This is a genomic window from Pseudomonas sp. Marseille-Q8238, from assembly GCF_965111915.1.
Genome location: NZ_CBCOPI010000001.1, coordinates 4,378,670 through 4,435,628, shown reverse-complemented (window position 1 = coordinate 4,435,628; position 56,959 = coordinate 4,378,670). Strand labels below are relative to the sequence as shown.

At 64.1% G+C, this 56,959-nt stretch carries 50 protein-coding genes (2 of these 50 cut by a window edge); 18 read left to right on the top strand and 32 right to left on the bottom strand.

Annotated elements, in window-relative coordinates:
* The 6 genes from aroB to ACWPW0_RS20345 form a co-directional block, all read left to right on the top strand.
* Positions 1-903 carry the 3' portion of a 3-dehydroquinate synthase gene (gene aroB, locus ACWPW0_RS20370; RefSeq protein WP_454256363.1) on the top strand. 201 nt of this gene lie to the left of the window's left edge, so the window shows 903 of its 1,104 coding nt (coding positions 202-1,104); its start codon lies beyond the left edge, outside the window; it ends in the stop codon at positions 901-903.
* Positions 904-913: 10 nt separating this feature from the next.
* The gene (locus ACWPW0_RS20365; protein ID WP_454256362.1) at positions 914-2,494 is read left to right on the top strand and encodes an AAA family ATPase; all 1,581 of its coding nucleotides are present in this window, start codon (positions 914-916) and stop codon (positions 2,492-2,494) included.
* 245 nt (positions 2,495-2,739) lie between these two features.
* Complete coding sequence (gene gltB / locus ACWPW0_RS20360) at positions 2,740-7,185, top strand: glutamate synthase large subunit (RefSeq protein ID WP_447594539.1); 4,446 nt, start codon at positions 2,740-2,742, stop codon at positions 7,183-7,185.
* Between the two features lie 111 nt (positions 7,186-7,296).
* Positions 7,297-8,715 carry an FAD-dependent oxidoreductase gene (locus tag ACWPW0_RS20355; protein WP_447594538.1) on the top strand — a complete coding sequence of 473 codons (1,419 nt, stop codon included), beginning with the start codon at positions 7,297-7,299 and terminating at the stop codon, positions 8,713-8,715.
* Between the two features lie 210 nt (positions 8,716-8,925).
* The gene (hemE, locus tag ACWPW0_RS20350; RefSeq protein WP_447594536.1) at positions 8,926-9,993 is read left to right on the top strand and encodes a uroporphyrinogen decarboxylase; all 1,068 of its coding nucleotides are present in this window, start codon (positions 8,926-8,928) and stop codon (positions 9,991-9,993) included.
* 423 nt (positions 9,994-10,416) lie between these two features.
* Positions 10,417-10,761: a YgiW/YdeI family stress tolerance OB fold protein gene (locus tag ACWPW0_RS20345; RefSeq protein WP_447594534.1), complete on the top strand. Its 345-nt coding sequence runs from the start codon at positions 10,417-10,419 to the stop codon at positions 10,759-10,761.
* Between the two features lie 206 nt (positions 10,762-10,967).
* On the opposite strand, the gene ACWPW0_RS20340 is transcribed toward ACWPW0_RS20345, so the two are convergent.
* On the bottom strand, positions 10,968-12,251 hold the full coding sequence (locus ACWPW0_RS20340; RefSeq protein ID WP_454256361.1) for an MFS transporter: 1,284 nt from the start codon (positions 12,249-12,251) through the stop codon (positions 10,968-10,970).
* A gap of 177 nt (positions 12,252-12,428) precedes the next feature.
* Between ACWPW0_RS20340 and ACWPW0_RS20335 the strand changes: the two genes are divergently transcribed.
* A complete protein-coding gene (locus ACWPW0_RS20335; RefSeq protein ID WP_454256360.1) occupies positions 12,429-13,358 on the top strand; it encodes a LysR family transcriptional regulator in 930 nt (309 codons plus the stop codon).
* Here the strand turns inward: ACWPW0_RS20335 and ACWPW0_RS20330 are convergent.
* The 22 genes from ACWPW0_RS20330 to ACWPW0_RS20225 all read right to left on the bottom strand — a co-directional run bounded on the left by ACWPW0_RS20330 (position 13,351) and on the right by ACWPW0_RS20225 (position 32,652).
* Positions 13,351-13,788: an excinuclease gene (locus tag ACWPW0_RS20330; RefSeq protein WP_447594530.1), complete on the bottom strand. Its 438-nt coding sequence runs from the start codon at positions 13,786-13,788 to the stop codon at positions 13,351-13,353. The genes ACWPW0_RS20335 and ACWPW0_RS20330 overlap by 8 nt on opposite strands.
* 58 nt (positions 13,789-13,846) lie before the next feature.
* A complete protein-coding gene (locus tag ACWPW0_RS20325; protein WP_454256359.1) occupies positions 13,847-14,272 on the bottom strand; it encodes a hypothetical protein in 426 nt (141 codons plus the stop codon).
* Positions 14,273-14,292: 20 nt separating this feature from the next.
* Complete coding sequence (locus tag ACWPW0_RS20320; protein ID WP_454256358.1) at positions 14,293-15,528, bottom strand: beta-ketoacyl-ACP synthase; 1,236 nt, start codon at positions 15,526-15,528, stop codon at positions 14,293-14,295.
* Positions 15,528-16,256: a 3-oxoacyl-ACP reductase FabG gene (gene fabG, locus ACWPW0_RS20315; protein ID WP_454256357.1), complete on the bottom strand. Its 729-nt coding sequence runs from the start codon at positions 16,254-16,256 to the stop codon at positions 15,528-15,530. Before fabG ends, ACWPW0_RS20320 begins: the two co-directional genes overlap by 1 nt.
* Complete coding sequence (locus ACWPW0_RS20310) at positions 16,253-16,705, bottom strand: ApeP family dehydratase (RefSeq protein WP_447594522.1); 453 nt, start codon at positions 16,703-16,705, stop codon at positions 16,253-16,255. The genes fabG and ACWPW0_RS20310 overlap by 4 nt, the downstream gene beginning before the upstream one ends.
* A complete protein-coding gene (locus ACWPW0_RS20305; protein ID WP_454256356.1) occupies positions 16,702-17,916 on the bottom strand; it encodes a beta-ketoacyl-[acyl-carrier-protein] synthase family protein in 1,215 nt (404 codons plus the stop codon). Before ACWPW0_RS20305 ends, ACWPW0_RS20310 begins: the two co-directional genes overlap by 4 nt.
* Positions 17,916-18,413, bottom strand: a complete 498-nt coding sequence (locus ACWPW0_RS20300) for a DUF3261 domain-containing protein (RefSeq protein ID WP_454256355.1) — start codon at positions 18,411-18,413, stop codon at positions 17,916-17,918. The genes ACWPW0_RS20305 and ACWPW0_RS20300 overlap by 1 nt, the downstream gene beginning before the upstream one ends.
* A complete protein-coding gene (locus ACWPW0_RS20295; RefSeq protein ID WP_447594516.1) occupies positions 18,413-19,162 on the bottom strand; it encodes a class I SAM-dependent methyltransferase in 750 nt (249 codons plus the stop codon). Before ACWPW0_RS20295 ends, ACWPW0_RS20300 begins: the two co-directional genes overlap by 1 nt.
* Before the next feature lie 2 nt (positions 19,163-19,164).
* Positions 19,165-20,409 (bottom strand): NAD(P)/FAD-dependent oxidoreductase, encoded by a 1,245-nt coding sequence (locus tag ACWPW0_RS20290; RefSeq protein ID WP_454256354.1) that lies wholly within the window; start codon positions 20,407-20,409, stop codon positions 19,165-19,167.
* Positions 20,396-21,556 (bottom strand): sodium:proton antiporter, encoded by a 1,161-nt coding sequence (locus ACWPW0_RS20285; RefSeq protein ID WP_447594512.1) that lies wholly within the window; start codon positions 21,554-21,556, stop codon positions 20,396-20,398. The genes ACWPW0_RS20290 and ACWPW0_RS20285 overlap by 14 nt, the downstream gene beginning before the upstream one ends.
* On the bottom strand, positions 21,553-23,895 hold the full coding sequence (locus tag ACWPW0_RS20280) for an MMPL family transporter (protein ID WP_454256353.1): 2,343 nt from the start codon (positions 23,893-23,895) through the stop codon (positions 21,553-21,555). The genes ACWPW0_RS20285 and ACWPW0_RS20280 overlap by 4 nt, the downstream gene beginning before the upstream one ends.
* The gene (locus tag ACWPW0_RS20275; RefSeq protein WP_454256352.1) at positions 23,879-24,487 is read right to left on the bottom strand and encodes an outer membrane lipoprotein carrier protein LolA; all 609 of its coding nucleotides are present in this window, start codon (positions 24,485-24,487) and stop codon (positions 23,879-23,881) included. Before ACWPW0_RS20275 ends, ACWPW0_RS20280 begins: the two co-directional genes overlap by 17 nt.
* Positions 24,484-24,909: an acyl-CoA thioesterase gene (locus tag ACWPW0_RS20270; protein ID WP_454256351.1), complete on the bottom strand. Its 426-nt coding sequence runs from the start codon at positions 24,907-24,909 to the stop codon at positions 24,484-24,486. Before ACWPW0_RS20270 ends, ACWPW0_RS20275 begins: the two co-directional genes overlap by 4 nt.
* A 107-nt stretch (positions 24,910-25,016) precedes the next feature.
* Complete coding sequence (locus ACWPW0_RS20265; protein WP_454256350.1) at positions 25,017-26,549, bottom strand: HAL/PAL/TAL family ammonia-lyase; 1,533 nt, start codon at positions 26,547-26,549, stop codon at positions 25,017-25,019.
* Positions 26,539-27,477: an LpxL/LpxP family acyltransferase gene (locus ACWPW0_RS20260; protein WP_454256349.1), complete on the bottom strand. Its 939-nt coding sequence runs from the start codon at positions 27,475-27,477 to the stop codon at positions 26,539-26,541. The genes ACWPW0_RS20265 and ACWPW0_RS20260 overlap by 11 nt, the downstream gene beginning before the upstream one ends.
* Positions 27,474-28,208 (bottom strand): glycosyltransferase family 2 protein, encoded by a 735-nt coding sequence (locus tag ACWPW0_RS20255; RefSeq protein WP_447594500.1) that lies wholly within the window; start codon positions 28,206-28,208, stop codon positions 27,474-27,476. Before ACWPW0_RS20255 ends, ACWPW0_RS20260 begins: the two co-directional genes overlap by 4 nt.
* A 54-nt stretch (positions 28,209-28,262) precedes the next feature.
* Positions 28,263-30,083 carry an ApeI family dehydratase gene (locus ACWPW0_RS20250; RefSeq protein ID WP_454256348.1) on the bottom strand — a complete coding sequence of 607 codons (1,821 nt, stop codon included), beginning with the start codon at positions 30,081-30,083 and terminating at the stop codon, positions 28,263-28,265.
* Positions 30,080-30,637 (bottom strand): hypothetical protein, encoded by a 558-nt coding sequence (locus ACWPW0_RS20245; RefSeq protein WP_447594497.1) that lies wholly within the window; start codon positions 30,635-30,637, stop codon positions 30,080-30,082. The genes ACWPW0_RS20250 and ACWPW0_RS20245 overlap by 4 nt, the downstream gene beginning before the upstream one ends.
* Positions 30,638-30,640: 3 nt before the next feature.
* Positions 30,641-30,901: an acyl carrier protein gene (locus tag ACWPW0_RS20240; protein WP_447594495.1), complete on the bottom strand. Its 261-nt coding sequence runs from the start codon at positions 30,899-30,901 to the stop codon at positions 30,641-30,643.
* Between the two features lie 11 nt (positions 30,902-30,912).
* A complete protein-coding gene (locus ACWPW0_RS20235) occupies positions 30,913-31,173 on the bottom strand; it encodes a phosphopantetheine-binding protein (RefSeq protein ID WP_447594493.1) in 261 nt (86 codons plus the stop codon).
* Positions 31,148-31,963: a lysophospholipid acyltransferase family protein gene (locus ACWPW0_RS20230; RefSeq protein ID WP_447594491.1), complete on the bottom strand. Its 816-nt coding sequence runs from the start codon at positions 31,961-31,963 to the stop codon at positions 31,148-31,150. The genes ACWPW0_RS20235 and ACWPW0_RS20230 overlap by 26 nt, the downstream gene beginning before the upstream one ends.
* On the bottom strand, positions 31,936-32,652 hold the full coding sequence (locus ACWPW0_RS20225) for a beta-ketoacyl synthase chain length factor (protein ID WP_454256347.1): 717 nt from the start codon (positions 32,650-32,652) through the stop codon (positions 31,936-31,938). Before ACWPW0_RS20225 ends, ACWPW0_RS20230 begins: the two co-directional genes overlap by 28 nt.
* A gap of 286 nt (positions 32,653-32,938) precedes the next feature.
* On the opposite strand from ACWPW0_RS20225, the gene ACWPW0_RS20220 reads away from it, so the two are divergent.
* Entirely contained in the window at positions 32,939-33,706 is a 768-nt protein-coding gene (locus tag ACWPW0_RS20220; RefSeq protein ID WP_447594488.1) for a ParA family protein, read from the top strand.
* A 54-nt stretch (positions 33,707-33,760) separates the two neighbouring features.
* Here ACWPW0_RS20220 and ACWPW0_RS20215 read toward each other — a convergent pair whose 3' ends face one another.
* From ACWPW0_RS20215 to ACWPW0_RS20195, 5 genes are all read right to left on the bottom strand, one after another.
* Positions 33,761-34,555: a universal stress protein gene (locus ACWPW0_RS20215; protein WP_454256346.1), complete on the bottom strand. Its 795-nt coding sequence runs from the start codon at positions 34,553-34,555 to the stop codon at positions 33,761-33,763.
* Between the two features lie 119 nt (positions 34,556-34,674).
* Entirely contained in the window at positions 34,675-35,118 is a 444-nt protein-coding gene (locus tag ACWPW0_RS20210; RefSeq protein WP_454256345.1) for a PaaI family thioesterase, read from the bottom strand.
* A gap of 106 nt (positions 35,119-35,224) precedes the next feature.
* Entirely contained in the window at positions 35,225-35,662 is a 438-nt protein-coding gene (gene trxC / locus ACWPW0_RS20205; RefSeq protein ID WP_447594482.1) for a thioredoxin TrxC, read from the bottom strand.
* Between the two features lie 106 nt (positions 35,663-35,768).
* Positions 35,769-37,046 carry a bifunctional O-acetylhomoserine aminocarboxypropyltransferase/cysteine synthase gene (locus tag ACWPW0_RS20200; protein WP_447594480.1) on the bottom strand — a complete coding sequence of 426 codons (1,278 nt, stop codon included), beginning with the start codon at positions 37,044-37,046 and terminating at the stop codon, positions 35,769-35,771.
* A gap of 134 nt (positions 37,047-37,180) precedes the next feature.
* Positions 37,181-38,158, bottom strand: a complete 978-nt coding sequence (locus ACWPW0_RS20195; RefSeq protein WP_447594478.1) for a sulfite exporter TauE/SafE family protein — start codon at positions 38,156-38,158, stop codon at positions 37,181-37,183.
* Positions 38,159-38,334: 176 nt separating this feature from the next.
* Between ACWPW0_RS20195 and ACWPW0_RS20190 the strand changes: the two genes are divergently transcribed.
* On the top strand, positions 38,335-38,880 hold the full coding sequence (locus ACWPW0_RS20190; protein ID WP_454256344.1) for a GNAT family N-acetyltransferase: 546 nt from the start codon (positions 38,335-38,337) through the stop codon (positions 38,878-38,880).
* A gap of 6 nt (positions 38,881-38,886) precedes the next feature.
* Here ACWPW0_RS20190 and selO read toward each other — a convergent pair whose 3' ends face one another.
* Entirely contained in the window at positions 38,887-40,350 is a 1,464-nt protein-coding gene (gene selO / locus ACWPW0_RS20185; protein WP_454256343.1) for a protein adenylyltransferase SelO, read from the bottom strand.
* 190 nt (positions 40,351-40,540) lie between these two features.
* On the opposite strand from selO, the gene ACWPW0_RS20180 reads away from it, so the two are divergent.
* Positions 40,541-40,963 carry an Sbal_3080 family lipoprotein gene (locus ACWPW0_RS20180; RefSeq protein WP_447594472.1) on the top strand — a complete coding sequence of 141 codons (423 nt, stop codon included), beginning with the start codon at positions 40,541-40,543 and terminating at the stop codon, positions 40,961-40,963.
* 51 nt (positions 40,964-41,014) lie between these two features.
* Here ACWPW0_RS20180 and mscK read toward each other — a convergent pair whose 3' ends face one another.
* Together mscK and ACWPW0_RS20170 are read right to left on the bottom strand one after the other, a co-directional pair.
* A complete protein-coding gene (gene mscK / locus ACWPW0_RS20175) occupies positions 41,015-44,332 on the bottom strand; it encodes a mechanosensitive channel MscK (RefSeq protein WP_454256342.1) in 3,318 nt (1,105 codons plus the stop codon).
* Positions 44,333-44,508: 176 nt separating this feature from the next.
* Positions 44,509-45,450 (bottom strand): LysR substrate-binding domain-containing protein, encoded by a 942-nt coding sequence (locus tag ACWPW0_RS20170; protein ID WP_447594468.1) that lies wholly within the window; start codon positions 45,448-45,450, stop codon positions 44,509-44,511.
* A gap of 106 nt (positions 45,451-45,556) precedes the next feature.
* On the opposite strand from ACWPW0_RS20170, the gene ACWPW0_RS20165 reads away from it, so the two are divergent.
* From ACWPW0_RS20165 to ACWPW0_RS20130, 8 genes are all read left to right on the top strand, one after another.
* A complete protein-coding gene (locus ACWPW0_RS20165) occupies positions 45,557-46,636 on the top strand; it encodes a tartrate dehydrogenase (protein WP_454256341.1) in 1,080 nt (359 codons plus the stop codon).
* Positions 46,637-46,889: 253 nt separating this feature from the next.
* Positions 46,890-48,497 (top strand): BCCT family transporter, encoded by a 1,608-nt coding sequence (locus tag ACWPW0_RS20160; protein WP_447594464.1) that lies wholly within the window; start codon positions 46,890-46,892, stop codon positions 48,495-48,497.
* A 10-nt stretch (positions 48,498-48,507) separates the two neighbouring features.
* Positions 48,508-49,467: an alpha/beta hydrolase gene (locus tag ACWPW0_RS20155; protein ID WP_454256340.1), complete on the top strand. Its 960-nt coding sequence runs from the start codon at positions 48,508-48,510 to the stop codon at positions 49,465-49,467.
* Positions 49,468-49,614: 147 nt separating this feature from the next.
* A complete protein-coding gene (locus ACWPW0_RS20150; protein ID WP_447594460.1) occupies positions 49,615-50,733 on the top strand; it encodes an aromatic ring-hydroxylating oxygenase subunit alpha in 1,119 nt (372 codons plus the stop codon).
* A 57-nt stretch (positions 50,734-50,790) separates the two neighbouring features.
* A complete protein-coding gene (locus ACWPW0_RS20145) occupies positions 50,791-52,239 on the top strand; it encodes an NAD-dependent succinate-semialdehyde dehydrogenase (RefSeq protein WP_454256339.1) in 1,449 nt (482 codons plus the stop codon).
* Positions 52,240-52,309: 70 nt separating this feature from the next.
* The gene (locus ACWPW0_RS20140; protein ID WP_454256338.1) at positions 52,310-53,281 is read left to right on the top strand and encodes a PDR/VanB family oxidoreductase; all 972 of its coding nucleotides are present in this window, start codon (positions 52,310-52,312) and stop codon (positions 53,279-53,281) included.
* 159 nt (positions 53,282-53,440) lie between these two features.
* Positions 53,441-54,700, top strand: a complete 1,260-nt coding sequence (locus ACWPW0_RS20135) for an OprD family porin (protein WP_454256778.1) — start codon at positions 53,441-53,443, stop codon at positions 54,698-54,700.
* Positions 54,701-54,792: 92 nt separating this feature from the next.
* Positions 54,793-55,887: a PAS domain-containing protein gene (locus tag ACWPW0_RS20130; RefSeq protein ID WP_447595730.1), complete on the top strand. Its 1,095-nt coding sequence runs from the start codon at positions 54,793-54,795 to the stop codon at positions 55,885-55,887.
* A gap of 81 nt (positions 55,888-55,968) precedes the next feature.
* On the opposite strand, the gene ACWPW0_RS20125 is transcribed toward ACWPW0_RS20130, so the two are convergent.
* Positions 55,969-56,959, bottom strand: partial view of a potassium/proton antiporter gene (locus ACWPW0_RS20125; protein WP_447594456.1) — the 3' portion only. It continues 752 nt past the right edge of the window; only the last 991 of its 1,743 coding nucleotides appear in the window; its start codon lies off the right edge, out of view; its stop codon occupies positions 55,969-55,971.

The following is a 56,959-nucleotide window of genomic DNA, read 5'->3' as shown; positions in this document are numbered from 1 at the left end:
CCGGATGGTGAGTCCTTCAAGAATTGGGAAACTCTGCAGCTGATCTTCGACGGAATGCTCAGTGCCCGGCATGACCGCCGTACCACGGTTGTTGCACTAGGTGGTGGTGTGGTGGGGGATATGGCGGGTTTTGCCGCGGCCTGCTACCAGCGCGGCGTGGACTTTATTCAGGTTCCAACCACCCTGCTATCACAGGTCGACTCGTCGGTGGGTGGCAAGACGGGCATCAACCATCCGCTGGGCAAAAACATGGTGGGGGCGTTCTACCAGCCCAAGGCGGTGGTGATTGATACCTCCGTACTGAACACATTGCCGGCTCGCGAGTTGTCGGCTGGGCTGGCGGAAGTCATCAAGTATGGCCTGATTTGCGACGAGCCCTTCCTGGGTTGGCTCGAACAGAACATGGTCGCGTTGCGCGGGCTGGATATGCCACTGCTGGCTCAGGCGATCGAGCGCTCCTGCGCTGCCAAGGCTCGTGTGGTTGGTGTTGATGAGCGCGAGTCGGGGCTACGCGCCACGCTCAATCTTGGTCATACCTTCGGGCATGCCATCGAAACGCACATGGGCTATGGCGTCTGGTTGCATGGTGAAGCCGTAGGTGCGGGAACGGCCATGGCGCTTGAGATGTCTACTCGATTGGGTTGGATCACGGCACAAGAGCGTGATCGTGGCTTGCGCTTGTTGATTCAGGCCGGTTTGCCAGTGATTCCTCCTGAAGAAATGAGCCAAGAGAATTTCCTCGAACACATGGCCGTAGACAAGAAAGTGCTCGACGGTCGTTTACGCCTGGTGCTGTTGCGTCGAATGGGGGAGGCCATTGTTACCGACGAATTCCCCCGTGAAGTACTCGATGCGACCCTGAATGCCGATTACCGCGCCCTTGTGGCCAGACTTGAATCATAACGAGAGCTCCATGACCAGTTTGCATGCCGACGAGGCCTACCTCGGCCACTACCAGTTCAGTCACGATCCCTTCGCTGCGCGTGTGCCCGGCTTCCGTTTCTTTCCGGCCCAGCGCAAACCGGTTCTCGGTCAGTTGCACCATTTGGCGCGCTATAGCCAGCTTTTGCTGGTTGTGACGGGGCCGGAGGGTAGTGGCAAGACCTTGTTGCGTCAGGCTCTGGTGGCGAGTACCAACAAGCAGTCCGTGCATAGTGTGGTCATTTCGGCGCGTAGCGCCGGGGATGTCGCCGGGGTCATGCGTCAAGTGGCTCAGGGGCTTGGGATTCAGCAAGTTGATGCGCGAAGCATCCTTGCTCATGTCGGGCAGTTGGCGCTGACAGGGCAGGAAGTCTATCTGCTGGTCGATGATGCCGAGGCGCTGGCTGATGCCGCGCTTGATGGCTTGTTCGCCTTGGCTGCGGGTACGGCTGATGCTCGGCCGCACGTCTTCCTGTTTGCCGAGACAGCATTGTTGCCGCGCCTGGAATTGCTGGCTGATGGCGAAGAGCGGTTTCACGCCATTGAGCTGTTGCCTTATAGCGAGGATGAGACGCGTGAGTATCTGGCTCAGCGCCTTAATGGTGCAGGGCAGGGGATCGAATTGTTCTCGGATGATCAAGTTGCGGACATCCATGAGGCTGCAGGCGGCTGGCCTGGCGGGATTAACCAGGCTGCACGTGATGCGTTGATCGATTCCATGTTGGTGCACAAGAATTCTGGCAAGCGCCAAAATGGTGCAATTGGCTTGCCGAAGAAGCATTTACTTGCCGTGGCTGTGGTCATCTTGGGCTTGGGTGCTGCCTGGTTGATGCAGGGGCGCAAGGATACTTCCGTGCAGGATGCCCCGCCCCAGGTGCAGGAGCTGCCGCCAGCATCGCCGCCTGTTGCTGCTGTTCCGGGGTCTGCTGGGCAGGCATCTGGTACTGCTATCGAGTTTTCAGGCTCCAGTCAGCCCTTGCCTTTGCCGCTGGTTGGTCAGGCGCAGCCGGTCATTCGTGAGCCGTTGGCGCAGGCCTCGGGCATGGCGGAGCTGGATGAAGGCGCAGGTGACAGTGGCGCTGCCTTGCCGCCGGTGCAGCCTGTTGTGCCGGTTGTAACGCCAGTCGTGCCGCAGGTCGCTCCGGTTCAGCCGGTTGCCAAGCCTGTTGCCCCTGTCGCGGCTGCCGAGCCAAAGCCGCAGCCCAAGCCGGCGGCGCCGGTCAAGCCTGTCACTGCGAGCCCTGCGACACCAGCCAAGCCGACGGTGGCCAGTGCGGCCTCTTCGGCTTCGGGGTGGTATGGCGCGCAACCCGGTAATCAATTCGCCTTACAAATCCTGGGGACCCGCTCGGAGAGCAGTGCTCAGGCATTTGTCAGCAAGAATGGCGGTGAGTACCGCTACTTCAAGAAGCTGCACCAAGGGCAGCCGCTGTATGTGGTCACCTATGGCCGCTTCTCCACGCGAGCGTCAGCCCAGGCGGCTATCAAGTCTCTGCCGGCCAGCGTTCAGGCTGGAAAGCCATGGCCGCGAACCTTTGCAAGCATTCAGCAGGAAGCCGTGCAGACTCGATGATGGTCCGCTAATTGCTTAAAAGATCAGGCCTTTAATCCGGATTTCATGGATTTAAGGCCGATGTCTTACATCTCCGCGACATAACATTTCATTTTTCCGACGTCTGCAATTTGTGGCGTAGGAAGCAGATATGTACAATGGCCGCCCTTTGCCTGCCCATGCCGGAGCGTTCCCGTGCGCGCTTTGCAGGTAGACCGATGAATTAGAAGCAATTTGCCTGAAAAGGCAGCCTGGTGAGAGTCCCTATGAAAGCAGGTCTGTACCATCCTGATGAGTTCAAGGATAACTGTGGCTTCGGCTTGATCGCCCACATGCAAGGCGAGGCAAGTCACCATCTGCTGCAGACGGCGATTGAAGCCCTGACTTGCATGACCCACCGCGGCGGCATCAACGCCGACGGCAAGACCGGCGATGGCTGTGGTCTGCTCATGCAGAAACCCGATCTGTTCCTGAGGGCCATGGCCAAGGAGCATTTCGCAACCGAACTACCAGCGCAGTACGCGGTAGGCATGGTGTTCTTCAATCAGGACAGCACCAAGGCCGAAGCGGCACGCGAACATATGAACCGCGAGATCGCCGCTGCCGGTCTGACGCTGGTGGGCTGGCGCAAGGTGCCGATCGATACCAGTGTTCTGGGGCGCCTGGCTCTGGAGCGTCTGCCACAGATCGAGCAAGTGTTCATCGGTGGTGACGGCCTGAGTGATCAGGACTTCGCGATCAAATTGTTCAGTGCCCGTCGCCGTTCCTCGGTGGCCAATGCCGACGACAGCGAACATTACATCTGCAGTTTTTCGCACAAGACCATCATCTACAAAGGCCTGATGATGCCGGCCGACCTGCAGCAGTTCTACCCGGACCTGGGTGACGAGCGCCTGCAGACGGCTATCTGCGTCTTTCACCAGCGTTTCTCCACCAACACCCTGCCGAAATGGCCGTTGGCGCAGCCGTTCCGCTTCCTCGCCCACAACGGCGAGATCAACACCATCACCGGCAACCGCAACTGGGCCCAGGCCCGGCGCACCAAGTTCGCCAACGAGTTGATTCCCGATCTGGAAGAACTGGGCCCGCTGGTCAACCGCGTGGGCTCCGATTCTTCGAGCATGGACAACATGCTCGAGCTGATGGTCACCGGGGGCATCGACCTGTTCCGCGGCGTGCGCATGATCATTCCGCCGGCCTGGCAGAACGTCGAAACCATGGACGCCGACCTGCGCGCGTTCTACGAATTCAACTCCATGCACATGGAACCGTGGGATGGTCCGGCAGGCGTAGTGCTGACCGATGGCCGCCACGCGGTGTGCCTGCTCGACCGTAACGGCCTGCGTCCTGCGCGCTGGGTCACCACCAAGAACGGCTACATCACCCTGGCGTCGGAAATTGGCGTATGGGACTACAAGCCCGAAGACGTGATCGCCAAGGGACGTGTAGGTCCGGGGCAGATTCTCGCGGTGGATACCGAAACCGGCCAGGTGCTCAACACCGACGATATCGACAACCGCCTGAAGTCGCGCCATCCGTACAAGCAGTGGTTGCGCCAGAATGCCTTGCGCATCCAGGCGACACTGGCTGATGACCAGGGTGTTGCCAGCTACGACAGCGACCAGCTCAAGCACTACATGAAGATGTTCCAGGTCACCTTCGAGGAGCGTGACCAGGTGCTGCGTCCATTGGGTGAGCAGGGGCAGGAAGCGGTCGGTTCCATGGGGGACGACACACCCATGGCGATCCTGTCGCAGCGCGTACGTTCGCCTTACGACTATTTCCGCCAGCAGTTCGCCCAGGTCACCAACCCGCCGATCGACCCGCTGCGCGAAGCCATCGTCATGTCGCTGGAGATCTGCCTCGGAGCCGAGCGCAACATCTTTGCCGAGTCGGCCGAGCACGCCTCGCGGGTGATCCTCAGCTCGCCGGTTATCTCGCCGGCCAAGTGGCGTTCGCTGATGGCCCTCGAGCGTCCAGGTTTCGAGCGTCATTTCATCGACCTCAACTACGACGAGAGCGTGGGCCTGGAAGCGGCCGTGCGCACTATCGCCGATCAGGCCGAAGAGGCCGTGCGCTCCGGCAAGACACAATTGGTACTCAGCGACCGGCACATCGCCCCCGGCAAACTGCCCGCGCACGCGTCGCTGGCCGTTGGTGCGGTGCACCATCGCCTGACCGAAAAAGGCCTGCGTTGCGACAGCAACATTCTCGTCGAGACCGCTACTGCGCGTGACCCGCACCACTTTGCCGTGCTGCTTGGCTTCGGCGCGTCGGCGGTCTACCCGTACCTCGCGTATGAAGTGCTGGCCGACCTGATCCGCACTGGCGAAGTGCTCGGTGACCTGGACGAAGTGTTCAAGTACTACCGCAAGGGTATCTCCAAGGGGCTGTTGAAAATCCTCTCGAAGATGGGCATTTCCACCATTGCCTCGTACCGCGGTGCGCAGCTGTTCGAAGCCGTTGGTTTGGGCGAGGACGTGGTCGAGCTGAGCTTCCGTGGCGTTGCCAGCCGCCTCAAGGGAGCGCGTTTCGTCGATATCGAGAACGAGCAGAAGCTGCTCGCAGCCGAGGCCTGGAACAACCGCAAGGCGATCCAGCAGGGCGGCCTGCTCAAGTTTGTCTATGGCGGCGAATACCACGCCTACAACCCGGATGTGGTCAACACCCTGCAGGCTGCCGTGCAGCAGGGTAACTACGAGAAGTACAAGGAATACGCGACGCTGGTCGACACCCGCCCGGTGTCGATGCTGCGTGACCTGCTGCAGGTCAAACTGGCCGAGCAGCCACTGCCGCTCGATCAGATCGAACCGTTGCAGTCGATCTTCAAACGCTTCGATGCCGCGGGGATTTCCCTCGGCGCCCTGTCGCCCGAAGCCCATGAGGCCATCGCCGAGGCGATGAACCGCATCGGCGGACGCTCCAACTCCGGTGAGGGCGGTGAAGACCCGGCTCGCTACGGCACCGTGCGCAGCTCGAAGATCAAGCAGGTGGCGACCGGCCGTTTCGGTGTGACCCCGGAATACCTGGTCAATGCCGAAGTGCTGCAGATCAAGGTCGCTCAGGGCGCCAAGCCTGGCGAGGGCGGCCAGCTGCCGGGCGGCAAGGTCAATGGTCTGATTGCGCGCCTGCGCTATGCCGTGCCGGGCGTGACCCTGATCTCGCCACCGCCGCACCATGACATCTATTCCATCGAAGACCTGTCGCAGCTGATCTTCGACCTCAAGCAGGTCAACCCGCAGGCGCTGGTCTCAGTCAAGCTGGTGGCGGAAGCTGGTGTCGGCACCATCGCCGCCGGTGTGGCCAAGGCCTATGCCGACCTGATCACCATCTCCGGCTACGACGGCGGCACGGGTGCCTCGCCGCTGAGCTCGATCAAGTACGCGGGCAGCCCATGGGAGCTCGGTCTGGCCGAAACCCATCAGACCCTGCGTGGCAACGACCTGCGCGGCAAGGTCCGGGTGCAGACCGACGGCGGCCTGAAAACCGGCCTCGACGTGATCAAGGCCGCCATTCTAGGTGCCGAGAGTTTTGGCTTCGGTACCGGGCCGATGGTTGCCCTGGGCTGCAAATACCTGCGCATCTGCCACCTGAACAACTGCGCCACCGGTGTCGCAACCCAGAACGACAAGCTGCGCAAAGACCACTTCATCGGTACCGTGGACATGGTGGTGAACTACTTCACCTTCGTTGCCGAGGACACCCGCGAGTGGCTGGCCAAACTGGGCGTACGCAGCCTGGGCGAGCTGATCGGGCGTACCGATCTGCTGGACCTGCTGCCCGGTGACACCGAGAAGCAGGGCTTCCTTGATCTGTCGCCGCTGCTGGGTAGCGATCACATCCCGGCCGACAAGCCGCAGTTCTGCGAGGTCGACCGCAACCCGCCGTTCGACCAGGGCCTGGTGGCCGAGAAGATGGTCGAGATGGCCAAGGCCGCGATCGCTGGCAAGACCGGTGGCGAGTACGAACTGGACCTGTGCAACTGCGACCGTTCCATCGGTGCGCGCATCTCGGGTGAAATCGCCCGGGCACACGGCAACCAGGGCATGAAGGACGCGCCGATCACCTTCCGCTTCAAGGGCACGGCTGGGCAGAGCTTCGGCGTGTGGAACGCCGGTGGTCTGAACATGATTCTCGAAGGCGACGCCAACGACTACGTGGGCAAGGGCATGACCGGCGGCAAACTGGTCATCACTCCACCCAAGGGCAGTCCGTTCAATACCCAGGACTCGGCCATCATCGGCAACACCTGCCTGTACGGCGCCACTGGCGGCCGGTTGTTCGCCGCAGGTACTGCGGGTGAGCGTTTCGGCGTGCGTAACTCCGGTGCGCATGCGGTGGTCGAGGGGACGGGCGACCACTGCTGCGAATACATGACCGGTGGCTTCGTCTGCGTGCTGGGCAAGACCGGCATCAACTTCGGCTCGGGCATGACCGGTGGTTTCGCCTATGTGCTCGACCAGGACAACTCCTTCGTCGACCGCGTGAACCACGAACTGGTGGAAATCCAGCGTATTACCGGCGAGGCCATGGAGGCCTATCGCAGCCACCTGCGTGGCGTGCTGGCCGAATACGTTGCCGAGACCGCCAGCGAGTGGGGTGCCAATCTGTTGGAAAACCTGGACGACTACCTGCGCAGGTTCTGGCTGGTCAAACCGAAAGCGGCAAGCCTGGGGTCGCTGCTCAGCAGCACTCGCGCCAACCCGCAATAAACAGCCGCAGGCCGCAGTCCCTGGCGCAAGTTGCCCAGGGCCTGCTGGCCACCGTGATGTGTCATGCAGTGAGCAGCGTGTAGCTTGCCACTGCTGTTGAGAGGTTTTGAAATGACTGAACGTCTGAACAACGACTTCCAGTTCATCGAGGTCGGGCGCAAGGATCCGAAGAAGAAGCTCCTGCGTCAGCGCAAGAAGGAGTTCGTGGAAATCTACGAAGCCTTCAAACCGGCCCAGGCCGCTGATCAGGCCCACCGTTGCCTGGGTTGCGGCAACCCGTATTGCGAGTGGAAGTGCCCGGTGCACAACTTCATCCCCAACTGGTTGAAGCTGGTCTCCGAGGGCAACATCCTGGCTGCCGCCGAGTTGAGCCACCAGACCAACACGCTGCCGGAAGTCTGCGGTCGTGTCTGCCCGCAGGACCGTCTCTGCGAGGGCGCCTGTACCCTCAATGACGGCTTCGGCGCGGTCACCATCGGCTCGGTGGAGAAGTACATCACCGACACCGCCTTCGCCATGGGCTGGCGCCCGGACATGTCCAAGGTCAAACCGACTGGCAAACGCGTGGCCGTGATCGGGGCGGGGCCGGCTGGTCTTGGCTGCGCCGACGTGCTGGTGCGCAATGGCGTGACCCCGGTGGTGTTCGACAAGAACCCGGAAATCGGTGGTCTGCTGACTTTCGGCATCCCCGAGTTCAAGCTGGAGAAGAGCGTGCTCAGCCGCCGCCGTGAAGTTTTCACCGGCATGGGCATCGAGTTCCGCCTGAACACCGAGATCGGCAAGGACGTGACCATGCAGCAACTGCTGGATGAGTACGACGCCGTGTTCATGGGCATGGGCACCTACACCTACATGAAGGGCGGCTTCCCCGGTGAAGACCTGCCGGGCGTGCACGATGCCCTCGACTTCCTGATCGCCAACGTCAACCGCAACCTCGGCTTCGAGAAGGCGCCGGAAGACTTCGTCGACATGAAGGGCAAGCGCATCGTCGTCCTCGGTGGCGGCGATACCGCGATGGACTGCAACCGCACCTCCATCCGTCAGGGCGCCAAGAGCGTGACCTGCGCCTACCGCCGCGACGAAGAGAACATGCCGGGTTCGCGCAAAGAGGTGAAGAACGCCAAGGAAGAGGGCGTGAAGTTCCTCTTCAATCGCCAGCCCATCGCCATTGTCGGCGAGGACAAGGTCGAAGGCGTCAAGGTGGTCGAGACCCGTCTCGGTGAGCCGGATGCGCGTGGCCGTCGCAGCCCCGAGCCGATCCCGGGCTCCGAGGAAATCATCCCGGCCGAAGCCGTGCTGATCGCCTTCGGTTTCCGTCCGAGCCCGGCCGCCTGGTTCAGCGATTTCACCATCGAGACCGACAGCCAGGGCCGCGTCGTAGCACCGGAGCAGAGCCAGTTCAAACACCAGACCAGCAACCCGAAGATTTTCGCCGGTGGTGATATGGTCCGTGGTTCCGACCTGGTGGTGACGGCGATCTTCGAGGGCCGTAACGCCGCCGAAGGCATCCTGGACTACCTGGGCGTCTGATTCACGTGACGCCGCACCCTATGGGTCGCGGCAAATCGTCGCGATAGACAAAAGGCACGGCACTCGCCGTGCCTTTTGTTTTGCGGTCTGCGAAAATGCCCGCACTTTTTTGTGGCCTACCCTCCCAGGCGGCCACCCTTCGGGCCGTCGCTATGCGATGTGACAAATGAATCTCGGCAATTTTTGCCGACTACTTTCTCGGGAATTGCCATGACCGCCCTGAAGAACGACCGTTTCCTTCGCGCCCTGCTCAAGCAGCCCGTCGATGTCACCCCGGTGTGGATGATGCGCCAGGCCGGTCGTTACCTGCCGGAATACCGCGCCACTAGAGCCCGCGCCGGTGACTTCGTCAGCTTGATGAAGAACCCTGAGCTGGCCTGTGAAGTCACCATCCAGCCGCTGGATCGTTACCCGCAACTGGACGCGGCAATTCTCTTCTCCGATATCCTCACCATTCCCGACGCCATGGGCCAGGGCCTGTATTTCGAGACTGGCGAAGGCCCGCGTTTCAAGAAGGTGATCAGCAGCCTGGCGGATGTCGAAGCGCTGCCGATTCCCGATCCGGAGCAGGATCTCGGCTACGTGATGGACGCGGTGCGCAATATCCGTGGTGCGCTCAACGGTCGTGTACCGCTGATTGGTTTCTCCGGCAGCCCCTGGACCCTGGCCACTTATATGGTCGAAGGCGGTTCGTCGAAGGATTTCCGCAAGTCCAAGGCGATGCTCTACGACAATCCACAGGCCATGCATGCCCTGCTCGACAAGCTGGCGCAGTCGATCACCGCCTACCTCAACGGGCAGATCCGTGCTGGCGCTCAGGCCGTGCAGATCTTCGACTCCTGGGGTGGTGCACTGTCGGCGGCGGCCTATCAGGAATTCTCCCTGGCCTACATGAAAAAGATCGTCGAAGGCCTGATCCGCGAGCATGACGGGCGCCGTGTGCCGGTGATCCTGTTCACCAAGGGTGGTGGCTTGTGGCTGGAGTCGATGGCCGATACCGGCGCCGAGGCTCTGGGCCTGGATTGGACCTGCGACATCGGCAGCGCCCGCGCCCGCGTAGGCAGCAAAGTGGCGCTGCAGGGCAACATGGACCCGAGCGTGTTGTACGCCAACCCGGCGGCGATCCGTGCTGAAGTCGCGCGCATCCTGGCCAGCTATGGTCAGGGCAGCGGCCAGGTGTTCAACCTTGGCCATGGCATTACCCCGGAAGTCGACCCGGCGCATGCCGGCGCGTTCTTCGAGGCTGTGCATGAGTTGTCTGCGCAGTATCACCGCTAGGGTCTGTTCCCGTTTCGTTCGCGAGCCGCGTTGCTGCGCAAAATCGCGCCAGGCGAGGCGTGGGACGCAGGGAATGGCGTTCCCTTGCCAAGTCCCACAACGACGCATGGCGCGATTTCACGCGCAACCTAGGCGGCCCCACCCGTAGGGCCGGGCCTGTTTTTGCGCGGATCGTCGTTACTCGACGGCTCATTTGGACCACCAAACTTCGCGTCTCGCGCCTAGTCCCGCGCAAAAACAGGTTCCGGCGCGGCCGTGAGCGAAACGGGAACAGACCCTAGGGCTATGCGCAGTTCCGGCGAGGGCATTCGCCCGGCGTCGTGCCTCTACAAAACACCCGGCCAGTGCCGGGTGTTTTGCATTCAGGTTCAATTCAGGCCGTTTGCCTATGCTGGCTCCATCACCCCATGACTGGAGATCACCATGAAACCTCATTACCTTGCCTTTCTGTTCGCTCCATTGTTCAGTGCCTCGGCTCTTGCTGCCGGTTATACCGGGCCCGGCGTTGAGCCCGTGACCACGGTTTCTGCCGCGCATGAAGCCGCTGATGACACGCCTGTGGTGTTGCAGGGGCACATCACCCGCAAGCTCAAAAGTGAGTCTTACGCGTTCAAGGATGCCACCGGCACCATCACCGTGGAGATTGACGACGAAGACCTGCCGCCGGTGGCATTCGACGACAAGACTCGCGTGCGGCTGACGGGTGAGGTCGACAAGGGCCTGATGACGCGCGAGGTCGATGTGGACTTATTGGAAGTGCTCAACTGAGCCAACGGCCAATCCGCCTCAGAACCTGTTTACGATCTCTTGTCCGTCGGCCATACCGCGTTAAAAACAGGCTCGGATGCGAGCCCAGACTGGGCGTCCCCGACGGAATGCTCATTTACAGCTCGTAAACCCGAATGCGGGCCCAGTCCGTTCCTCGCCTGTTTTTGCCTTGTCTGGCTCTAGCCCAAAAGATCGTAAACAGGTTCTCAGGCGTTCGTCTGCGGGGCTATCGGCGGCAGCCGGCTCAGGTGCTGGGCAACCAGCAGTGCGACCAGTAGCAGGCTGCCGATGAACAAGCCGACGCCGGCCCAGCCGAAGTGGTGCCAGAACACCCCGCCCAGGGTGCCGGCCACACTTGAACCTAGGTAGTAGCTGAACAGGTACATCGACGAGGCCTGGCCCTTGGCAACCTGGGCACGGCGGCCGATCCAGCTGCTGGCCACCGAATGCGCACCGAAGAAGCCGAAGGTGAACAGCAACAGGCCGATGAGGATCGCGGGCAACTGCGGCAGCAACGTCAGCAGCAGGCCGCCGAGCGTCAGCACGATCACTGCACGAAACACTTTGCGCCGTCCCAGGCGGTCGGCCAGTGAGCCGATCCAGGCAGAGCTGTAGATACCCGAGAGGTAGACCACCGAGAGCAGGCCGACCACGGCCTGGCTCAACTGATAGGGCTCGCTCAGCAAGCGGTAGCCGATGTAGTTGAACAGGGCGACGAAAGCCCCCATCAGCAGGAAGGCCTCGAGGAACAGCCAGGGCAGCCCCTTGTCCTGCAGGTGGACACGGTAGCCATTGAGCAGCCCCTTGACGTTCAGCGGGGTGGCCTGGAAGTGCCTGGACTCCGGGAGGATGCGCCAGAAGATCAGCCCGGCGAGCAGCGCCAGCACGCCCAGGCTACCAATGGCGATGCGCCAATCGACAAAGTCCACCAATACCCCGCTGATCAGGCGTCCGCTCATGCCGCCAATCGCATTGCCGGCGATATACAGCCCCATCGACAGGCCAATGAAGCGCGGATCGATTTCCTCACCCAGGTAGGTCATCGCCACCGCCGCCAGACCGCTGAGTGACAACCCCAGCAGACCACGCATCATCAGGACGCCTTCCCAGCTTGGCATCAGCGCGCTGAACAGGGTGAACAGCGCCGCCGAGAGCAGCGACACCACCATGACTTTCTTGCGTCCCAGCGCATCCGACAGCGGGCCGGTAATCAGCAGACCGATGGCCAGCATGATGGTCGAGCTCGAGAGCACCAGGCTGCTCTGCGCGGCATTCAGGCCAAAATCCTGCGACAGGATCGGCATCAGGGGCTGTACGCAATAGAGCAGGGCAAACGTGGCGAAGCCGCCGGCGAACAGGGCCAGCGAGGTGCGCACGAATTGCGGCGTGCCCTTTTCGATAAAGGCCGGTTGCCCTTCGCCGGGCAGCGTCTCGGTGACAGCAGGAGAGGACTCGGAAAGAGTGGGAGTTGACGCAACCAGTGGACGCACAACGGACCTCGGTATTCGGTAATGAGAACCTTGAGGCGTGTCCCGCCTTGAAGCGGCATGCCTCATCCACAATCCCTGGAAGATGGAGCAAGAATAAGGAGGCTTATTTATATTCTCCAATACATTAATCGACCTGTTTAATATGTTTGGCGACTTAATCACTGAGGCCAAACGACCATGGAACTCCGCCACCTGCGCTACTTCGTGGCTGTTGCTGAAACCCTGCATTTCAGTCGTGCCGCCGAGCAGTTGGGCATTTCCCAACCACCCTTGAGTCAGCAGATTCAGGCGTTGGAAGAGGAGGTTGGCGCGCGCTTGTTCGAGCGCACCAATCGACGGGTAGAGCTGACCGATGCCGGTCGACTGTTTCTCGATGAAGCACGCCTGGCGCTAGCCCAGGTTGAAAAGGCGCGGCAGGTGGCGCGACGAGCCCAGCAAGGCGAGCTGGGTGAGCTGAAGATCGGCTTTACTGCATCGGCGCCGTTTACCTCGACCATTACCGGCAGCATTTTTGCCTTCCGCCAGGCCTATCCCGACGTGCACCTCAACCTGCAGGAAATGAGCAGTGGCGAGGTGGTCGAGGCCTTGCAGGAGAAAGCGTTGCAGGTCGGGGTAATCCGCCCGTTCACTGTGCCCGATACGGTCAGGTCCGTGGAGTTGTTCCGTGATCCGCTGGTGGCCGTGTTACGCGAGGATCATCCCCTGGCGGTGGGCAGCGAGGAGGGCCTGTCCATCGCTGCATTGGCGCAGGAGCCGTTCGTGTTCTTTCCGCGTACGTTCGGCACGGGTTTGTACGACCAGTTGATTGCCTTGTCCCGGCAGGCCGGGTTCAGTCCACGAATCGTGCAGGAGGCCAGCGAAGCGATGACCATCATCGGTCTGGTGGCGGCTGGGCTTGGCGTGTCAATGCTGCCGGCATCGTTCCGGCGCACACGGGTGGAGGGCGTGGTCTATCGCACCTTGCTCGACCCTGGCGCGACGTCGGCGATCTGGCTGGTGCTGAACCGGGATGAACGCTCGCCCCTGGCGCTGTCGTTCGTCGAGATGGTGACGCGGGAAGCCGCTGCGCTGCAAAGCGCGAGGCGCAGCGGCTCCGGGCTTACTTGACGTTAGCCAGGTCGCCCTTGACGGCAACGCCGGCCATGATGGCGCCAGCGTGGCATTCGTAGGTCTTGGGATCTTTGCGTTCGATGTTCTTGTAGTTGCTGGCGATGTTGACCACGGCATTCGCGCCAGCGGCCTTGGCGGCGTTTTGCAGGCGGATCAGCGCGGACTGCATGGCCCAGCTGCAGGCACCTTCATCGCTCTTGTTGAAGGCGTTGGTCTTCTGGCTGGTGGTCACGCCGGACTTGATGATGCTGGCGCGGACCGGGTTGCCGGCCAGGTAGAACTTCACCGTGCCATCGAGGCGGCCGGCGTTGATGGCTTCCTGCACGGCGGCATCGAAGGACGGGAACAGGGTCGTATCACGGGCTTGGCTGACACCGGGCAGGCTACCCAGGCAAATCATGGCGACGATCCAGGCTTTCATTTTCATGGCGTTCTCCTGAGGGGGATTTACTGTGGGGCTATTGCGGGATTGGTTGCGAGACGTCTCATGGGCGTTCCCGTGGAATGGTCGCGAGGCTTTGGGCCAGGCGCACTTCCTGCTGAATGGTGCGGTCCAGCTTCTTCACCAGGGCGTTGTAGCGCTTGTGAATCTTGCCGTTCTTGTAGCCAAGCTCCTCACTGTCACGGTAGCGGATGTCATAACGATCAGCTACGTAGTCGAGGGTGATGGAGGCGCTGTGGCCGCGAAAGTCTAGACGTGCCAGCAGGCGATTAGGTTCATCCTGTTCGATGGTCCAGCGGTTGCGCAGCAGAGCTTGGATCAGCGCGGGGCGCAGGCTGCTGGTGGTCAACGGCGCCTGGCTGCTGGCGGGTACCTTCTGGTGGATGACCTCGACCGGTTGCAGGCGGCTGCAAGCGCTGACGCCTACGGCGGCCAGAATGAGGAGGGCGATCTTGATGCGGCGGTTCATGGGGACTCCCTGTCTGTCTTTCAGATCCAGCGCCGGAATATCAGTGAGGTATTGACCCCACCGAAGGCGAAATTGTTGTTCATCACGTAGCGGTTGCTCATCTGCCGGAATTCACCACGCAGGTAATCCAGATCCCCGCAGGCTGGATCGAGATCGTCCAGATTGAGGGTGTATACATAGTGGCCACTGTTCATCATCTCGATGCTGAACCACGACTCTAGCGCGCCGCAGGCGCCCAGGGTGTGACCGAGGAAGCTCTTCTGCGAGCTGATTGGCATGCGCGGTCCGAACAGGCTGCTGGTGGCCTGGCTTTCGGCGACATCGCCCTGCTCGGTGGCAGTACCGTGGCCGTTGACGTAGCCGATGGCATCCGGTGTCAGGCCGGCATCGGCCAGGGCCAGTTCCATCGCCCCGCGCATGGTCACCTGCTCCGGTTTGGTCGCGTGGATGCCGTCCGAATTGCAGCCGAAGCCGACAATCTCGGCGTGGATGGTCGCGCCGCGTGCCAGCGCGTGTTCCAGCTCCTCGAGCACCAGGATGCCGGCGCCTTCGCCAATCACCAGGCCGTCGCGGCCGCTGTCGTAGGGGCGCGGTGAGGTGTGTGGCGCATCGTTCTTCAGGCTGGTGGCATAGAGCGCGTCGAACACCATGGCCTCAGTCGGGCAGAGCTCTTCGGCACCGCCGGCCAGCATCATTTTCAGGCGGCCGAACTTGATCGCCTCGTAGGCATAGCCGATGCCCTGGCTGCCGCTGGTGCAGGCGCTGGAGGTGGGAATCAGGCGACCCTTGAGGCCGAAGAAGATGCTGATATTGGCCGCCGTGGTGTGCGGCATCATGCGGATGTAGGAGTTGGCATTCAGGCCGTCGGCCACCGAATTCAGCAACATGTTGCCGAACGCCTTGATCTCCTCGGTGCTGCCCGTGGACGAACCGCAGGCGACGCCCATGCGCCCGTCCTGAATGCGCTCGTCACCGAGCAGGCCGGCATGCTCCAGCGCGCGCTCGGCAGCGTACACGGCGAGCTTGGAAACCCGGCCCATGCTGCGTGTCTGCTTGCGGCTCCAGTGCTTGGGCGCGACGAAGTCGTCCACCGGGCCACCCAGGCGGGTGTTCAGCTCGGTGAAACGGTCCCACTCATCCATACGGCGGATACCACTCTTGCCGGCCCGGAAGTTGGCCTCGATGGTGGGCCAGTCACTGCCCAGCGATGTCACGCCGGCCATGCCGGTGACCACGACTCGTTTGAACCCGCTCATCAGCACAGCCCGCCATTTACAGCGAGGACCTGGCGAGTGATATACCCCGCCTCCTCGGACATCAGAAAATTCACCGCACCGGCCACTTCGTCCGGGGTGCCCATGCGGGCTGCCGGGACCATCTTGAGGATCTCCTCCACCGGCACCAGTTCGTCGAGGATTTCGGTATCGATGAGGCCGGGCGCCACGCAGTTGACGGTGATCTTGCGTTTGCCCAGCTCGATGGCCAGGGCCTTGGCAGCGCCGATCACGCCGGCCTTGGAGGCGCTGTAGTTGACCTGGCCACGGTTGCCGATCAGGCCGGAAACCGAGGTGATGCAGACGATACGCCCGGGTTTGCGCCGGCGGATCATCGGCATGCACAGCGGATGCAGGACGTTGTAGAAACCATCGAGGTTGGTGCGCAGCACGCTGTCCCAGTCGTCCTCGGTCAAGGCCGGGAAGGCGCCGTCACGGGTCAGGCCGGCATTGCAGACGACGCCGTAGTAAGCGCCGTGCTGCTCGATGTCGGCCTCCAGGGCTTCGCGGCTGGCGGCGCGGTCGGACACGTCGAACTGCAGGATGCGCGCCTGCTTGCCAAGGGCGAGGATCTCGGCCTGTACCGCTTCGGCCTCATCGCGGCGGGAGCGGCAGTGCAGCACGATATCGAAGCCGGCCCGCGCCAGGCGCAGGGCGATGGCGCGGCCGATGCCACGGCTGGAGCCGGTTACCAGAATCGGGTCACTCATACGTCGGGTTCCTGTAGATAGCTGGCCACCTGCGGCGGGCGAAACACGTTGAGGCGGGCGAAGGCTTCGATGCCGGGGCCACAGAGCTGGCATTCGAACACGCCCATGCCGTTGTCGTCCTGCAGCGAGCGTACCGCCTTGATCTGCAGATCGGCACCTGCCGGGAAGCGTTCGACATTGCACTGGAAGTTGCGTGTGCCGAGGAGGAAGCCCAGCTCCACCGGTTGCTCGGCCTGGCGTGCGTGGCACCCGGCGTAGGCGGCCACGCTCTGCGCCATGATCTCGATGCCGACCCAGGCTGGCAGGCTGCCATCGGCCTGGCTGAACAGGCCGCCGGGGCGCACCTGCAGGCAGGTTTCCACGGTCTCGTCATCGAAGCGCAGCACTTCATCGAGCAGGATCATGTCGCCAGCGTGTGGCAGCAATTGGGCGATGGGCCACAGGCTCATGGCACGTCTCCGATGATCAGGCTCAGGTTGCTGCCACCGAAGGCGAACGAGTTGCTCATCAGGCGCCGGCCCTGGGCGCGGTGCAGGCGAGTGTCCGCGTCCACCAGGGGCAGCCTGGGCAGGGTCGGGTCGGCCTGGCCGTCCCACAGGTGCGGGGGCAGCAGGCCGTCGGGGTTGTATGGGCTCAGGCTCAGCCAGCAGAAGGCGGCTTCCAGCGCGCCGGCTGCGCCCAGGGTGTGGCCGGTCAGCGGCTTGGTCGAGGAGCAGGCCACGCCCTGTGGGAACAGTGCCTGCACGGCCAGGCTTTCCATGGCGTCGTTGTGCTGGGTGGCAGTGCCGTGCAGGTTCAGGTAGTCGATCTCTTGCGCTGCGACGTTTGCGCTGGCCAGCGCCTTGCGCATGGCCACCTGGGCGCCGGCACCAGTCGGTTCCGGAGCGGAAATATGGTGGGCGTCGGAGCTGGCTCCGCCACCCAGCAGGGCGATGGAGGAGGCGTTCGCCACGGGCTCTTTCGTCATCACGAACAGCGCGGCGCCTTCGCCGATATTGATGCCGTGACGGTTGGCCGAGAACGGGTTGCAGCGTTCCGCGCTGATCGCGTCCAGTGCCGAGAAGCCGTTCAGGGTCAGGCGACACAGGCTGTCCACGCCGCCACACAGCACGGCGTCGCACAGCCCTTGCTGCAGCAGGCGATGGGCACTGAGCAGGGCGCGGGCGCTGGACGTGCAAGCGGTGGACAGGCTGTATACCGGGCCGCTGAGGCCAAGCCAGTCGGCGAGGAAGCTGGCCGGGGCGCCCAGTTCCTGCTGGCGGTAGTGGTAATGCGCGGGCAATTCGCCGTCGTTGACGTAGGCGGCGATGCTCAGGCTGGCCTCGTGGATGCCCGAGGTGCTGGTGCCGAGTACCACGCCGACCCGGCCTGCGCCGTAGCGGGCAATGGCGGCCCGAATGTCGTCTTCGATCTGCAGAGCGGCGGCCAGCAACAGCTGATTGTTGCGGCTGTGTGGCTGGTCCAGCCCGCTGGGCAGTTCGGGCAGCTCGCCGCGCACGGCACCGACGGTCAGCTCGCGGTCGTCGACCCAGCCCGACTCGGCGCGCATGCCCGAGGCATCGCCGGCGAACAGGGCGTCGGCCACGGCTTGCTTGCCCTGGCCGAGGGCGCAGAGCAGACCGAGTGCGTTGAGATAGCTGGGCTGGCGAGAGCTGGGCATCAGGAGCCGTCTTCCGAGGTCAGTGCGGTCACCCGGTAGGTCAGGGCGTCCGTGGTGTACAGGGTGAAATCCAGCGGCGCACGATAATCGATGCGCCACTGTGGTGCGAGTTGGCGCTGACCTGCGGTGAGCTGCCAACTGCCGGCCGGGTAGCGGGTGGCGAGTTGCGCGTCGGGCGTCAGGGCGAACAGCAGGGCGGCAAACAGTTCGCGGGCCTCGCTGTTGGGCGGCAGCAGGCCGTCATTGTGCCAGGCGCCGGCCTCCAGCAACTGGCGGGACAGCGGCATGCCCAGCGGGTCGAGCAGCGACCAGCGCAATGCGCCGCCTTCGGCCTGCAACACCAGCAACCAGTCACGCTGCTCGCCGGCCTGCTCACGCTGGATGTGCAGGGTCAGCGGCAGCGCGGCGACCAGCGTCGGCGTCGTGTCGGGCAGCGGCGTGCGCGCGGCGCAGGCGCCGAGCAGCAGACACAGGCCGAGCAGGCAGGCGCGCCACATCAGGCGTGCTGCTCCGGTTTGCGTACGGCGGCATTGACCAGGGTTTCATCGCGCTGGCCAACCGGCTTGGCCTTGCAGATTCCCCAGCGTTCGAGCAGGCCGAAGTCTGTCGAGCGACTCCACCACAGGTACGGATAGGAGACGTTGCGCTCGCTGAACGCGAAGCCCTGGTCGCGCAGCATGGCCAGGTACTCGTCGGCGGATTTCTGCACGTGCATCGGATGGCGGAACAGCCAACGGATGACCCAGGTGTCGATGTAGAACTTGGTCGACTCGGCGAACAGCAACAGGCCACCGGGCTTGAGCACACGCCAGAACTCGGCCAGGGCCTTTTCCTGCTCGACCAGGTGGTGGAAGGTCTGGTGGCAGAACAGGATGTCGACGCTGGCGTCTTGCAGGTCGATGGCGGCGCAGTCACTGGCGATCAGTTGCACGTCCAGGCCCAGGCGCTCGGCTTCGGCACGCGAGCAGTCGAGGCTGTGTGGGTCGGCGTCCAGGCCGATCATGCGCGCTGGCTTGAAGGCCTCGGCGAGCAGGCCGAAGGACTTGCCCTGGCCGCAGCCGGCATCCAGCAGCACCGGCTCGACCGGCAGCGGGCCGTCGATCAGGCCGCGCAGGTCGTTGATCGCCACACGCAGGACGTGGTGCTGCCAGACATGGCTCTGCAGGAACCAGAAGCCGAAGCCGGTTTCCTCGACATAGGTGTTGGATACCGGGGCGTTGGATGCCGGGGTGGTGGGCGAGCTCATGGTCAGTCCTGTGCGCAGAGTTCGGCGAGCACGCGCAAGCGGCGCTTGGGCTCGGCGACATAGGGGTTCTTTTCGTCCCAGGCGTAGCCGGCGAGGATCGAGCTGATCATGCGGCGGATATCGTCCGAGGCATGCTCGTAATAGATCACGTCCTGGAAGGAACCGTCGTACCAGCCTTCGACGTACACGCGGAAGGTGTCCACGCCGCGCTTGAGCGGGATGGCGAACGCGTTCTCCCAGTCCACCACCTCGCCGCTGAGCTGGCGGTGCAGCAGGCCGGCGGCCATGCTCGCCGAGCGCATGGCGATGGTCACGCCGGAGCTGAACACTGGGTCGAGGAATTCGGCGGCGTTGCCCAGCAGGGCATAGCCCGGGCCGTGCAGGCGCGTGACGTTGGCGGAATAGCCATTGATCTCGCGGGCCGGGGTATCCCATACCGCGTTCTTCAGCACCTTGGCCAGGCTCGGGGTTTCGGCGACGAAGCGCTTGAGGTTGGCGTCCAGATCGGTCTCGCGACCTTCATGATGCTTGGCATCCGCCACCACACCCAGCGAGCAGCGGCCGTTGCTGAACGGGATGGTCCAGAACCACACGTCACGCATTTCAGGGTGAGTGGTGATGAGGATTTTCTCGCGGTCGAAGGCCGGGTCGTCGATGCGGTCTTCGATGTGGGTGAATACCGCGCGGCGCACCGGGAAGGTCGACGGCAGTTCGAGGTCGAGCAGGCGCGGCAGGACGCGGCCATAGCCGCTGCCATCGAGGACGAACGTGCACTCGACCTGGTACTCATGGCCGTCGGCCAGGCGGCGCACGCTCAGGCGTGGACGCTCACTGGCGAAGTCGGCAGCGATGATTTCTTCCTCGTAGCGGATTTCCACGCCCTGGCGCTCGGCTTCATCGGCCAGCACCTTGTCGAAATCGGCACGCTGCACCTGGTAGGTGGAGTCCTTGCCGGGGGTGAATTTCTCGCGGAAGTCGAACTCGGTGTAGCGCTCGTTCCAGGCGAAGGCTGCGCCATGCTTGGTCTGGAAACCAGCGGCCTTGACCGCGTCGAGCATGCCGGCTTCTTCGACGAAGTCCAGGCAGTGCGACAGCAGGCTTTCACCGATGGAGAAGCGCGGGAAGCGCTGGCGCTCGAGCACCAGCACATCGTGGCCATTGCGCTTGAGCAGAGCGGCGGCGATGGCGCCCGACGGGCCGGCACCGATGACTACGACCTGACGTTGTTCTACTTCAAGAGACTTCATAGCGGTTTTTAGCCTCGTTCATGGCGTTGAGGGTGGGGCGCTTGCCGAGCAGGGCCGGCAGTAGCGTGGAAAACAGGCTCATCAGCAACAGGCTGAAGTACACCAGCGAGTCGATCAGCTGCAGTTGCAGGAGCAGGTTGAGGAAGACGATTTCGGTCAGGCCGCGAATGTTCAGCAACAGGCTTTCCTGCCACTTGATCTGGCTCGAAGCGGCCGGGTCGGCCCAGTGCAGGCCCAGCCAGCTGCCGACTACCTTGCTCACCACTGGCAGCACCAGCAGGGCGCCAAGGTAGAGCCAGGAGTACTGTTCGCCAACGCCGTGGAAGTCCACGCGCAGCACGCCGCAGGTGAGGATCAGCGGTACGGCCAGGCCGTTGAGCAACAGCTTCCAGTGACGCTCCGGCAACGGCAGGCGGAACGGCTGGCCAAGCCAGGCCAGGCACAGCATGTAGGCGATGCCAAACACCAGGGCGTTGAGCTTGAGTTGCTGGAACAGCAGCATCAGGGCGAAGAACGGCAGGCTGTAGAACAGGCCGTGGCGCAGGCGCAACACCTTGTGCAGCACCAGCGGCAGGCCGGCGGCCAGCAGCGGCCAGAGCAGGCTGGCCGGGTGGCTGCTGCCCTGGGCCAGGCCGAACAGGCTCCAGCACATGAAGTCCATGAGGATCGCCGCGTGTAGCAGGCGCTTGGTCGCGGCTGCCGGGTAGCCGATGCTCTGCAGGAACAGGTACAGCACCGGGATCGCGGTGATCGAGAACAGCAGGCCGATGCCCACCGAACTCAGCCAGCTACGCTCGCCGGGCAACAGCCAGACCGAGCAGGCCAGGCCAGCGAGCAGCGGCACGAGGAAGCTCGGCAGGGCGATCTTCAGGCTGGCGGCGTTGATCTCCAGGTCGATCACATCGCTGAGGATGTAACCCAGCAGCAGGGCAAAGCACAGGCTGTAGAGCAGGTTCAGCCAGCCGGGGGCGAGCAGGTCGCCGGCGCTCAGTTGCCAGTGTGGCTCGACCCAGGCCAGCAGCAGGACGGGGATCGCCAGGCTGGCCACCAGCAACTGGCCGACGATGGGGATCAGTCGACGGCCGCCGACGATGGCGACCAGGGCATAGATGAGCAGGGCCAGCAGCCAGAAGCCGATGACGGTCATGGACGTACTCCCGTGCCGGACGGTTCCGGCTCCTTGTGCTGGGCGCCTGCCCAGGGTGACAGCAGGAAACTGAAAGTCAGGCCGATGCTGATGGTCAGCCCGAAATTGCTCACGGCGGGCGTGCTGGAGAGGGCCAGTACGCCGAAGGACAGCCAGGTGGTCAGTGCCGCCAGCAGTGTGCCGAGCAGGCTGGTGGCGGCACCACCGACCCGTTCACGCATGAGAATCGCGTAGTCCACGCCGATGGCCGTGACCAGCAGCAGGCCGAACAGGCTGAACAGGGTCAGCGGCTGTCCCAGCCAGCCGAGGCAGGCGAGGCTGGCCAGGGCGGCGAGCAGCGAGACGGCGAGAATCCGGGCGGCGCCACGCGGGCCGAAGGGCACGCACAGCACGACGAAGATCAGCAGGCAGGACAGCAGCTTGAGCTCGGCAGCGCTGACCTGGGTCGCGGCGAACAGACGGTTCAACTCGCCCAGGCGGTCGATCAGCTTCACCCCAGGCAGGCCGTCGGCCTGGGCGGCCAGCAGGCTGGTGTCGCTGAGGCCCTGCAGGCTGATCAGTCCCGTGGTTTCTCCTTGTGTGCTACCCAGCCACAGCGGGCGCCAGGCCTCACTGAGCGGGCCTTGCAGGACCTGGTCGATGCCGAGAATCGGCGCCGCCTGCAGGGCTGCGACTTCCTGCAGCACGGTGTCGCGGCTGACGCCCAGTGCCAGTAGCGGCTGGCTGGCCTCGACGAGGCGTGGCAGGGCGGCCTGCATGGCCCGCTGCGCGCTGGGTGGGGCGATGATCTGGCTCAGGCTCAGGTAGCTCTTCAGCTTGCCGTCGGCGACCAGCTTGTCCAGACGCTCGCTGAGCTGCTGCTGGCGCTGGAGCAACTGCTCTTCATCGGCGGCGCGAACCAGGAAAAACTGGCTGGTGGGCTGCACCCCGACGATTCGGCTGACGGCGAGGGACTGTTCCAGCAACTCGGGCGGCGTACTGGCCCATTGGCGCAGGTCGTCCTTGAGCGACAGCTGGGCCGCACCACCGGCGCAGAACAGCAGGAACAGCAGCAGTAGCCAGGGCGTGGGCACGCGGCGCAGCAGCGCCTCGCGCCAGACCAGCAAGCGCTGGGCCACACGGTGCGGGCCAGGCCAGGGTACGATCGGCGCCCGGCCGAGCAGGCTGGGCAGCAGGCACACCGAGCACAGGTAGGCGCCCAGCAGACCGGCTGCGGAGAAGATCGCCACTTGGGTCAGCGCCGGGAAGGGCGTGAAGGCGAGGGCCAGGTAGCCGATGACATTGGTCAGCAGGCCCAGGCTCAGGCCGAGCAGGGTCGCGTGCAGCGCCCGCCAGCTGTTCCAGGGTTGTAGGGTCCAGCTTTTCGATAGCAGGTGCAGCGGGTAGTCGATGGCCACGCCGATCAGGCTGGCACCGAGCACCAGGGTCATCACGTGGACATGGCCGAACACCGCCACGCAGGCAGTCAACCCGGCCAACACACCGACGGCGGCCGGGAGAAAGGCCAGCAGCACGCGCACGCGGCGGAACACCAGCAACATCAGCAGCAGTGCGCCGATGCTGGCAACGCTGCCCATCAGGCTCATCTCGCGCGTGGCTTGGCGCTGGCCATAGGCGGAGAACAGCAGGCCGCTGCTGGCGATGAACTCGCCGCCTTGCGCCTCGACATCCTTGCGCGCCTGGGCGACCAGGTCGTCCACCACCAGCGGCAGGTTGCCGTCGAAGGCATCGGCGGTGGTGCGGGCGTGGAGGAAGGCCCAGGTCTTGCCATCGCGCTCGGCCAGCAGCGCACCGCTGAGGTCGAGCTGCATGTTGTGATCGTTCGGCAGGCCTTTTTCGATCAGGGCGCTCAGGCCCAGCCAGTCTTGTTCGGTATTGACCAGGCCGCGACTGCGGAACGGATCGAACAGGTCCTGGGCGCGGCGCTCCATGAACGCCTGCGGGTCGTCGATCAGTTGCTGACGGTCCTTTCTGGGCAGCAGCGCCAGGCGGTCATCGAGCAGTTGCTGGCGGAATCCGTCCAGATCGAGTTCGACATCCCACTGCACCTTCTCGAAGGATTTCTCCTGCTTCCAGCGCTGGCCCACTTCGGCGGCCAGGCGCAGTGCCTGCTGGCGGTCCGGGTGGCTGATCAGCACTACTAACTCGCGGTTGAGCGGCTCCTGCATGCGCTGTTCGGCACTGCGCTCCAGTGCATCCGGGGCGCTGCTCGGCACCAGCTCCAGCAGGTTGGCGCTGACCGGCGGGCCATTGCGCCACTGCCAGCCGGCGGCGGCGAGCAACAGGATGAGGGCGAGGCTGAACAGCCAGGGACCCCAGCGTTCAATCGGCGAAGTCATGCTGCTCCGTGTCGCTGAGAGGCTGGTCGGTCTGGTTGTCGCTCAGGCGCATCACGGTGCTGTCGCCCTGGGTTTCCAGCAGTTCGATGCGCTGCACCAGGGCGCCGCCGGAGATGCGGATGCGGGTGAAAATCTGCTTGAGCAGGACGCCGCGCGGAGTCAGCTCAAGTTGCCAGGCCTCGGCCGTGCCGCTGAGGCTCGGCTCGAAGTCCTGGCGCAGGCCCGTGCTGTCCCCTTTGAGTACCGCGAGGAACAGGCGGCTCTGCTGCGCCGTGGCGTTCTGTTGGGCGACCAGTTGCCAGCCCTGTGGCGTGCGCCGGGCAATGCCATTGCCGTTGATGCGGTAGTCCTGCTGCAGGGGTGACTGCAGCAGCCAGAGCAGGCCGTGTTCCTTGGCCAGGACGAAACGGCCCTTGCTGGTCAGTGGCTGCGGCAGGGAGCGCAGGTGTTTTTCCTGGACGAAGTCGCCATGGATCACCTCGGCCTTGCCCAGTTGCGCACTCAGTTGGTCGAGGTCGAAGGCCTGCGCCGCGGTGGTCAGTACCAGGCCCATGTGCAGGCACAGCAGCAAGGCGGCGCGACGCAGGTTCATACCAGCACCTTCTCGACCGCGTCGACGAACACCCGGGGCGAAGCCAGCAGCATTTCCCGGCTGGCGATATCCACGGCCACCTGCACGCTGCTGCCACGGGTCATGCGCTCACCGGTGGTGGCGTCGCTGATCAGGTAGTGGATCTTCAGGCGGTTTTCCCACTCGATCAGGTCGGCGCTGATGCGAATGGTCTGGCCGAACTCGGCGCCACGGATATAGCGCGCCTGCAGGTCGATGATCGGCCACGCATAACCGGCTTCACGCATCTGCCGGTAGTTGTGGCCGATGCGGTCGAGCAGGGCGCAGCGGGCGACCTCGAAGTACTTGATGTAATGGCCATGCCAGACGACGTCCATCGAATCGACATCGAAGAACGGCACGACCATTTCGATTTCGGCCTGCAGGACACCTTTGCTACGCATGGGAATTAGCCTTCGTCAGGTGGCGATGGAGCGCTATACCGCTTGTGGGAACGCGCCATGCACGCGACGCATGGGCATGGCCTGTTCCCACGAGAAGGCAGGTGGTCCTACGCATACAGCCTCCAGGCCTGGGCACGGATGCGCTCCAGGCACAGGCGCAGTTCACCTTCCAGGCCACGGTCTTCGATCAGCGGCGGGAAGTCCGTGGCGAGCTGGTCATGCATGCTGGCCAGTGGGGCGGGCAGGTCGCGCTTGCCGTCGCGCAGGCGCAGCCACACGCCCTGGTTGGCGGCCAGCAGGGTGGCGGCGGCGACCTGCTCGGTCAGCTCCAGGCTGCGCAGGGCGTCGCGTGCGGCAATGGTGCCCATGCTCACCTTGTCCTGGTTGTGGCATTCGGTGGAGCGCGAGAACACGCTGGCCGGCATGGTGTTCTTCAGGGCTTCGGCGGTCCAGGCGCTGGTGCCGATCTGCACGGCCTTGAAGCCGTGGTTGATCATCGCCGTCTCGGCTGGCGCACCGGACAGGTTGCTCGGCAGGCCGTGGTTGTAGCGCACGTCGACCAGCAGGGCGAGCTGGCGGTCGAGCAGGTCGGCGACATTGCCGACCAGGTTCTTCAGGCTGTCCATGGCGAAGGCGATGTGGCCGCCGTAGAAATGCCCGCCGTGCAGCACGCGTTCTGCCTCGGCATCGATCAGCGGGTTGTCGTTGGCGCTGTTCAGTTCGGTTTCGATGAACTGACGCAGCAGGCCCAGGCTGTCGGCCAGCACGCCGAGCACATGCGGGGCGCAGCGCAGCGAGTAGCGGTCCTGCAGGCGGTGCAGCGGTGCGGTCGGCGCATTGATCGCCAGGTCCTGGCGCAGCCAGGCGGCCACCTGCATCTGCCCTGGGTGCGGCTTGGCGGCGAACAGGCGCTCGTCGAAGTGTTCCGGGTTGCCTTCCAGCGCCACCACGTTGAGCGCGGTGATGCGCGTGGCCAGCTTGAGCAGGTAGTCGGCGCGCGAATAGGCCAGGCAGGCCAGGGCCGTCATCACGGCGGTGCCGTTCATCAGCGCCAGCGCTTCTTTCGGGCGCAGGGTTAGGGGCGTCCAGCCCAGTTCGGCGTGAACATCGGCGGCGCTGCGGCGCTCGCCCTTGTACAGGACGTCGCGCTCACCGCTGAGGGTGGCGGCGACGTAGGACAGCGGCGTCAGGTCGCCACTGGCACCGACCGAGCCTTCTTCCGGGATCAGCGGCAGCACGTCATGGTCGAGGAAGGCCTGGATACGCTCCAGCAGCTCCACGCGCACTCCGGAGACGCCGTAGCACAGCGACTGCAGGCGCGCCGCGAGAACGGCGCGGGTGCTGGCCTCGTCGAGCAGCTTGCCCAGGCCGCAGCCGTGGAAGGTGAACAGGTGTTTGGGCAGTGCCTCGACCTGATGCAACGGCACAGCCACCACGCAGGAGTCGCCGTAGCCGGTGGTGACGCCGTAGATCACGCCTTCCTTGTCCAGCAGGGTGTCGAGGAAGCGCGCGCCCTTGGCGATCTTCTCACGGTAGGCGTCGTCGTCCTGCAGGTGCGCACGGGCCTGGCGCTGGGACAGGACCACGACCTGTTCGATGCTGAGGTGGGCTTCACCGAAAACGATGGGATTAGTCGTCATGCTCGTTCCAGAACGGGTAGAAGTTGAACCATTGCAGCGGAGCGTCCAGGCAGCGTTGGCCCAGGCGTTCGGCGTAGCGTTGTACCCAGTCGCGGATCACCGCGTCCCGCTCACTGCGCTTCCACTGGATGCGCTCGGCGAAGGGTTCGATGATCACGTGATAGCGGCCATCGATTTTCAGGCAATTCATCAGGCTTACCCGGCATTGCAGCAAGCCGGCCAGCAGCCACGGCCCTTGCGGAAAAGCCGCCGGGCGACCGAGGAAGTCCACGCTGACGTTGCGTCCGCCGTGCAGCGGCACGCGGTCGCCGGCAATCGCCAGCCATTCGCCCCGTTCCAGACGCTCGGACAATTGCAGCATGGTCGCCGGGTTCAGCTCACTGACCTGGATCAGGCGCAGGTGCGTGGCACCGGCTTCACCGAGCAGGCGGTTGAACTGTTCGGCATGTTTGGTGTGCACCAGGACGTTCATCTGCACTTTCTCGCCCAGCTCGGCGAGGGCGCGGCAGACTTCGAGGTTGCCCAGGTGGGCGGCCACCAGCATCTGTCCACGGCCCTGGCGATGCAACTGCCCGCGCACGTCTTGCGGGTCGACCAGCTTCACCTGCTCCAGGCCGAGCTTGCCGTTCCACACATCGAGCTTGTCGAGCAGGGTGTCGGCGAAGCACATGAACTGGCGGAACACCGAACGACGGCTGGGACGCAGGTCGTGGCGCCCGCTCCAGGTCGCCAGGTTGTGCTGGTAGTGCCAGATGCTGCGGCGCGCCTGGCGGCCGCAGACGAAGAAGTACAGGACGATGGCATACAGCAGCGGGCTCAGGGCGCGACGACCGAGCAGGCGCACGGCACTGGCGGTGAATTTCATCAGCACGAAGCTGCCGCGCTCGCGCTGGCCGGCCCAGTGCTGGCCCTGGCTGCGACCATTCATCCGAGCCACCGTCGCCAGAGAATGGCAGGGAAGCGCAGGAGCATGCCGAAGAACAGCTTGGCGTGCATGGTCGAGATCAGCGCGTTATCGTGCAGCAGGCGAAAATGCGAGAGGCCATCGAGCGGGTAGTGCACCTTGGTCGGCAGCCAGACCATCGGTTGGTTGCGCCAGGCCAGGCGCACGAGGATTTCCGGGTCGAAATCCATGCGCCTGCCCAGGTCGGTCGAGTCGATCAGCGCCACGCTGGCGGCCAGTGGATAGACGCGGAAACCGCACATGGCATCGCGGATCTGCAGCGACAGGCTGTTGATCCATACCCAGACGTGAGTCAGGTAGCGTGCGTACAGGCGGCTTTTCGGCACGCTGGCGTCGTATTGCGGGTAGCCGCAGATCAGCGCCAGCGGGTGTGCCTGCGAGGTGCTGATGAAGGTGGCGACATCGTCCAGGTCGTGCTGGCCGTCGGCATCCACCTGCAGCGCATGGCTGAAGCCCAGGTGCGCTGCTTCACGCAGGCCGGCCATGACCGCGCCGCCTTTGCCCTGGTTGACCGTGAGCCGTACCAGGTAGGTGTCCGGCTCGGCGGCCAGTTGGTCGATGACGGCGGCGCACGCGGCGCTGGAGGCGTCGTCGACCAGCACGCAGGGCAGGCCGGCGACACGCAATGCCGCGACCACCACGGGCAGCGCGTGCTCGTGGTTGTACACCGGGATCACCGCGCAGGGCTTATGCATGGCCAGGTTCCAGGCGGATGCCAGGCACGAGCAGTGAGCAGGCCGGCACCATGCTCATTGCGCCGCCCCCAGCAGAATGCGCCCGGAGGAGCAGGGCGCCTCTCCATTGCGGAAGGCGAAGTAGAGTTTGCCGCGCTCGGCGTCGAAGCGCAGGCTCAGTTGCAAGCGGTCGCCGGGGCGCACCAGTTGCTGGAACTTGAGCACTTCCATGCCGGCGAAGCGGGCAGGCAGGTCCGCGATGTAACGCCGGGCCAGTTGTTGCGCCCAGTCGATCTGGACCACCCCGGGCAAGACCGGTGTGCGCGGGAAGTGCCCGGTGAAGTGGGCCAGGTCCAGCGGCACGTCGAGTTCCAGTTGCCATTCCTGCTCGTGCTGCACGGCAGACAGCGGCTCGACCTGGGTCGGCCGTGGTGCGGCAACCAGCGTATCGACCGTGGCCTGAGCCAGCTTGCCCTGGCTGCTGTAGGGCAGCTCGGCGACCAGGCGCCAGCGGCGCGGCAGGGCGATGGTTTCGCAGTGCCCGGTAAGTTGCTGGCGCAAGGTATCGGTAACGCTGCGGCGGCCCTGGTTGCGCAGGGCATGGATGCCGGCGGGGCTGAGGGCGACCAGGCCACCGAGAAAGGCGCGGCCTTCCTGGATCATGCCCAGGCGTGCATCGCTGACCCACTCATGTTGAGTCAGCACCTGCTCGAGCATGGGCAGGGAAATACGTTTTTCTTCCAGTTTGACGATGCGGTCCAGGCGCCCGCGCAGCACGAAGCGGCCGTCTGCAGCGATCTGCGCGGCGTCGGCGGTCTGTTCGACATGGCCGGCGGGCAGGTAGGGCGAGGTCAGGCGCAGGGCACCTTCTTCGTTCAGCGTCACGGCTACATCAGCGAACGGCTGCCACTGCTCGCCACCCTGGCGCCAGGCGATACCACCGGTTTCCGAGCTGCCATAGATTTCCGTTGGCCACTGGCCGAGCTGGTCGTGCAGCAGCCGGGCGGCGTCTGCCGGCAGGGCGCCGCCGGAGGAAAATACCCGGCGCACCTGACGCAGGGCGTTCCAGTCCAGATTGTCGCCCATGCGTTTGAGCAAGGCCGGGCTCGCTACCCAGGCAACGCCAGGGGCACTGGAAGCTACTGCGCTCGATGCTGCTGCGTTGAGAAGCGGCTCGGCCTGCTCATTTACGGCTTGTAAACTGCGCGGCATCGCCGTTTCTCGCCTTGCATCCTCTTCGCTCGCTACGCTTCCACCACCCCTGGTAATTGCCAGGCTCTCGCGCTGCAAATCCTCGGGGAACGGCACGGCACGGCGCAGGAAGGGCCGGCCCGCGCACAGCGGCCACAGCACCCGGAACAGCAGGCCATAGATATGTTGCGCGGCGACACTGCCGATCAGTGTGGCGTTGCCCAGTTCGGCGCCCCAGAGTTGCTCCAGGGCGTTCACCTCGTTGGCCATCTGGCGCAAGGTCTTGTCGATCAGTTTGGCTTCGCCACTGGAACCGGAGGTGCACAGCGTCAACCAGCACTGGTCGAGATCCAGCGGGGCTGCCATCAGAGGGGCTGCCGTCAGCGGGGCCGCGTTGCCAGGCACGTCATCGATGCTGTCGAGCCAGAGGTCACATTGCGCGGCGAGGCGCTGGCGGGTGTGCGGCTGGGCGTCGGCCGGTAGCAATACATGCACGCCGGCACGCCAGGCACCCAGCAGGGCAATGGCCAGTTCGCCGGTGTCTTCCAGGTGCAGGGCCAGGCGTTTGACTTGGCGCGCTTGCAAGGCACCCGCCAGGGCGAGGGCCTGTTGGCACAGCGCTGCATGGTCGAGGGCAGGGGCCTGGGTTACCGGGCGGCCGGATTGAGGGGCGAGCAGCAGGTGCTCGAGGCTTATCCAGTTCATGCCAGTTCCTTTGCTTGTCGCCGTACGCGTCGGCGGGTCAGCCATTCACCGGCGAACAGCAGGCCGATCAGCAGGTAGGAGATCAGCCCGGTATACAGGGTCCACCAGCTCAGGGGCGCCCAGAAATTGAGGGCAGTGACCACCAGGCCGTTGGCGAGGAAAAACAGCGCCCAGACCCAGGTCACCTTGCGCGTGTAGCGCACGGCAATGGGCGGCAGGTCCGGGTCGTGCAGACGGGCCATGCGCTCGGCGAGCGGCGGGCCGTAGATCAGGCTGAGTCCGAACACCAGGAGCAACATGACGTTGAGCAAGGCTGGGTACCAGCGCAGCAGCGCCGGCTCGCCGGCCAGGCCAAGCAGCAGGCAGAACGCCAGGGCTGCCGCCGCCATCCACAGGCTGCCCGGCTGGCGCCACTGGCTCAGGGCGCGGGCCAGCCACAGCCCGCCGAGCAAGGCGGCGAACAGGCGCGGCGACAGGTGCTCCATGCCGTAATACACGGCAAACGGATAGAGCAGCCCGGCAGCGATCAGCAGCAGGCCCAGCAGGCGGCTCATGGCTCAGTCTTGGACAGGCGCATTGACCACCTGCAGGACCGCCTCGACCACGTCGCCGACCGTGCGCACCGCCTTGAATTCCTCGGCGGCGATTTTCTTGCCGGTCTGGCGCTTGATGTGGTCGATCAGGTCGACGGCGTCGATGCTGTCGATTTCCAGATCTTCATAGAGGTTGGCCTGCAGGGTCACGCGCTCGGCATCCAGCTCGAACAGCTCGACCAGCGCATCGCGCAGGGTGGCGAAAATCTCTTCACGGGTTTGCATGGCGGGCGTCCTCAAGCGGCCTGTTTCGCAGCAACGAAGGCCGCCAGGCTGGCCACGTTGGCGAAGTGCTGACGGGTGTCCTTGGCGTCGGCGTCGATCTTGATGCCAAAGCGCTTCTGGATCGCCAGGCCCAACTCGAGTGCGTCCACCGAGTCCAGGCCCAGGCCTTCGCCGAACAGGGTGAGGTCGGCGGCGATGTCTTCGGCCGCCATATCTTCAAGGCCGAGGGCCTCGATGATCAGGTTTTTAATTTCCAGCTGCAGATCGCTCATCTTTTGCGAGCTCCTTCATGAAGTGTTGATGCAGATGCTCATTGAGTTTGCGCGACGCTATCGGGAGTGGCGCCTGCGCGGTGTAGTGTCCCGGGTCGATATCCTCGCCGACCCGCAGGCGGAAGTGGAAACGACGCGACGGAATGCTGTACCAGGGTTCGGCCTTGGTCAGCGTGGTTGGCGTCACGCTGATCACGACCGGGGTCACCACCTTGGCGCCGCGCACGGCAATTGCCGCTGCGCCCCGGTGGAATTCCGGGTTGTGGCCCGGTGTGGTGCGGGTGCCTTCCGGGAAGATCACCAGCGTTTGCCCGTCTTGCAGCGCCCCTGCTGCTTCGTCGAGCATGTCCATGCTGCCGCTGTTGCTGATATAGCCGGCGGCGCGAATCGGCCCGCGCATGCAGGGATTGTCCCACAGGCTCTGCTTGACCACGCAGTTGGCATCACGAATGAAGGCGATCAGCACCACTACATCGATCAGAGACGGGTGGTTGGCAATCACCATCTGCCCGGGGCGGCCAAGGCGCTCGATGCCTTCGACCTCGTAGGTCAGCACGCCGGTGCGGAACATGAACTGGACGAACTGGCGGAACGTCCAGCTCACCGTGGCCCGTGCGCGGCGGCGGTGCGTTTGTGCGTCGCCGGGTAGCAGGGCCAGCAGCGGGAATACCAGGATGCGCAGCAGGACGCCGCCAATGCCGAACAGGCTGAAGCTGGCTGCGGTCGCGATCAGGCGCCACCAGTAGGGCGCACTGCGCTGGCTCAGGCCTTGTCGAGTGACCAGTTCCATTGCCGATTCTTCCAGTGATGTTGCAGGGAGGTCTGTCCGCCACTCAGCGCACGGACCAGGTTCAGGGCATGCGGCCATTCGCTGCGCGGCCCGCTGCCGGTTTGCAGTTGCACCTTCCAGTCGGTTCCCGGGGTCAGCAGCAGGGCGACCGCATAGGAAAAGGGCACGTCATCGATAAAGGGGGCGTAGAGCGCAGGCGGCGTTTCTTCGGCGACGACCAGTAGCACGGCCGGAGCGCCTTCGCCAAGCAGAGTGACGGCTTCCAGCAGGCCCTGCTCCAGGCCATCAGCTTCGCCCGCCAGGGCGGTCATCTCGCTGGTGTCGCCGCGCTGGATCGACCACAGGCCGATGATTGCGTTGTGCACCGACAGGCTGAACTGGGTCGGAGAAAGCGGCTCGTTGCGCGCCAGATCGCTGAGGATCGCCAGGGTGCGCGGTGTTTCGCCATGGCGGCTGACGAAGACCATGGGCAGGTGGGGGTGCTGTTCAGCCAGCGGCCAGGCAACGTGAAAGGCCATTCGCGCCAGGCGACTGAGGCGGCGGCGCTGCATGGCGGGAAGGAAGCTGACATCGGGCTGCTCGCCATTGTCGACGAGGCGCACAGGCGCTTGCTGCCAGGTCCGCCAGTCGTCCGGGCCGTCCAAGCCAGGGGCCCACGCACGCCATGTGTCGATATTGAAATGTGTCACGCGGCGAACTCTTCCCGGCCTCTTTGGCCTTCCTTGTCTACAACGACTCCCCTGGCAGGCAAGGTATGCGGCAGGGGCTATGGCGAGGAGGTGGCATTATCCAGACCGTACGGGGTGGGTGCAAATCTTGATACACATTGCCCGGACGGGAGGTCTTGAAGGTTTTGTCGATTTTCTCGCCCTTGTCATGCGCTTTGCATAGAATCGCCTCACATTTGTGGCTTAAACCGGTCCATAACCTGGCATTTCTCGCCAGATAGCGACAGGTTCTTCAGGGAGGTGCGACATGCGGCGAGTGGTTTTCAACCAGAAAGGCGGGGTGGGCAAGTCGAGCATCGCCTGCAACCTGGCAGCGGTCAGCGCGGCCGAGGGGTATCGAACCCTGCTGATCGACCTCGACGCCCAGGCCAACTCGACCCACTACCTGACAGGCCTCACCGGTGACGACATCCCGGTGGGCATCGCCGACTTCTTCAAACAGACGCTGTCGTCCTTTAACAAGAAGGGCACCGTCGATATCTACGAAACCCCGTTCGACAACCTGCACGTGGTCACCGCGACGGCCGAACTGGCCGACCTGCAACCCAAGCTCGAGCAGAAACACAAGATCAACAAGCTGCGCAAACTGCTCGAAGACCTCAGCGAAGACTACGAGCGGATCTACCTGGATACGCCGCCTGCGCTGAACTTCTATACGGTTTCTGCGCTGATTGCTGCTGATCGCGTGCTGATTCCCTTCGATTGCGACAGTTTCTCCCGCCAGGCGCTATACGGGCTGCTGCGCGAGATCGAAGAGCTCAAGGCTGATCACAACGAGGATCTGGAAGTCGAGGGCATCGTGGTCAACCAGTTCCAGCCGCGCGCCTCGTTGCCGCAGCAGCTGCTGGATGAGCTGGTCGCCGAGGGGTTGCCGGTACTGCCGGTCAACCTGATGAGTTCGGTGAAGATGCGCGAGTCGCATCAGGCATGCGTGCCGCTGATCTTCCTGGACCGCAGTCACAAGCTGACGCAGCAGTTCGTCGAGCTGCACAACCTGCTGGAAGAGCGCGGCTGAACAAGCACGGATGAAAAAAGGGCGCCTGCAGGCGCCCTTTTTTATTCGGGTGGATTAACGCACCACGAACACGTCGCAAGGCGCCTTGTGCAGGAAGTGCTGGGCCAGGCTGCCGAGCAAGGCCTGCGACAGGGCACTGCGACCATGGCTGCCGAGGACCAGCAGTTGCGGCTGCCGTTGGCTGAGGCTCTGCTGCAGGGTGTGCAGCAGGCCGCCCTGATGCACCGCATGGCTCAGCGTCGGGCCATTGGCGGGCAGATGACGGGTTTCATCTTCGATCAACTGGTCGATCAGGGCTTTCTGCGTCGCCAGTTGGGTGTCGGCATGGCCGAGGTTCTTGGCGGTCTCGAATACGTGCACGGCGTGGATGTTCGCGCCTTCCGGCAGCAGGCGGCTGGCATGGTTGAGCGCCGTGCAGGCACACAACGAGAAGTCCAGCGCCGAGAGCGCCGAGTTGTAGGCCTGGTCTTCGTCACGTGCGACCAGCAGCAGCGGTACCGGGCAGCGCCGGGCGATGCGGTCGAGGCTGGTGCCGGAGAACAGTTCGTGGCGCTGGTGATGGGCGCCAAGTACCAGCAGGTCGGCGCCGAGCAGTTGCACCTGCTCGAGTACCGCCTCAGCCGGTTTGCCCTGGCACAGGCGCAGTTCGCTGCCGCTGGGTGCGAACTGGGTCAGGCTGTTGTCCAGCTGCTGCTGGACCTTTTCCTGTTCGGCCTGGGTCAGTCGGCTGTCGAGAACATGCAGCAGTGTGAGGCGAGCCTTGTGCTGGCGGGCGAGTTGGGCAGCCCGGCGCAGTGCCGGATCGGCAGTGCTGCGCAGGTCATGGGCAATGAGAATGTGCTTGATCATTATTGTGTCCTCTGCGCCGCGAGGGGCGCGGGGCGTGAAACCTCTGGGGTGCTTATTTGACTCCGTTAGTTTGACTTCATTAGATAGCCCGGCTTTTGATCCGCAGCAAGTTCCACACATCAGTGTTTGCGTAATTGATACACGCCTCTACTTTCCGCAACGATTTCCCCGCTGGTATCGCGCAATTGCAATTCCAGCAGGTACTCGGCCTTGCCGTCCTGTTCGGCCTGTTGCTGGATGCGCTCGATATCTTCGGCGCTCAGGCGGGCTTCGACGGTGACGTCGCTGGTGGCGGGGCGCCGAAAACGCAGGTTCATTTCCTTGATGATCGGGTAGAAGCGCTGGGCATCGAAGCTGGTGAGGAACAACGCGCCACCGGGAATCTCGGCGAGGGTGAACAGTGCGCCTGCGTAGGCGGTGCCGATATGGTTCTCGTTGCCTGCCAGGGGGATGTGCAGGCGCACGTAGCCGGCTTCGAGCGCGTCGGCCTTCAGCCCCATGCGTTTGACGAAGGCGATCTTTTCTTCGGTGAACAGGCGGGCCATTTCGAGGGGGAGTGGCATGTCGGGCTCCTGGGTAGGGGAAGCCCTCAGCCTAGCCGGCTGTCCGCCGGGCACAATGACCGGGCGGCTCGCCAGCGCTGACCAATCCGCTCATGCAGCGTGGGTGTCAGGCAATGCCCTGGTTGCGTAGCCAGCCCAGCAGCTGTGGCAGGGGCAGGGCGCCGCTTTGCCGGGCGACCTCGATCCCGCCCTTGAACAGGATCAGGCTGGGGATGGAGCGAATGCCGAGCTGCGTGGACAGTTGCGGGTTGGCTTCGCTGTCCAGCTTGCCCAGGCGACAGCGCCCCTGCAGTTGAGCGGCGGCTTGTTCGAAGGTCGGCGCAAAGCTGCGGCAGGGGCCACACCAGCTTGCCCATACATCCACCAGCAATGGCAGGTCGCCCTTGAGCTGGCTGGCAAAGCCGGCCTGGTTCAGGTCGAAGGGTTTACCCGGCAGCACCTCTTGCTTGCAGCGTCCACAGCGTGGCGCATCACCCAGGCGTTGCGCCGGAATGCGATTGAGGCCGCCGCAATGGGCGCAGGGAATCAGCAGGGGTTCGCTCATGATCGTCTCCTTGTGTTCCTGCAAGGTGGAGGCGGGCACGGCGCGCAATGAGGGCGTGACACCGTGCGGACGCTAGTGGGCATTCACACGGTGTCTCCGTTAAGGCCTACTGCGCAGCAGCCTGCAGCGCTTGCGCCAGGTCGGCGAGGATGTCGTCGCTGTGCTCGATACCGATCGACAGGCGCACCATGTCACGTGGCACGCCAGCCTTTTCCAGCTCTTCGTCGTTGAGCTGGCGATGGGTGGTCGAAGCCGGGTGGCAGGCCAGCGACTTGGCGTCACCGATGTTGACCAGGCGCACGACCAGCTTGAGCGCGTCGATGAAGCGCGCGCCGGCTTCCTGGCCGCCCTTGATGCCGAACGACAGGATGGCGGCTGGCTTGCCGCCGGTGTAGCGGACAGCCAATGCATGCTCCGGGTGATCCGCCAGGCCGGCGTATTTGACCCAGGCCACCTGCGGGTGCTGTTGCAGGTATTCAGCGACCTTGAGGGCGTTGTCGCAGTGGCGCTCCATGCGCAGGGCCAGGGTTTCCAGGCCTTGCAGGATGAGGAAGGCGTTGAATGGTGATAGCGCGGCACCGGTGTTGCGCAATGGCACCACGCGGCAGCGACCGATAAAGGCCGCCGGGCCGAAGGCGTCGGTATAGGTCACGCCGTGGTACGACGGGTCCGGGGTGTTGAGCAGCGGGAAGCGCGCCTTGTTGTCGGCCCAGGGGAATTTGCCGGAGTCGACCACGATGCCGCCGATGCTGGTGCCGTGGCCGCCGATGTATTTGGTCAGCGAGTGCACGACGATGTCGGCGCCGTGTTCGAACGGGCGGCAGAGGATCGGCGTGGCCACGGTGTTGTCGACGATCAGCGGCACGCCATGGCGGTGGGCGGCGTCGGCCAGGGCCTGGATGTCGATGACGTTGCCGGCCGGGTTGCCGATGGACTCGCAGAACACCGCCTTGGTGCGCTCGTCGATCAGCGCTTCGAGGGCGGCGATGTCATCGTGCGGGGCGAAGCGCGTCTGGATGCCGAAGCGCGGCAGGGTGTGGGCCAGCAGGTTGTAGGTGCCGCCGTAGAGCTTGGCCACCGAGACGATGTTGTCACCGGCCTCGGCGACGGTCTGGATGGCGTAGGTGATGGCGGCCATGCCGGAGGCCACGGCCAGCGCGCCGACTCCGCCTTCCAGGGCAGCGACGCGCTGTTCGAGCACGTCGTTGGTGGGGTTCATGATGCGCGTATAGATGTTGCCGGCGACCTTCAGGTCGAACAGGTCGGCACCATGCTGGGTGTCATCGAAGGCATAGGAGCTGGTCTGGTAGATCGGCACCGCGACGGCCTTGGTGGTGGGGTCAGGGCTGTAGCCGGCGTGGATGGCCAGAGTTTCCAGTTTCATGCGAACGTTCCTTCAGGGCAGGTGTGAAGGGTCGCAGCATGGGCAGAGCGTCGCGCCGGGTCAATGCGCTGGAGCAACGAAACGCCCACTCTTTTAGAACAAGGCGTTGGAAGCTTATGCCGCCGGTGTGCTCCTCAGCTCAGTGCCTGGTAGATGTTGTAGGCGCTGATCAGGGTGATCAGGCAGCCGACGATGGTCAGCAGGGTGCGTGCCGACAGCTTCTTGCACAGCAGCGCGGCGAAGGGCGCGGCGAACATGCCGCCGAACACCAGGCCGGCGACCATCATCCAGGTATCCGGCTGGCCGGCGAGGAGGATGAACGAGGTGGCGCTGGTGATGGTCAGGAAGAACTCGGCGAAGTTAACCGAGCCGATGGTGGTGCGTGGGTCGCTGCCCGAGCCCAGCAGGCTGCTGGTGACTACCGGGCCCCAGCCACCGCCGCCGGCAGCATCGACGAAGCCGCCGAACAGGGCCAGCTTGGCCACGTGCCTGGGTTCCTGGCGTTGCTTCTGCACATGGCGGTAGGCCTTGCGCAGGATGTACAGACCCATCAGCAGCAGGTAGGCGGAAATGAAGGGCTTGAGCACATCACCATCGAAGCTGGTGATCAGCACCGCACCCAGCACCGCACCGATGATGCCCGGCAACAACAGGCGCAGGAACAGCGACTTGCTGACGTTCCCCAGCTTGACGTGGGAAATGCCCGATAGCCCGGTGGTGAAGACTTCGGCGATATGCACGCTGGCACTGGCGGCGGCCGGCGAGGCACCGGCGCTGAGCAGGAAGGTGGTGGCTGTGATGCCATACGCCATGCCCAGCGCGCCATCGATCATCTGGGCGAAGAAACCGACGGCCACGGCACTCCAGAAGACCGGGCTGCGCAGGGTACTTTCGATGATTTCCATGCCGCTGCTTTCGTTGTCACCGAAGAACAGGCTCCAGGCAAGGAAGGCCAGCAGGCAGAGCAGGGTCGACACCGCAAACCACATGGCGAGGCGCAGTACAGGGTGGTTTTCCGGGTGCGAGACGTAGTCTTCGACGGGCGGTAATCCCAGCGCCTGGTGCTCGTCGTTGAGTGCACTCGGGCTGAGATCGAGATCGCGGATTTTCATGCAGTTATGCGCCTGACAGCTGGTGGTAGAACAGGCTGGAATAAAACAGCGGGCGACGATAAGCGGATTCGCTTAGTGAGTCTAAGAATGTTTAAGAAGGTTTATATTCCATTTCGAATTAAGAAATGCCCGGTCTGACCTGCTTGAATTCAGACCATTTGCAGAGCGAGACGCGGATGCCGTGCGAATTCCAGCCTGACTATTCAACCCCGGATGGGCACTATCGGATTGGCTTGGCGGTGCCTGAGCACCTGGCTTGTCTACCGGCCATCGAGCGGGCGGCGGCCAGCCTGTTTCCGGATGCCGTGCTGCCGGCACCCCTGCGTGCGCAGGTGACGACACAGGAGGCGTTGGCGCGCATGCACGCGGCTGGACGCGTGTGGGTGGCCGTGAGTGCATCGGGTGAGCCCGTGGCATTTGCCCTGGCCGAGCTGGAGGGCGCGGTGGCGCATCTGTGCGAGGTGGATGTGCATCCGCACCATCAGCGCCAAGGCCTGGGTGCCTGCCTGATCGATGCGGTCGTGCGTTGGGCGCGTGACGGCCAGGCCTCGACGCTGACCCTGACAACCTTCAGCACGCTGGCGTGGAATGCTCCTTACTACGCGCGTCTGGGATTCTGCCAGGTGCCGGAGGGCGAATTGTCGGCTGCACTGCGCCAACGCCTGCTGGCGGAGCATGAAGCCGGGCTGCGTGATCGGGTGGCGATGGTGTTGTCACTCTAGGTCGATCTACGACGAACAACTGATCTCCAGGTGCTTGCCCCACTCCGGTGGGCGCTGGGCGTATTTCTCCATGCCCGGTTGCTCGGTGAACGGCTGACTCAGGACCCGGTGCAGTTCGCGCACGGGGGCGTCATCGCCCTGTTCGGCCGCCTCGATGGCCTGCTGGGCCAGGTAGTTGCGCAGCACATACAGCGGGTTGACCGCGTGCATGCGCTGGCGGCGTGCGTCCGCGCTGCCGGGTTCGCGGGCACTGCGCGCGCAGTAGTCGGCGGCCCAGGCGTCGAAGGCCGGCAGGTCGACGAAATCGTCACGCACGTGGCGCACGGCTGCTTCGGCGGGCTGCTCGCCCAGGTGGCGGAAGAACAGGGTGTAGTCGACCGCACCGCCCTGTTGCATGAGTTGCAGCAGGCGCTGGATCAGTGCGTCGTCGCCCTCTTCGGCGAGGGTGAAACCCAGGCGTTTGCGCATCAGGTCGAGGTAGTGCGCCTGGTACAGCGGCAGGAACAGCGCGAGGCTGTCGCGTAGCGGCTCCACGTCGATGTACGGCGTCAGCGCCTGGGCCAATGCGGCGAGGTTCCACTGGGCAATGGGCACCTGGTTGCTGAAGCTGTAGCGGCCAGCGTCGTCGGAGTGATTGCAGATGTGGTTGGCGTCGAAGTCGTCGAGGAAGGCATAGGGGCCGTAATCGAAGGTGATGCCGAGGATCGACATGTTGTCGGTGTTCATCACGCCGTGGCAGAAGCCGTAGGCCTGCCAGCGGGCGATCAGCTCGGCATTGCGTTCGACCACCTCGCGGAACATCGCCAGCCAGGGCTCGTCCTCGGCGAGGCATCCGGGGAAATGGCTGGCCAGCACGTGTTCGCCAAGCTGCTTCAACTGCTCGTGCTGGCGGGTGTAGTAGAAGTATTCGAAATGGCCGAAGCGAACGTGGCTCGGCGCCACGCGCAGGACCATGGCGGCGGTTTCCTGCTTTTCGCGCCACACCGGTGTGCTGGAGCCGGTGACGCACAGTGCGCGTGAAGAGGGGATGCCAAGGGCGTGCAGGTGCTCGCTGGCGAGGAATTCACGGATCGAGCTGCGCAGCACGGCGCGGCCATCACCCATGCGCGAGTAGGGCGTCATGCCGGCGCCCTTGAGGTGCAGGTCCCAGTGCTCGCCGGCGTCATTGCGCACCTCGCCCAGCAGTAGGCCACGGCCATCGCCCAGGCGCGGGTTGTAGCTGCCGAACTGATGACCGGAGTAGACCATGGCCCGAGGCTCGGCATCGCTCCACAACGTGTTGCCACTGAACAGCTTCGCGAACACCTCGCTGTCGGCCTCGGCCGGATCGAGGTCGAGCAGGGCCATGGCGCTCGGGCTGGCCACCACCAGGCGTGGCTCGTCGATGGGGTCGGGCATCACGGACGTGGAGAAGTCATCGCCGAGTCGGGCGAAGCGGTTGTCGAAGATCAGGTCGGCGAGGGTTTTCAACGGGGGGGCTCCGGGGCGCAGGAACGGCATTGTGCGCATTGGCAGGCGATAGCGTCCAATCGCGCCCGCGTGATGTCGATTTGCTATCGCTGTATTGGCTGATACATTCTGCGCCCCCACGGATGGGATGGCCCTGCAGCTGCGGGACGTTCTGCCGGGGATTCCATCCTTTCCAGCTGGCCGTTGATGAATGAAAAAACTGATTGTTGTAGCCCTGCTCAGCCCTTTGCTCGGCGCGTGCTCGAGTGTGCAGAAGATTGACCCTGTCGCCAGCCGTGCAGGCGAGAAAGTCTGCATCGTGGAGAACCCCAAGGTGCGCGAGGGATTCCTCTCGTCCTACCAGCGTGCCGTCGAGGCCAAGGGCATGGCGGTGCAGGTCGTGCCGGCCACGGCCGGTACGCAAGCCTGCACGCTGACCTCGACCTACACCGCCAGCTGGAACTGGGATCTGGCGCTGTACATGCGTTACGCCAAGATCTCCATCTACCGTGATGGCCAACTGGCGGGCGAGGCCCTGTATGACGCGCACACGGCAGGCATGAGCAAGTTCATCGATGCGGACAAAAAGGTGCAGGAGCTGGTCGGCCAGTTGTTCGTGACCAACGCCTACTGAGCAATGGCTTGCGGTCGCTCACGGTAGTGTCGAGCGACCGCAAGTCCAGCCTCAGCTTTTCCCTTCCTCTTGCGCGCCGTCGTCTTCCGGCGGCGGCAGGGTTTGCGACTGGCCCTGATTGTTGGCCAGGGTGACTTCCATCTTCGGCACGCCGATCAGGTTGATGCCGTGTTCCTGGAACAACTGGTCGACGCGACGGTTCAGTTCGTCGGTGGCCAGGCCGCGATCGCCCAGTTCGCGCACGTAGACCTTCAGTTCGTGCTCCAGGCTGGCTGCGCCATAGGTCTTGAGTTGCACGTTGGCCGCCGGCTCGCGCAGCACCCGGTGGTTCTCCTGGGCGGCCTGCAAGAGCAGCTTGCGCACCAGCTCCAGGTCCGCGCCCCGGTTGACCGTGAACACCAGCACGATGCGGGTGATGGTGTCGGTCAGGGTCCAGTTGATCAGCTGGCTGGTCAGCAGGATCTGGTTGGGTACGATCACCGCCTTGCGGTCGCTGTCGGTGATGTGGGTCGCGCGGATGCGGATGCGGTTCACCGTGCCGGTAACGGTGCCGATGGTGATCAGGTCGCCGATGCGGATCGGGCGCTCGAACAGCAGAATCAGCCCGGAAATGAAGTTGGCGAAGATCGCCTGCATGCCGAAACCGATACCCACCGAGAGCGCCGCCACCAGCCATTGCAGCTTGTCCCAACTGACGCCCAGGATCGACAGGGTGCTGACGAAGCCGAGGCCGGCGATGGCGTACGAGAGCAGGGTGGTGGTGGCGTAGGCGCTGCCTTGGGCCAGCGACAGCCGCGACAGCACCAGCACTTCGAGCAGGCCTGGCAGGTTGCGGGCAAGGACGACGGTGATGGCGACCACGATCAGCGCGCCGAGCACGTCGAGCACGCTGATCGGCGTCATGGCGATCGCGCCGCCGGTGCCCGTGCTGTAGTTGTACAGAGTGATGTCGTCGAGGTAGGTGAACACGCTGAGCAGATCGGCCCACACCCAGTACAGGCAGACGATGAAGCCGCCGAGCAGGGCCAGGCGGATCAGGCGCATCGACTGCTCGTTGACCTGGTCGATATCCAGGGTCGGTTCCTCGACGGGCAGCTCGGTGCCTTCCGGGCCTTCCTTGGTCTGCGCCTGGCGTTTGGCCAGGGCGCGCTGGTAGGCCAGGCGGCGGGCCGCCACGGCCAGGCCGCGGGCGAACGCGCCTTCGAGCACCAGCCACAGGATCAGCAGGTACAGCGTGTCGATCAGCCGATCGGTGAGCTTGAGGGCGGTGTAGTAGTAGCCGAAGCCGACAGCCAGCATCAGCATCACCGGCAGGGCGGTAAAGGCCATGCCGATCAGCATGCGGAACGAGGACGCGTGTTCGCGCATCGGGCCGGACAGCAGCAGGCGGCTCATCAGCCAGGTCATCAGGCCGAAGCACACCAGCAGCACGACGATGCCGATCACATCCTCGGCGAGGGCCGCCGGCTGGTGTTCGGCCACGGTAACCACGGCGACCAGGGCCAGTACCACCAGGCCCAGGCTGCGGATCTTGCGGCTGAGGTAGGCGACGTGCGGGCGAGCCCAGCGGAAATGCAGCTCGGCGACGCCATCCGGCTCGAGAATCCGGTACAGGGTGTAGAACACCAGCCAGGCCTGGGCCATCTGCAGCAGGGCGCTGCCGAGCGCGGCGTTCTGGCCGCGGGCATCGATCTGCAGGGCCAGGCCGCAGAGGGCAAGGAACAGGGTGACCGGCAAGCCCAGCAGGATATTGATGAAGATCGCCAGCGGGGTATGCAGCTGGCTGTCGCGTTTGTAGTGGCCGATGTCTTCGTGCAGGTGCTGGAGCTTGTCGTGCAGCCAGCGTCGGCGCCAGAGCAGCGCGGCAATCAGCAACAGCAGAGGAATGAACAGCCAGGGCCGGTCGACCAGGCCTTCCCCCAGTTCGCTGATTGCCGAGCCCCACGGCACGGCATTCAGCTGGCGTTCCAGGTAGGTCGGCGCCTGGCGTAACCAGGCCAGGTCCAGCGGCTTGTTGCTGGGAATCCAGAACATCTGTTCTTCAAGGGTCTTGCGCAGGGCGCCGGTGGTGTCCTTCAGCTGCTTCTGGTTGAGCTGCAGGGTGATCGATTCGTTGAGCAGGGCGTTCAGTTCGCGGCTCAGGCGGTCCAGCAGTTCGTTGCGGGTGGTGACCAGTTGCAGCAGGGTTTCGCGCAGCTCCGGGGTGACCTGATCGGCGGGTTGCTTGGCCAGCAGGCCGTCGACGTAATCCGGCAGGCTGCTCAGGGCGTCGCGGCGTTGACCCAGTTCGAACTGGTACAGGCGCAGGTCGGCAATTTCGTCGGCCAGGTTGTTGTCGGACTTCAGGCGCGGCAGGGCCTGTTTCTGTTTGTAGAGAATCTTCGACAGCAGCAGGCTGCCCTTGAGCACGTCGATCTGTTCGTCCAGGGCCTGGGTGGCCTGGCTGACGCTATCCAGTTGCTGCTTGGCTTCGAGGTTCTGCCGGGTCAGTTCGTTGAGGCGGTCGGTGGCGCGCAGCAGGTAGTCGGAGAGTTTCAGGTTCTCCGCGCTTTCCTGGGCCACCAGGCTGTCCGGCGTGGCCTTCTCGGCTTCGCGGGAGAGTTCGGCGACCGTCTGCTCCGAGCTGGCGCGGCGCTTGTCGTTGATCAGCGACTGCAGGTCGAGGCTTTCCTGTTCGAGGCGGCGAATGCGTTCGGCGAGCAGGTCGTGCCGGGCGTTGCCCAGGTCCTGCAGCAGGCTGTTGCCCTGCAGCTCCTGGCGGCGCAGTTCTGTCCTGGCGGCCAGTGCGGCGAGTTCGGCGTTGAGCTGGTCGCGCTGTTCGGCGCTCAGGGTCTTGCCGGTGTCCTTGCCGGTCTTGAGCAGGGCGTTGATCTGCTGGGTACGGGTCTGGTTGCTGCTGATCTCGGCCTGGGCGCGCTCGGGGCGGGTTTGCGAGGTGATGATCAGGCTGTTGGCTTCGGTCAGTTCCTGTTGCCAGGTGGCCAGCTGCGCGGTGCGTTGGCTGAGCAAGGTGTCGAGCTGTTGCGGGTCGGTGTTGCCGTAGCGCTGCTGGACGTTGGTCGGCTCGCTGTCCTTGAGGCGGGCGGATTCGCGCTGGGCATCGCTTATCTGCTGCGGGGCGGCATCCAACTGCTGCTTGAGGTCGGCCAGGCGTTGCTCGCTGTCGGCCTTGTTGGTGAGAAAGGCCAGGGTCTGTTCCAGCGCCTGTTGCACGACCTTGAGATCGGCCTCAGGCAGCTTGCGGGCGGCCAGGCCATCGAGACTCTGCTGCACGGCAGCGCTGGTAGGCACTTCGGCGGCAGGCAGGTCGAAGGTGAGCAGGCTGAGCCCGAGCAGGGCGGCGGTACACAACGGGCGCAGGAAGGACATCGGATCGAACGCTCAGGTGAATGAATGGGTCATGACAGGGGCGCCACCGTGCGAGCGGTTGGCCAGTGCTTACCCTGTCGATACTTCCTCAAGGGAAAGGCCGATGGGCGGTAAGTTCCCGCAACATACTACTTCGATGCTGGCGCTGGACAGGTGCGCGCGTGCGCAAAGGCGATTCATGGCGAGGGGCCGGCGTCGGCTGCTTCGCCATTCATCGCGCCATAGCGGGCGGCGAAGTACTGCCGGAAGAACTCCACGGTGACGCGGATCTTCGCCGAGCTGGCCAGCGGCGCGGCATACACGGCCCAGATGTTGGCGGGCTGGTGGTAGTCCGGAAGGATCTGTACCAGGCGGCCGCTGGCCAGGCTGTCGTTTATGTCCCACTGCGAGCGCAGCAGGATGCCGCGGCCATCGACGCACCACTGGTGCACCACTTCGCCGTGGTTGGCGGACAGGTGCCCCGTGACCTTGACGCTCTCTTCGCCGTTGGGCCCCTGCAGGCGCCACAGGCCGAAGGGGTGGTCGCGCTCCTTGATGATCAGGCAGTCGTGGCCAGCCAGTTCGCTGAGGTTGCGTGGCTCGCCGTGGCGCGCCAGGTAGTCCGGCGCGGCGCAGAGGATGCGTCGGTTGGCGGCCAGTGGTTTGGCGATCAGGTTGGGCGCGATGTTGTCGCCGATACGGATATCGAGGTCGAAGCCCTCGGCGATCAGGTCCACCAGGCGGTCGTACACGTCGAAGCGGATGTCCAGTTGTGGGTAGCGCGCGGAGAGTTCCGACAGCGCCGGGGCGACGTGTTTGCGGCCCAGGCCGAAGCTGCTGACGATGCGCAACTGGCCGCGCGGCTCCTGGTGCAGGGCCGAGACTTCGTCGCTCATGCGCTCCACGGCATCGAAGATGTGCTGTGACCAGTGGTAGACGCGTTCGCCGTCTTCGGTGACGGCCACGCGTCGGGTCGTACGGTGCAGCAGGCGCACGCCAAGGTTTTCCTCGAGCAGGCGCACGCGCTTGCTGACGAAGGCCGGCGAGGTGCCCAGCTCGGTCGCTGCGGCCACGAAACTGGAGCGGCGGGCGACCAGAACGAAGACCCGCAGGTCTTCAAGGTTCGGCAGACTGTTCACGATTTGTGTCTTATAAATCAATGGATGGGTGGATTATTTGTTCTGTTGCCACTTATAGCATGGCTCGCGACTGAACTTCTTTATCCGCAAGAGCGAACCCATCTCCATGACTAAGACATACAAGATCGCAGCGATTCCCGGTGATGGCATCGGCAACGAGGTGCTGCCCGAAGGCTTGCGTGTGGTCCAGGCAGCCGCACAGAAATGGAAGCTGGATCTGGCCATCGAGACCTTCGAGTGGGCCAGCTGCGACTATTACGAACACCACGGCAAGATGATGCCCGACGACTGGTTCGAGGTGCTGCAGGGCTTCGATGCCATCTATTTCGGCGCGGTCGGCTGGCCGGACAAGGTGCCGGACCACATCTCCCTCTGGGGCTCGCTGCTCAAGTTCCGTCGCGAGTTCGACCAGTACGTGAACCTGCGCCCGGTACGTCTGTTCCCCGGCGTCCCTTGCCCATTGGCCGGTCGGGAGCCGGGCGATATCGACTTCATGGTGGTGCGCGAGAACACCGAGGGTGAGTACTCCTCGCTCGGTGGGCGCATGTTCGAGGGCACCGAGCATGAGTTCGTGCTGCAGGAGTCGGTGTTCACCCGTCGGGGTGTCGACCGCATCCTCAAGTACGCCTTCGACCTGGCGCAGAGCCGCGAGCGCAAGCAGGTTACTGCCGCGACCAAATCCAACGGCATGGCGGTGAGCATGCCGTATTGGGATGAGCGCGTGGCCGCTATGGCCACCCATTACCCGGACATCCGCTGGGACAAGCAGCACATCGATATCCTCTGTGCGCGCTTCGTGCTGCAACCGGATCGCTTCGATGTCGTTGTGGCCTCCAACCTGTTCGGCGACATCCTCTCCGACCTTGGTCCGGCTTGTGCGGGCACCATCGGTATTGCACCGTCGGCCAACCTCAACCCCGAGCGGCGCTTCCCGTCGCTGTTCGAGCCGGTGCACGGTTCGGCGCCGGACATCTATGGACAGAACATCGCCAACCCGATCGCCATGATCTGGTCGGGTGCGCTGATGCTTGAATTCCTCGGCCAGGGCGACAGCCGTTACCGCGATGCGCATGACGGCATCCTGCGGGCGATGGAGCAGGTGATTGCCCATGGGCCGAAGACGCGGGACCTGGGCGGCAACGCTTCGACCCAGGAGGTGGGCGAAGCCATTGCGGCGGCGCTGTAGGTTCAACGCCCGCGTGTCGCGCGGGTAATGAGGTGAGAGGCTCGGGCGCGTTTTGGCGCCCGAGCAGAACCGGTGGCGCGATGGCCCCGAGAGGGCACGCGGCACACTATTTTTGCGACCCCGAAAGCCCGTGCCAGATAGGTGCTGGCGTTCATTGATTGGCGGAGCGACGACTACACAGGGCGTTTGTGTACTTCCGGCGGGTCAGGCCTGGCCGGGACAATTCAACTCACTCTCTCCACAGGAGAAGATGATGACCAACAACAATAAAAAAGATGTATTCCTGATAACCGCGAGCCTGATCACCGTGCTGGTCACCGTGGTGGGGCTGGCCCTGTTCCCCGGGCCATCCGAGCATATCGCCGGGCAGCTGTTCGAATGGTCGACCCGCACCTTCGGCACGGCCATCCAACTCTTCGTGTTTGCCTGCGCGCTGCTGGTGTTCTTTCTGGCGTTCAGCAAGTACGGCCATATCCGCCTGGGCAGTGGTCGTCCGCAGTATTCGACGACCTCGTGGATCTTCATGTTCATCCTCTCGGGCCTCGGTTCCTCGACGCTCTACTGGGGCTTTCTCGACTGGGCCTACTACTACCAGACCCCAGGTCTGAACCTGGCGCCGGAGTCCCAGGAAGCCCTGCGCTTCAGCGTGGCTTATTCGTTCTTCCATTCGGGCCTGAGTGCCTGGGCTATCTACGCGATTGGCGCTGTGGCCATGTGTTACCACTACCATGTGCGCAAGAACAAAGGCCTGAGCCTGGCGGCGATGATCGAGGCGATCACCGGCTTTCGCGCTGCGGGTCCGGTTGGTCGCGTGGTCGATCTGCTGTTCATGCTGTGCATGTTTGGCGCGCTGACCATCTCGCTGGTGCTGACCGCCATCACCTTCGCCAAGCTGCTGTCCAACCTGACCGGTATCCCCGATACCTTCGTCACGCAGCTGGCCATCATCCTCGCCGTGTCGGTGCTGTTCACCCTGTCTTCGTACGTGGGCATGGACGGCGGCATGAAGCGCCTGAGCAACATGGTGTGCTGGGGCGTGGTGCTGCTGGCCCTGTATATCTACGCCTTTGGCCCGACCCAGTTCATCACCAACAATTCGCTGTCCAGCCTGGGCCTGATGGTGACCAACTTCGTCGACATGAGCCTGTTCACCGATCCCATGGGCGATGGCAAATTCACCCGCGAATGGACGGTGTTCTATTGGCTGTGGTGGATCTCCTACGCACCGGGCGTAGCCCTGTTCGTCACCCGCGTGTCACGTGGCCGGACCATCCGTGAAGTGCTGATGGCCATGGTGCTGGGCGGTTGCGGTGGCCTCTGGTTCGTCTTCGGTGTGCTCGAGAACTACAGCGTGCACAGCTTCATCACCGGGGCAGTCAACGTCCCCGACGTGCTGAGCAGTCAGGGTGGCGAAGTGGCCATCAGCCTGCTGCTCGACCAGCTGCCGGCGGGCCGTGTGGTGATGGCGTTCTTCCTGGCGGTGATGGCGATTTTCCTCGCCGCGCACATGGATGCCGTGGGTTATGCGGTGTCGGCCACCTGTACCCGTGACCTCAAGGCCGGCGAGGACCCGTCGCCATTCGACCGCCTGTTCTGGTGCGTGATGCTGACCCTGCTGCCGCTGGCAATGATCTTCTCCAAGGCGCCGCTGAACACCATGAAGACGGCGGTGATCGTCACGGCGATTCCGTTCGCGGTGATCATCCTGATCAAGGTCTACGGTCTGCTGCGCTGGTTGCGTGAGGACTACGGCCACATCCCGTCCCACAAGATCGAAGAGATGCACCGGGTGCTTCCGGAAGAGACGCAGGCGGACGAGCCCCCGGCGATGCGGGCCGTGGCCAGCAAGCAGGCAGTCTGAGGAGCGGCCGATGAGCAAGCGCTATCCCCTGGCAGCTGCAATGCGCGCCTTCGTTGAAACCAGCAATACCTTCACCGCCGCCGATGACAGCATCGGCGCCGGGCGGGTGGCCTACGATGCGCTGTGCCGGCACTTCACCCCGGCTCGCAGCGGCGATCCGCATATCGAGGACAGGCTGTTGCAGGCGCCAGGGCGGAACATCGGCCTGCGCCTGTACCGCCCGCTGGGCGATGCCCCGGCTGGTGGCTGGCCCTGTGTGTTGTATCTGCATGGCGGCGGTTGGGTGGTTGGCGGGCTCGACTCCCATGAGTTCGTGGCGGCGCCACTGGCACGCGATGCCCGGGCATTGGTTGTCGTGGCCGACTACCGGCTGGCGCCGGAGCATGTCTTTCCCGCCGCGTTCGACGACAGCCTGGCGGCCTGGGATTACCTGCAGGAGCAGGCCGCAGAATTGGGCCTCGACCCGGCGCGCGTGGTTGTCGCGGGCGACAGCGCCGGTGGCAACCTGGCGGCGGCTGTGTGCCTGGCACTGGTCGGTCGAAACGGCCACGCACCGGCCGGGCAGGCGTTGATCTACCCCGCGCTGGGTATCGAACAGAACCTGCCGTCGTACCGCGAAAACGCCGATGCGCCGCTGCTCAGCAGCGCCGATATCGCGCTGTACCTGAAACTGTATGCACCTGATCCCACCAGCCATCGTGATCCCCGGCTGGCACCGCTGGCGGCGCATTCGCTGGCCGGCTTGCCACCGGCGTTCGTGGCGGTGGCGGAGTTCGATCCATTACGAGATGACGGTCGCGTGTATGCCGAGCGGCTGCGAGAGGCTGGTGTGCCGGCGCACTACCACCTCGGCGCCGGCTTGCTGCACAGCTGCCTGCGGGCGCTTGATGATTGCCCGGAAACCGCGCGGCTCTATCGGGCCTTTGTCGACGCCATCCGCACCATGCACATACCCGCCGATACCCCGTAGCCGTAGGGCTGCATACGACGAAAGGGATTTGACAAGCGCTGTGCGCTGAGGCCAAATCGCACCACTGTTGTTAACCAATAGTATTGTGTTAACCAATAGATAACAAAATTTGGCGGGCAAACCCGCTTTCAGCCAGAGGAAAAAACGATGAGTGCCTACTCCAAACTCCATCCCGACTTCTGCAATGACCCGGACAACGCCTGGACCATCCCGGCCGAGTACTACACCAGCGACGCGGTCTATCAGTTCGAGAAGGAAAAGGTCTTCGCTAACAGTTGGATCTGCGTGGGTCACCGCAGCGAACTGGCCGAAGCCAACGACTACATCACCCGTGAGGTGATCGGCGAAAGCATCATCGTCGTGCGTGGCCGCGATCTGGTGTTGCGCGCGTTCTATAACGTCTGCCCGCACCGTGGGCACCAGTTGCTGCAAGGCAACGGCAAGGCCAAGAACGTCATCACCTGCCCGTACCATGCCTGGACTTTCAAGCTCGATGGCGAGTTGGCTCATGCGCGCAACTGCGACAACGTGGCCAACTTCGACAAGGACCAGTCCTCCCTGGTGCAACTGAAGGTCGAGGAATACGCGGGCTTCGTCTTCATCAACATGAACCCCGAAGCCGGTACCGTCGAAGACCAGCTGCCGGGCCTGGAAGCACGCATGCGCCAGGCCTGCGCGGTGATCGACGACCTGCACCTGGCCGCGCGTTTCGCCACTGAAACCCCGGCCAACTGGAAGTCGATCGTCGACAACTACATGGAGTGCTACCACTGCGCCCCGGCCCACCCGGGGTTCTCCGACTCGGTGGACGTTGGCCAGTACAGCCACACCCTGCACGGCAACTGGAGTCTGCAATACGGCCTGGCCAAACCGTCGGAGAAATCCTTCAAGTTCGACGAGTCGGTCAAGGACCCCTCCTTCGCCGGGTTCTGGGCCTGGCCGTGCACCATGTTCAACGTGCCGCCAGGTGGCGACTTTATGACCGTGATCTACGAGTTCCCGGTCGACGCCGAAACCACCCTGCAGCACTACGACGTGTACTTCCTCAACAAGGAACTCACCGAGGATCAGAAAGCGCTGGTCGAGTGGTACCGCACTGTGTTCCGCCCCGAGGACCTGCGCCTGGTGGAGAGCGTGCAGAAAGGCCTGCGTTCGCGCGGCTACCGCGGCCAGGGCCGGATCATGGCCGACCGTCAGCGCAGTGGCATGAGCGAGCACGGCATCGCCCACTTCCACAGCCTGATCGCCGTCGCGCACCAGGACTGAGCCCTGCCACCGCCGGCGCATTGCGCCGGCGGACTATCCACACGAGGAGTTTCCCGCGTGAACCTGAATGATCCCCGACTGCTGCGTCAGCAGGCCTTCATCGATGGCGCCTGGCGCGATGCCGATGAAGGCCGCACTGTCGCTGTAACCGACCCGGCCAGCGGCGAACTGCTGGCCCATGTGCCGCTGATGGGCGCCGCTGAAGCCGTGCGTGCCATCGAGGCGGCGGATGCCGCGCTGCCCGCCTGGCGTGCGCGCACTGCCAAGGACCGCGCGCAGATCCTGCGCCGCTGGTATGAGCTGATGCTCGAACACGAGCAGGACCTGGCCCTGCTGATGACCCTGGAACAAGGCAAGCCTCTGCACGAGGCGCTGGGCGAAATCCGCTACGCCGCTTCGTTCATCGAGTGGTTCGCCGAGGAAGGCAAACGCATCTATGGCGATGTGATTCCCAGCCCGGCAGGCGACAAGCGCCTGGTGGTGATCAAGCAGGGCATCGGTGTGTGCACGGCCATCACCCCGTGGAACTTCCCGGCGGCAATGATCACCCGCAAGGTTGCTCCGGCCCTGGCGGCCGGTTGCACCATCGTGGTCAAGCCGGCCAACGAGACACCGCTGTCGGCGCTGGCGCTGGCCGAGTTGGCGCAACGTGCCGGCATTCCGGCAGGGGTGCTGAACATCGTCACCGGCGATGCTGTGGCCATCGGCGCGCAGTTCACCGGCCACCCGCTGGTGCGCAAGCTGAGCTTCACCGGCTCGACGCCGATCGGTCGGCTGCTGATGGCGCAGTGCGCCTCGACCATCAAGAAGGTCTCGCTGGAGCTGGGCGGCAACGCGCCGTTCATCGTCTTCGATGATGCCGATATCGAGGCCGCCGTCGAAGGCGCGCTGGCAGCCAAGTACCGCAACGCCGGGCAGACCTGCGTGTGCGTCAACCGCTTCTATGTGCATGACGCTGTCTACGAGCGCTTCACTGAGCGCTTCAGTGCCCGTGTGCGCGAGCTGCGCGTGGGCCACGGCACCGAGCAGGGCAGCGAGATCGGCCCGCTGATCAGCGCCAAGGCGGTGAACAAGGTGCAGAGCCTGGTCAACGACGCCCTGGGCAAAGGGGCCAAGCTGGTCGTGGGCGGACAGGGTCATGCTCAGGGCGAGTTCTTCTATGAGCCGACCGTGCTGACCGACATCGCGCCGGGCATGGAACTGCTCGAGGAAGAGATCTTCGGCCCGGTGGCGGCGCTGGTGCGTTTCTCCAGCGACGAGGAAGTCGTGCGCCTGGCCAACGACACCCTGTATGGCTTGGCGGCCTATTTCTACAGCCGCGATATCGCCCGCGTGTGGAAGGTTGCCGAGGCGCTGGAGTACGGCATGGTCGGCATCAACACCGGGCTGATCTCCAACGAAGTCGCGCCGTTTGGCGGGGTCAAGCAATCGGGCCTGGGTCGCGAAGGTTCGCGCTACGGTATCGAGGATTACCTGGAACTGAAGTACCTGTGCTTCGCCGTGTGAACGGCGGGCATTGTCCCTATGAACCGGGCGTCAGTGCGTGCCGCCCGAGTAACAAGAGCCGAGGTTAGCCATGGCCAACAACTATGAAATGATCGCCGCGCGTGTCACTGCCGTGGAGCAGGCAACACCCCTGATCAAACGCTTTACCCTGGTGCGCCAGGATGGCCAGCCCCTGCCGACCTTTACCGGTGGCAGCCATATCATCGTGCAGATGCAAGGTGCCGATGGCCGCCGCTTCAGTAATGCCTACTCGTTGATGAGCGACCCGGCGGACACCCGCGCCTACCAGATCGGTGTGCGTCTCGAGGAGCAATCCAAGGGCGGCTCGGCGTTCATGCACAACCAGGTGGAAGTCGGCACCGAGCTGACCATCTCCACCCCCAACAACCTGTTCGCCATCGATCCGAGCGCCGGCCGCCACGTGCTGATCGCCGGCGGCATCGGCATCACCCCGTTCCTCGCCCAGCTCTATGAGCTGCAGGCACAGGGCGCGGCGTACGAACTGCACTATGCCTTCCGCGCGCCGGAGCATGGCGCTTTCCAGGATGAGCTCAGCACAGGGCCGCATGCCGAACATGTGCAGCTGTACATCGACAGCCTGGGTCGCATGCTCGACCTGCGCCAACTGTTCAGCGGCCTGGCCACCGATGCCCACGTTTACGTCTGCGGGCCCAAACCGCTGATCGACGCGGTGATCGCCACTGCTCGGGACCTGGGCATCGCCGACGCGCGCGTGCATTGGGAGCAGTTCGCCGCCACGCCCGCCAGTGGGGGAGCCTTCACCGTGGTGCTGGCCAAGTCCGGCACCGAGCTGCGCGTGGAGGAGGGTGTGACCATTCTCCAGGCTATCGAAAAGACCACGACCGTCGAGGTTGAATGCCTGTGTCGCGAGGGTGTCTGTGGCACCTGCGAGACGCGCATTATCGAGGGCGAGGCCGAGCACTTCGACCAGTACCTGAGCGACGACGAGAAAGCCTCCCAGCGCACCATGATGCTGTGCGTCTCGCGTGCCCGAGGCGAGCGTCTGGTCCTGGATCTCTGAGCACCTGAGCACCTGAGCCCTCCCGTCCGGGAGGGCCTTCGTAGCAGAACAGTCTCCCCGGTGATGGCTTGACTGCCGCCACCGCGGCGGCTTGCATCCAAAATGTGGAGAACGCCTTTGAACAACAACAAGAAACAACCTCTCCTGACCCTGTCCCTGATGACCCTTCTCGGCAGCCCACTGGCGTTTGCCGGACAAGCCGATAGCAACGGTTTTCTGGAGGACAGCCACCTGGATTTCCTCGCCCGCAACCTCTACTGGAACCAGAACGCCACCCACGGTGTGCAGGACAAACGCGAGTGGGGCCAGGGGCTGCGCCTGGAATACAGCTCTGGCTACACGCAAGGTACGGTCGGTTTCGGGCTCGACCTGCACGCCTATTCGGTCTTCAAGCTCGATGGCGGCCGTGGCTACGCCGGACGGGCCAACGTGTTGGTGCCCGATACCGAGGGCGCGCGTGACGAGGCCGGCTCGATCGGTGGCGCGGTGAAGCTGCGGGTCGGTGAAACCGAACTTCGCTACGGCCAGTTGCGGCCCTACAACCCGGTCTTCGCGCCGGCGGATGCACGGCTGATGCCGGCCACGGCCACGGGCTTCTGGCTGACCAGCGCCCAGGTGCCGAAGATGAACCTGGAGGCCGGACACTTCACCGCGGGCAAGGACTTCAACAGCACCGACAGCCATGGCAATTTCTATGCGGCGTATGCAGGCGTATCCAGCAGCACGGTGGATTTCGTCGGTGGCAGCTATGCCGTCAATGACCAGCTCAAGCTCAGCCTCTATGGCTCCGAGTACAAGGACATCTGGCGCCAGTACTACAGCAACGTCAATTACACCTTTCCCTTCGGGCCGACGCGTAGCCTGAACATCGACTTCAACCTGTATCGCTCCAGCGATGAAGGCCGTGCCCTGGCCGGCAACATCGACGTCACCGCTTGGTCGCTGGCTGCCGCCTATACCCTGGGTGCCCATACCTTCCGGCTCAGCCACCAGCGCAACGAGGGTGACCAGCCCTTCGATTACCTGGGGTTGGGGCCAGGCACCTACCATGATTCCATCTACCTGGCGCACTCCTCGCAACTGGCCGACTTCAACGGTCCGCGCGAGCGTTCCTGGGGCGGGGTGTACACGCTCGACATGACCACCTATGGCGTGCCGGGGTTGAGCATGAGCTTGCGTTACATTCGGGGTGATCACGTCCAGGGCGATCGGGTCGAGTCGGGCAGCCGCTACGACTTCTACGCCGACAGCGAACACCACTGGGAGCGCGACGTCGATCTCAAATACGTGGTGCAGAGCGGGACAGCCAGGAACCTGGCGCTGCGCCTGCGCTACGCCACACACCGCATCAGCGGCGCGTCGGATACGGATGCCGACCAGCTGCGGTTGATTGCCGAGTATCCCTACAGCTTCTTCTGAGTCAGCCTGATGAAAGGCGCTCAGGGATGAGCGCCATGGTTCGGCATGTATACTGGCCAGCCATTCGTCACCACCGGTCGACCTGCCCCGTCATGATGGAAAACACCTTCGCCTTCCGCCTCAAGGAACTGCTCGAGCACCACAAGCTCACCCTGCAGGCAGTGGCCAGCGTGCTCGGTATTTCCCGCACGGCGGTGCACAAATGGACCCGTGGCGGCGAGATCGACTACGACAACCTGCGCGCCCTGGCGGCCTTCCTCAAGGTCAACTGGATCTGGTTGCGCTACGGCGAGGAAGCCTTGCGCGATGTGCAGGGTGCCGAGGTGGTCGAACTGCCGATGACCGATGTGCGGCGGCGCTACACCACGGAAATCATGGCGAGCGAAGCGCGCATGCAACTGGCCCAGGAAAACGCGCGCATCGTGACCTGGGAGTGGAACCTGATCACCGACGAGATCACCTATTCGGCCAACGTCGAGGATGTCTACGGCTGGTCGTTCACCTGCAACGAGGATTTCTGGCCGCACCTGCATCCCGATGATGTGGCGGCAATGGCCCCGCTGTACCGCGATGTGATCGCCAACGGCACCAGCAGCGACTATGACTTCCGCATCTTCCGCCCCGACGGGGAAATGCGCTGGATCGCCTCGCGAGCGACCATCGTCAAGGATGCTGCCGGGCGGGCGGTGAAGATGGTCGGCATCAGCATGGACGACACCGAGCGCAAGAGCGCCGAGGAAGCCTTGCGGGCCAGTGAGGAACGTTTCCGGGCGATCTTCGAGCTGGCCGGCGGGGCGATGGCCTACATCGGCCTGGATGGCACCTGGCTGCGCGTCAACGACACCCTGTGCGCCCTGTTGGGCTACAGCGCCGAGGAGCTGGCCGGCCTGACCTTCCAGGCCCTGACCCATCCCGACGACCTGGAAACCAACCTCGAGCAATTGCAGCGCCTGCTCGACGGCAAGGTGGATAGGTACGCGGTGCACAAGCGCTTCCGGCGCAAGAGTGGCGAATACGTCTGGGCCAATGTGCGCACCTCCGTGCAGCGCAATGCGCAGAGCGGCAGCCCCGAACACCTGATCAGCGTGATCGACGATATCAGCGAGCAGCGTGCCCATCTGCAGGCGTTGCAGGCACGCATTGATGAACTGCAGGCCGCCCTGGAACAGGCGGGTTCCAGCGTATAAACGCTGCGGGGTTATCGAACTGCGTGGGGCGTACTTGCGCGTGCGAGGTTACGCGAGCGAGCCTCGCAACCGCTCTCGCCGCTAGAGGAAAAGACCAGGCTTGGCCTGCCCCTCGGGGAACCTGACGCCCACCTTGCGCACCTTGTTGCCTTCCATCAGGGCGACAGTCCAGGTCAGGCCATTCCACTCGACCTGGTCGCCGAGAATCGGCTGGCCGCCAATCTCGTGGGCGATGAAGCGACCCAGCGGCAGGTGCCCATCGATGTCGTGCAGGTTCAGGCCATAGAGGGCCGCGATGTCGGCCATCTCGGCGTCCCCTTCGAGCACGAAGTCACCGAAGAAACGCAGGTCCTGGCCGCGCAACGGCGCCTGGCTGAACAGCTTGCCCAGCGCCGACAGGTCATGCTCATGGCCTACCACGCAGAGCGTGTCCGACGCCTCCAGGCGGGTACTGCCCGAGGTGTGCAGCAGTTCATGGCCGCGGAACAGCGCGGCGATACGCGTGCCTTCGGGCATCTTCAGTTCGCGCAGCTGCGCCCCGATGCACCACTTCTCCGCGCCCAGGCGATAGATGAACAGCTCCCACTCGCTGGTGGGGTGAATCTCCAGGCCCGCGCGCGAGATCGGTGCCGGCTCTGGCGGTACGGTCACGCGCAACAGCTTGGCCGCCAGCGGCAGGCTGGCACCTTGCAGCAGCAGTGACACCAGCACGATGAAGAACGCCACGTTGAAGTACAGCTGCGAGTGCGGCAGGCCAGCCATCATCGGGAACACGGCGAGAATGATCGGCACTGCGCCGCGCAGGCCGACCCAGGCGATGAACATCTTTTCCCGGTCGTGAAACGCGCGGAATGGCAGCAGGCCGACCAGCACCGACAGCGGGCGGGCGAACAGGATCATCCACAACGCCAGGGCCAGGGCCGGCACGGCGATGGGCAGCAGGTCGTGCGGGGTGACCAGCAGGCCGAGTACCAGGAACATGCCGATCTGCGCCAGCCAGGCCATGCCGTCGAGCATGTGCAGGATGCCGTGGCGGCTGCGGATCGGTCGGTTGCCGAGCACCAGGCCGCAC

Excerpts from the sequence above, each read along its gene's own strand:
- ACWPW0_RS20365 (WP_454256362.1), top strand. The coding sequence starts at position 914 with ATGACCAGTTTGCATGCCGACGAGGCCTACCTCGGCCACTACCAGTTC.
- gltB (WP_447594539.1), top strand. The coding sequence starts at position 2,740 with ATGAAAGCAGGTCTGTACCATCCTGATGAGTTCAAGGATAACTGTGGC.
- ACWPW0_RS20355 (WP_447594538.1), top strand. The coding sequence starts at position 7,297 with ATGACTGAACGTCTGAACAACGACTTCCAGTTCATCGAGGTCGGGCGC.
- hemE (WP_447594536.1), top strand. The coding sequence starts at position 8,926 with ATGACCGCCCTGAAGAACGACCGTTTCCTTCGCGCCCTGCTCAAGCAG.
- ACWPW0_RS20345 (WP_447594534.1), top strand. The coding sequence starts at position 10,417 with ATGAAACCTCATTACCTTGCCTTTCTGTTCGCTCCATTGTTCAGTGCC.
- ACWPW0_RS20335 (WP_454256360.1), top strand. The coding sequence starts at position 12,429 with ATGGAACTCCGCCACCTGCGCTACTTCGTGGCTGTTGCTGAAACCCTG.
- ACWPW0_RS20330 (WP_447594530.1), bottom strand. The coding sequence starts at position 13,788 with ATGAAAATGAAAGCCTGGATCGTCGCCATGATTTGCCTGGGTAGCCTG.
- ACWPW0_RS20325 (WP_454256359.1), bottom strand. The coding sequence starts at position 14,272 with ATGAACCGCCGCATCAAGATCGCCCTCCTCATTCTGGCCGCCGTAGGC.
- ACWPW0_RS20320 (WP_454256358.1), bottom strand. The coding sequence starts at position 15,528 with ATGAGCGGGTTCAAACGAGTCGTGGTCACCGGCATGGCCGGCGTGACA.
- fabG (WP_454256357.1), bottom strand. The coding sequence starts at position 16,256 with ATGAGTGACCCGATTCTGGTAACCGGCTCCAGCCGTGGCATCGGCCGC.
- ACWPW0_RS20310 (WP_447594522.1), bottom strand. The coding sequence starts at position 16,705 with ATGAGCCTGTGGCCCATCGCCCAATTGCTGCCACACGCTGGCGACATG.
- ACWPW0_RS20305 (WP_454256356.1), bottom strand. The coding sequence starts at position 17,916 with ATGCCCAGCTCTCGCCAGCCCAGCTATCTCAACGCACTCGGTCTGCTC.
- ACWPW0_RS20300 (WP_454256355.1), bottom strand. The coding sequence starts at position 18,413 with ATGTGGCGCGCCTGCCTGCTCGGCCTGTGTCTGCTGCTCGGCGCCTGC.
- ACWPW0_RS20295 (WP_447594516.1), bottom strand. The coding sequence starts at position 19,162 with ATGAGCTCGCCCACCACCCCGGCATCCAACGCCCCGGTATCCAACACC.
- ACWPW0_RS20290 (WP_454256354.1), bottom strand. The coding sequence starts at position 20,409 with ATGAAGTCTCTTGAAGTAGAACAACGTCAGGTCGTAGTCATCGGTGCC.
- ACWPW0_RS20285 (WP_447594512.1), bottom strand. The coding sequence starts at position 21,556 with ATGACCGTCATCGGCTTCTGGCTGCTGGCCCTGCTCATCTATGCCCTG.
- ACWPW0_RS20280 (WP_454256353.1), bottom strand. The coding sequence starts at position 23,895 with ATGACTTCGCCGATTGAACGCTGGGGTCCCTGGCTGTTCAGCCTCGCC.
- ACWPW0_RS20275 (WP_454256352.1), bottom strand. The coding sequence starts at position 24,487 with ATGAACCTGCGTCGCGCCGCCTTGCTGCTGTGCCTGCACATGGGCCTG.
- ACWPW0_RS20270 (WP_454256351.1), bottom strand. The coding sequence starts at position 24,909 with ATGCGTAGCAAAGGTGTCCTGCAGGCCGAAATCGAAATGGTCGTGCCG.
- ACWPW0_RS20265 (WP_454256350.1), bottom strand. The coding sequence starts at position 26,549 with ATGACGACTAATCCCATCGTTTTCGGTGAAGCCCACCTCAGCATCGAA.
- ACWPW0_RS20260 (WP_454256349.1), bottom strand. The coding sequence starts at position 27,477 with ATGAATGGTCGCAGCCAGGGCCAGCACTGGGCCGGCCAGCGCGAGCGC.
- ACWPW0_RS20255 (WP_447594500.1), bottom strand. The coding sequence starts at position 28,208 with ATGCATAAGCCCTGCGCGGTGATCCCGGTGTACAACCACGAGCACGCG.
- ACWPW0_RS20250 (WP_454256348.1), bottom strand. The coding sequence starts at position 30,083 with ATGAACTGGATAAGCCTCGAGCACCTGCTGCTCGCCCCTCAATCCGGC.
- ACWPW0_RS20245 (WP_447594497.1), bottom strand. The coding sequence starts at position 30,637 with ATGAGCCGCCTGCTGGGCCTGCTGCTGATCGCTGCCGGGCTGCTCTAT.
- ACWPW0_RS20240 (WP_447594495.1), bottom strand. The coding sequence starts at position 30,901 with ATGCAAACCCGTGAAGAGATTTTCGCCACCCTGCGCGATGCGCTGGTC.
- ACWPW0_RS20235 (WP_447594493.1), bottom strand. The coding sequence starts at position 31,173 with ATGAGCGATCTGCAGCTGGAAATTAAAAACCTGATCATCGAGGCCCTC.
- ACWPW0_RS20230 (WP_447594491.1), bottom strand. The coding sequence starts at position 31,963 with ATGGAACTGGTCACTCGACAAGGCCTGAGCCAGCGCAGTGCGCCCTAC.
- ACWPW0_RS20220 (WP_447594488.1), top strand. The coding sequence starts at position 32,939 with ATGCGGCGAGTGGTTTTCAACCAGAAAGGCGGGGTGGGCAAGTCGAGC.
- ACWPW0_RS20215 (WP_454256346.1), bottom strand. The coding sequence starts at position 34,555 with ATGATCAAGCACATTCTCATTGCCCATGACCTGCGCAGCACTGCCGAT.
- ACWPW0_RS20210 (WP_454256345.1), bottom strand. The coding sequence starts at position 35,118 with ATGCCACTCCCCCTCGAAATGGCCCGCCTGTTCACCGAAGAAAAGATC.
- trxC (WP_447594482.1), bottom strand. The coding sequence starts at position 35,662 with ATGAGCGAACCCCTGCTGATTCCCTGCGCCCATTGCGGCGGCCTCAAT.
- ACWPW0_RS20200 (WP_447594480.1), bottom strand. The coding sequence starts at position 37,046 with ATGAAACTGGAAACTCTGGCCATCCACGCCGGCTACAGCCCTGACCCC.
- ACWPW0_RS20195 (WP_447594478.1), bottom strand. The coding sequence starts at position 38,158 with ATGAAAATCCGCGATCTCGATCTCAGCCCGAGTGCACTCAACGACGAG.
- ACWPW0_RS20190 (WP_454256344.1), top strand. The coding sequence starts at position 38,335 with ATGCCGTGCGAATTCCAGCCTGACTATTCAACCCCGGATGGGCACTAT.
- ACWPW0_RS20180 (WP_447594472.1), top strand. The coding sequence starts at position 40,541 with ATGAAAAAACTGATTGTTGTAGCCCTGCTCAGCCCTTTGCTCGGCGCG.
- mscK (WP_454256342.1), bottom strand. The coding sequence starts at position 44,332 with ATGTCCTTCCTGCGCCCGTTGTGTACCGCCGCCCTGCTCGGGCTCAGC.
- ACWPW0_RS20165 (WP_454256341.1), top strand. The coding sequence starts at position 45,557 with ATGACTAAGACATACAAGATCGCAGCGATTCCCGGTGATGGCATCGGC.
- ACWPW0_RS20160 (WP_447594464.1), top strand. The coding sequence starts at position 46,890 with ATGACCAACAACAATAAAAAAGATGTATTCCTGATAACCGCGAGCCTG.
- ACWPW0_RS20155 (WP_454256340.1), top strand. The coding sequence starts at position 48,508 with ATGAGCAAGCGCTATCCCCTGGCAGCTGCAATGCGCGCCTTCGTTGAA.
- ACWPW0_RS20150 (WP_447594460.1), top strand. The coding sequence starts at position 49,615 with ATGAGTGCCTACTCCAAACTCCATCCCGACTTCTGCAATGACCCGGAC.
- ACWPW0_RS20140 (WP_454256338.1), top strand. The coding sequence starts at position 52,310 with ATGGCCAACAACTATGAAATGATCGCCGCGCGTGTCACTGCCGTGGAG.
- ACWPW0_RS20135 (WP_454256778.1), top strand. The coding sequence starts at position 53,441 with ATGACCCTTCTCGGCAGCCCACTGGCGTTTGCCGGACAAGCCGATAGC.
- ACWPW0_RS20130 (WP_447595730.1), top strand. The coding sequence starts at position 54,793 with ATGATGGAAAACACCTTCGCCTTCCGCCTCAAGGAACTGCTCGAGCAC.